This is a genomic window from Methylobacterium sp. GXS13 (assembly GCF_001455965.1).
In the GTDB taxonomy this organism is placed as follows: Bacteria; Pseudomonadota; Alphaproteobacteria; order Rhizobiales; family Beijerinckiaceae; genus Methylobacterium.
Map to the genome: position 1 here is coordinate 1 of NZ_LKKO01000002.1, position 56,306 is coordinate 56,306.

The 56,306-nt window shown below is 70.3% G+C and carries 51 protein-coding genes and 1 pseudogene (1 of these 52 running past the window's edge); 28 read left to right on the forward strand and 24 right to left on the reverse strand.

Going from position 1 to position 56,306, the window contains the following annotated elements:
* Positions 1-281: DMT family transporter (locus AO398_RS03315; protein WP_160329302.1), on the forward strand; the 281-nt coding region annotated here is incomplete at its 5' end.
* Positions 282-308: 27 nt separating this feature from the next.
* Here the strand turns inward: AO398_RS03315 and AO398_RS03320 are convergent.
* Positions 309-578, reverse strand: a complete 270-nt coding sequence (locus AO398_RS03320; RefSeq protein ID WP_058190722.1) for a hypothetical protein — start codon at positions 576-578, stop codon at positions 309-311.
* A gap of 341 nt (positions 579-919) precedes the next feature.
* On the opposite strand from AO398_RS03320, the gene ileS reads away from it, so the two are divergent.
* The 5 genes from ileS (at position 920) to AO398_RS03345 (ending at position 8,640) form a co-directional block, all read left to right on the forward strand.
* Positions 920-3,886: an isoleucine--tRNA ligase gene (ileS, locus tag AO398_RS03325; RefSeq protein ID WP_152997397.1), complete on the forward strand. Its 2,967-nt coding sequence runs from the start codon at positions 920-922 to the stop codon at positions 3,884-3,886.
* A gap of 430 nt (positions 3,887-4,316) precedes the next feature.
* Complete coding sequence (gene lspA, locus AO398_RS03330; protein WP_058190624.1) at positions 4,317-4,847, forward strand: signal peptidase II; 531 nt, start codon at positions 4,317-4,319, stop codon at positions 4,845-4,847.
* A 160-nt stretch (positions 4,848-5,007) separates the two neighbouring features.
* On the forward strand, positions 5,008-5,670 hold the full coding sequence (locus AO398_RS03335) for a hypothetical protein (protein WP_058190625.1): 663 nt from the start codon (positions 5,008-5,010) through the stop codon (positions 5,668-5,670).
* Between the two features lie 159 nt (positions 5,671-5,829).
* Positions 5,830-7,239, forward strand: coding sequence for a pitrilysin family protein (locus AO398_RS03340; protein ID WP_058190626.1), 1,410 nt, complete (start codon positions 5,830-5,832; stop codon positions 7,237-7,239).
* A gap of 108 nt (positions 7,240-7,347) precedes the next feature.
* Positions 7,348-8,640 (forward strand): pitrilysin family protein, encoded by a 1,293-nt coding sequence (locus AO398_RS03345; RefSeq protein ID WP_058190627.1) that lies wholly within the window; start codon positions 7,348-7,350, stop codon positions 8,638-8,640.
* A gap of 4 nt (positions 8,641-8,644) precedes the next feature.
* Here the strand turns inward: AO398_RS03345 and AO398_RS03350 are convergent, their stop codons facing one another.
* A complete protein-coding gene (locus AO398_RS03350) occupies positions 8,645-8,965 on the reverse strand; it encodes a HigA family addiction module antitoxin (protein WP_058190628.1) in 321 nt (106 codons plus the stop codon).
* A gap of 131 nt (positions 8,966-9,096) precedes the next feature.
* On the opposite strand from AO398_RS03350, the gene AO398_RS03355 reads away from it, so the two are divergent.
* On the forward strand, positions 9,097-10,047 hold the full coding sequence (locus AO398_RS03355; protein WP_058190629.1) for a ring-cleaving dioxygenase: 951 nt from the start codon (positions 9,097-9,099) through the stop codon (positions 10,045-10,047).
* 241 nt (positions 10,048-10,288) lie between these two features.
* Positions 10,289-11,062 (forward strand): ferredoxin--NADP reductase, encoded by a 774-nt coding sequence (locus tag AO398_RS03360; protein ID WP_058190630.1) that lies wholly within the window; start codon positions 10,289-10,291, stop codon positions 11,060-11,062.
* Between the two features lie 217 nt (positions 11,063-11,279).
* Here AO398_RS03360 and AO398_RS03365 read toward each other — a convergent pair whose 3' ends face one another.
* Positions 11,280-14,765 carry a DUF3971 domain-containing protein gene (locus AO398_RS03365; protein WP_058190631.1) on the reverse strand — a complete coding sequence of 1,162 codons (3,486 nt, stop codon included), beginning with the start codon at positions 14,763-14,765 and terminating at the stop codon, positions 11,280-11,282.
* 176 nt (positions 14,766-14,941) lie between these two features.
* On the opposite strand from AO398_RS03365, the gene AO398_RS03370 reads away from it, so the two are divergent.
* The 7 genes from AO398_RS03370 to AO398_RS03395 all read left to right on the forward strand — a co-directional run bounded on the left by AO398_RS03370 (position 14,942) and on the right by AO398_RS03395 (position 21,226).
* Entirely contained in the window at positions 14,942-15,409 is a 468-nt protein-coding gene (locus AO398_RS03370) for a peroxiredoxin (protein WP_058190632.1), read from the forward strand.
* A 68-nt stretch (positions 15,410-15,477) separates the two neighbouring features.
* Complete coding sequence (locus tag AO398_RS03375) at positions 15,478-16,641, forward strand: M23 family metallopeptidase (protein WP_058190633.1); 1,164 nt, start codon at positions 15,478-15,480, stop codon at positions 16,639-16,641.
* Positions 16,642-16,927: 286 nt separating this feature from the next.
* On the forward strand, positions 16,928-17,491 hold the full coding sequence (locus AO398_RS03380) for a Uma2 family endonuclease (RefSeq protein WP_058190634.1): 564 nt from the start codon (positions 16,928-16,930) through the stop codon (positions 17,489-17,491).
* A gap of 62 nt (positions 17,492-17,553) precedes the next feature.
* Entirely contained in the window at positions 17,554-17,895 is a 342-nt protein-coding gene (locus AO398_RS03385) for a hypothetical protein (RefSeq protein WP_058190635.1), read from the forward strand.
* Positions 17,896-18,025: 130 nt separating this feature from the next.
* Positions 18,026-18,877: a DUF1206 domain-containing protein gene (locus AO398_RS03390; RefSeq protein ID WP_058190636.1), complete on the forward strand. Its 852-nt coding sequence runs from the start codon at positions 18,026-18,028 to the stop codon at positions 18,875-18,877.
* 91 nt (positions 18,878-18,968) lie between these two features.
* Complete coding sequence (locus AO398_RS28940; RefSeq protein ID WP_201025703.1) at positions 18,969-19,127, forward strand: hypothetical protein; 159 nt, start codon at positions 18,969-18,971, stop codon at positions 19,125-19,127.
* A gap of 98 nt (positions 19,128-19,225) precedes the next feature.
* Complete coding sequence (locus AO398_RS03395; RefSeq protein ID WP_058190637.1) at positions 19,226-21,226, forward strand: SDR family NAD(P)-dependent oxidoreductase; 2,001 nt, start codon at positions 19,226-19,228, stop codon at positions 21,224-21,226.
* 51 nt (positions 21,227-21,277) lie between these two features.
* On the opposite strand, the gene blaOXA is transcribed toward AO398_RS03395, so the two are convergent.
* From blaOXA to AO398_RS03420, 5 genes and pseudogenes are all read right to left on the reverse strand, one after another.
* The gene (blaOXA, locus tag AO398_RS03400; RefSeq protein ID WP_244498652.1) at positions 21,278-22,081 is read right to left on the reverse strand and encodes a class D beta-lactamase; all 804 of its coding nucleotides are present in this window, start codon (positions 22,079-22,081) and stop codon (positions 21,278-21,280) included.
* A 58-nt stretch (positions 22,082-22,139) separates the two neighbouring features.
* Positions 22,140-23,060: pseudogene (locus AO398_RS03405) on the reverse strand (NAD-dependent epimerase/dehydratase family protein).
* A complete protein-coding gene (locus tag AO398_RS03410) occupies positions 23,057-24,082 on the reverse strand; it encodes a glycosyl transferase (protein ID WP_058190639.1) in 1,026 nt (341 codons plus the stop codon). The pseudogene AO398_RS03405 and the gene AO398_RS03410 overlap by 4 nt, the downstream one beginning before the upstream one ends.
* Before the next feature lie 69 nt (positions 24,083-24,151).
* Positions 24,152-26,194 (reverse strand): protein meaA, encoded by a 2,043-nt coding sequence (locus AO398_RS03415; RefSeq protein ID WP_058190640.1) that lies wholly within the window; start codon positions 26,192-26,194, stop codon positions 24,152-24,154.
* A gap of 177 nt (positions 26,195-26,371) precedes the next feature.
* Positions 26,372-27,481 (reverse strand): DUF3616 domain-containing protein, encoded by a 1,110-nt coding sequence (locus tag AO398_RS03420; RefSeq protein WP_160329303.1) that lies wholly within the window; start codon positions 27,479-27,481, stop codon positions 26,372-26,374.
* A gap of 394 nt (positions 27,482-27,875) precedes the next feature.
* Between AO398_RS03420 and ccrA the strand changes: the two genes are divergently transcribed.
* On the forward strand, positions 27,876-29,162 hold the full coding sequence (gene ccrA / locus AO398_RS03425; protein ID WP_058190642.1) for a crotonyl-CoA carboxylase/reductase: 1,287 nt from the start codon (positions 27,876-27,878) through the stop codon (positions 29,160-29,162).
* Positions 29,163-29,372: 210 nt separating this feature from the next.
* Positions 29,373-29,678, forward strand: coding sequence for an alkylphosphonate utilization protein (locus AO398_RS03430; RefSeq protein ID WP_058190724.1), 306 nt, complete (start codon positions 29,373-29,375; stop codon positions 29,676-29,678).
* Positions 29,679-29,813: 135 nt separating this feature from the next.
* Here AO398_RS03430 and AO398_RS28945 read toward each other — a convergent pair whose 3' ends face one another.
* Positions 29,814-29,990, reverse strand: coding sequence for a hypothetical protein (locus tag AO398_RS28945; protein ID WP_201025704.1), 177 nt, complete (start codon positions 29,988-29,990; stop codon positions 29,814-29,816).
* A 286-nt stretch (positions 29,991-30,276) separates the two neighbouring features.
* On the opposite strand from AO398_RS28945, the gene AO398_RS03435 reads away from it, so the two are divergent.
* Positions 30,277-31,686 (forward strand): serine protease, encoded by a 1,410-nt coding sequence (locus tag AO398_RS03435; protein WP_244498653.1) that lies wholly within the window; start codon positions 30,277-30,279, stop codon positions 31,684-31,686.
* A gap of 86 nt (positions 31,687-31,772) precedes the next feature.
* On the opposite strand, the gene AO398_RS28055 is transcribed toward AO398_RS03435, so the two are convergent.
* From AO398_RS28055 to AO398_RS03465, 7 genes are all read right to left on the reverse strand, one after another.
* Positions 31,773-31,928 carry a hypothetical protein gene (locus tag AO398_RS28055; protein WP_007563230.1) on the reverse strand — a complete coding sequence of 52 codons (156 nt, stop codon included), beginning with the start codon at positions 31,926-31,928 and terminating at the stop codon, positions 31,773-31,775.
* Positions 31,929-32,051: 123 nt separating this feature from the next.
* Positions 32,052-33,101, reverse strand: a complete 1,050-nt coding sequence (locus AO398_RS03440) for a cysteine synthase A (RefSeq protein ID WP_058190644.1) — start codon at positions 33,099-33,101, stop codon at positions 32,052-32,054.
* 39 nt (positions 33,102-33,140) lie between these two features.
* The gene (cysA, locus tag AO398_RS03445) at positions 33,141-34,166 is read right to left on the reverse strand and encodes a sulfate ABC transporter ATP-binding protein (protein ID WP_082643116.1); all 1,026 of its coding nucleotides are present in this window, start codon (positions 34,164-34,166) and stop codon (positions 33,141-33,143) included.
* Positions 34,167-34,182: 16 nt separating this feature from the next.
* On the reverse strand, positions 34,183-35,064 hold the full coding sequence (cysW, locus tag AO398_RS03450) for a sulfate ABC transporter permease subunit CysW (RefSeq protein WP_058190646.1): 882 nt from the start codon (positions 35,062-35,064) through the stop codon (positions 34,183-34,185).
* Positions 35,057-35,911 (reverse strand): sulfate ABC transporter permease subunit CysT, encoded by an 855-nt coding sequence (gene cysT, locus AO398_RS03455; protein ID WP_058190647.1) that lies wholly within the window; start codon positions 35,909-35,911, stop codon positions 35,057-35,059. Before cysT ends, cysW begins: the two co-directional genes overlap by 8 nt.
* A 10-nt stretch (positions 35,912-35,921) precedes the next feature.
* Positions 35,922-36,908 (reverse strand): sulfate ABC transporter substrate-binding protein, encoded by a 987-nt coding sequence (locus AO398_RS03460; RefSeq protein WP_244498657.1) that lies wholly within the window; start codon positions 36,906-36,908, stop codon positions 35,922-35,924.
* Between the two features lie 363 nt (positions 36,909-37,271).
* Entirely contained in the window at positions 37,272-37,457 is a 186-nt protein-coding gene (locus AO398_RS03465; protein ID WP_058190649.1) for a hypothetical protein, read from the reverse strand.
* Positions 37,458-37,603: 146 nt separating this feature from the next.
* Here AO398_RS03465 and AO398_RS03470 point away from each other — a divergent pair, with 146 nt between their 5' ends.
* The 5 genes from AO398_RS03470 (at position 37,604) to fdhE (ending at position 44,020) form a co-directional block, all read left to right on the forward strand.
* A complete protein-coding gene (locus AO398_RS03470; protein WP_058190650.1) occupies positions 37,604-37,942 on the forward strand; it encodes a hypothetical protein in 339 nt (112 codons plus the stop codon).
* Between the two features lie 176 nt (positions 37,943-38,118).
* Positions 38,119-41,199, forward strand: a complete 3,081-nt coding sequence (fdnG, locus tag AO398_RS03480; RefSeq protein ID WP_152997393.1) for a formate dehydrogenase-N subunit alpha — start codon at positions 38,119-38,121, stop codon at positions 41,197-41,199.
* Between the two features lie 14 nt (positions 41,200-41,213).
* Positions 41,214-42,152, forward strand: a complete 939-nt coding sequence (fdxH, locus tag AO398_RS03485) for a formate dehydrogenase subunit beta (protein ID WP_058190653.1) — start codon at positions 41,214-41,216, stop codon at positions 42,150-42,152.
* Positions 42,153-42,304: 152 nt separating this feature from the next.
* Positions 42,305-43,027, forward strand: a complete 723-nt coding sequence (locus AO398_RS03490; protein WP_082643112.1) for a formate dehydrogenase subunit gamma — start codon at positions 42,305-42,307, stop codon at positions 43,025-43,027.
* A 3-nt stretch (positions 43,028-43,030) separates the two neighbouring features.
* The gene (fdhE, locus tag AO398_RS03495; protein WP_058190654.1) at positions 43,031-44,020 is read left to right on the forward strand and encodes a formate dehydrogenase accessory protein FdhE; all 990 of its coding nucleotides are present in this window, start codon (positions 43,031-43,033) and stop codon (positions 44,018-44,020) included.
* Positions 44,021-44,146: 126 nt separating this feature from the next.
* Here fdhE and AO398_RS03500 read toward each other — a convergent pair whose 3' ends face one another.
* From AO398_RS03500 to AO398_RS03510, 3 genes are all read right to left on the reverse strand, one after another.
* Entirely contained in the window at positions 44,147-44,491 is a 345-nt protein-coding gene (locus tag AO398_RS03500; RefSeq protein WP_058190655.1) for a hypothetical protein, read from the reverse strand.
* Positions 44,492-45,040: 549 nt separating this feature from the next.
* Entirely contained in the window at positions 45,041-45,526 is a 486-nt protein-coding gene (locus tag AO398_RS03505) for an SRPBCC family protein (protein ID WP_058190656.1), read from the reverse strand.
* A gap of 285 nt (positions 45,527-45,811) precedes the next feature.
* Positions 45,812-46,450, reverse strand: a complete 639-nt coding sequence (locus AO398_RS03510) for a L,D-transpeptidase (RefSeq protein ID WP_058190657.1) — start codon at positions 46,448-46,450, stop codon at positions 45,812-45,814.
* Positions 46,451-46,668: 218 nt separating this feature from the next.
* Between AO398_RS03510 and AO398_RS03515 the strand changes: the two genes are divergently transcribed.
* The gene (locus AO398_RS03515; RefSeq protein WP_058190658.1) at positions 46,669-47,958 is read left to right on the forward strand and encodes an ArgE/DapE family deacylase; all 1,290 of its coding nucleotides are present in this window, start codon (positions 46,669-46,671) and stop codon (positions 47,956-47,958) included.
* A 318-nt stretch (positions 47,959-48,276) separates the two neighbouring features.
* Here AO398_RS03515 and AO398_RS03520 read toward each other — a convergent pair whose 3' ends face one another.
* Both AO398_RS03520 and AO398_RS03525 read right to left on the reverse strand, forming a co-directional pair.
* Entirely contained in the window at positions 48,277-49,338 is a 1,062-nt protein-coding gene (locus tag AO398_RS03520; RefSeq protein WP_058190659.1) for an SDR family oxidoreductase, read from the reverse strand.
* Positions 49,339-49,829: 491 nt separating this feature from the next.
* Entirely contained in the window at positions 49,830-51,164 is a 1,335-nt protein-coding gene (locus AO398_RS03525) for an aspartate aminotransferase family protein (protein WP_058190660.1), read from the reverse strand.
* Between the two features lie 152 nt (positions 51,165-51,316).
* Here AO398_RS03525 and AO398_RS03530 point away from each other — a divergent pair, with 152 nt between their 5' ends.
* Both AO398_RS03530 and AO398_RS03535 read left to right on the forward strand, forming a co-directional pair.
* Entirely contained in the window at positions 51,317-51,877 is a 561-nt protein-coding gene (locus AO398_RS03530; RefSeq protein ID WP_058190661.1) for a cupin domain-containing protein, read from the forward strand.
* A 142-nt stretch (positions 51,878-52,019) separates the two neighbouring features.
* Positions 52,020-52,214, forward strand: coding sequence for a hypothetical protein (locus AO398_RS03535; RefSeq protein WP_058190662.1), 195 nt, complete (start codon positions 52,020-52,022; stop codon positions 52,212-52,214).
* A gap of 6 nt (positions 52,215-52,220) precedes the next feature.
* On the opposite strand, the gene AO398_RS03540 is transcribed toward AO398_RS03535, so the two are convergent.
* The 3 genes from AO398_RS03540 to AO398_RS03550 form a co-directional block, all read right to left on the reverse strand.
* Positions 52,221-53,090, reverse strand: a complete 870-nt coding sequence (locus AO398_RS03540) for an amidohydrolase family protein (RefSeq protein ID WP_058190663.1) — start codon at positions 53,088-53,090, stop codon at positions 52,221-52,223.
* A 2-nt stretch (positions 53,091-53,092) separates the two neighbouring features.
* Positions 53,093-54,397 (reverse strand): MFS transporter, encoded by a 1,305-nt coding sequence (locus AO398_RS03545; RefSeq protein ID WP_058190664.1) that lies wholly within the window; start codon positions 54,395-54,397, stop codon positions 53,093-53,095.
* 144 nt (positions 54,398-54,541) lie between these two features.
* Positions 54,542-55,090 (reverse strand): hypothetical protein, encoded by a 549-nt coding sequence (locus tag AO398_RS03550; RefSeq protein ID WP_058190726.1) that lies wholly within the window; start codon positions 55,088-55,090, stop codon positions 54,542-54,544.
* A gap of 222 nt (positions 55,091-55,312) precedes the next feature.
* On the opposite strand from AO398_RS03550, the gene AO398_RS03555 reads away from it, so the two are divergent.
* A complete protein-coding gene (locus AO398_RS03555; protein ID WP_058190665.1) occupies positions 55,313-56,068 on the forward strand; it encodes a phosphodiester glycosidase family protein in 756 nt (251 codons plus the stop codon).
* A 237-nt stretch (positions 56,069-56,305) separates the two neighbouring features.
* Position 56,306, forward strand: partial view of a beta-galactosidase gene (locus AO398_RS03560; protein WP_244498654.1) — a 1-nt sliver only. The gene runs 2,063 nt beyond the window's last position; only 1 of the gene's 2,064 nt is visible here; only part of the start codon is in view: it crosses the right edge, with 1 base visible at position 56,306; its stop codon lies beyond the right edge, outside the window.

The following is a 56,306-nucleotide window of genomic DNA, read 5'->3' on the forward strand; positions in this document are numbered from 1 at the left end:
GGCCCAGCCCGGCCACCCTCCCCCATTGGGCGCTGCTGATCGCGGTCGCGCTGTTCGGGACGATCGGGCACTGGCTGCTGGTGCTGGCCCATGCCCGGGCGCCGGCCAACATCCTGGCGCCGTTCATCTATCCCCAGCTGCTGTGGTCGGTGACTCTGGGCTTCCTGCTGTTCGGCGACGTGCCGAGCCGCTGGACGGTCGCCGGCGCCATGATCGTGGTCGGCTCCGGCCTCTATCTCCTGGCGCAGGAGACGATCCGCCGGGACAGACCGGCCGCCTGAGGCGACCGGCCCGATCTCAGGGCTGTATCAGCGGCCCATCCGCTCCTGGCGGTCCAGGCGCTCCTCGCGGCGGTTCTCGCGGGCGCGGCGGGCCGGGTCCGGATCGGTGCCGAGCACGCCGCCGACGGTGCCGGTGGCAGCACCCACCGCGCCGCCCACGACGCCGCCCACCGGGCCGGCCGCGGCCGAGCCGTCCTCGACGCCGCGCTGGGCGCCCCGGGCCGTGCCCTGGGCCTCGGCGCCGGTGGCGAAGGCCAGCGGGGCAAGGGCGAGGGCGGGGATCATCAGTTTTTTCATGGTCAGCTCCTGGTCGTCGTTCGGACTGTGCTCCGCGCCGTTGCGGGGCGCGGAGGTCGTACCGATCAACGGTTCAGGCCCCGAAAGGTCTCATCAGGCATCGCAGGGCCGCCCGCTGGCATCGGGAAGGGGCCGCTGCTAGAGAACGGGTCATGTTCGCTTCGCATGCTCTTCGCGGCCTGGGCCGCAGGCTTCGAATTATTGGCCCGGCCTCCGCGTAAATGAGCGCCCGCTTCGGCGAGGCCGCGCGGAAGTCCGGGATCCTGATGCCGCTCGCCCTGCCCAGATTCCTGTATCCGGCCGGCCCATTGCCGCCGGCCCGACCGCCGATGCGAGATCCGATGACCACCCCCGAGACCGCTTCTGCCCGCGACTATTCCAAGACCCTGTTCCTGCCGCGCACCGAATTCCCGATGCGCGCCGGCCTGCCGACCCGGGAGCCGCTGCTGCTGGAGCGCTGGGCCGCGATCGACCTCTACGGAAAGATCCGCGCCGCCGCTTCGGGCCGGCCGCGCTTCGTGCTGCATGACGGCCCGCCCTACGCCAACGGCAACATCCATATCGGCACGGCGCTCAACAAGATCCTGAAGGACGTGGTGGTGCGCTCGCAGGGTGCGCTCGGCCTCGACGCTAACTACGTCCCTGGCTGGGACTGCCACGGCCTGCCGATCGAGTGGAAGATCGAGGAGCAGTACCGCGCCAAGGGCCGCAACAAGGACGACGTGCCGGTGATCGAGTTCCGGCAGGAATGCCGGACCTTCGCGGCCCACTGGCTCGACGTGCAGCGGGAGGAATTCAAGCGCCTCGGCGTCACCGGCGACTGGGACCATCCCTACGCGACCATGGCCTACCCGGCTGAGGCGGTGATCGCCGACGAGCTGATGAAGTTCTCGATGTCGGGCCAGCTCTATCGCGGCTCCAAGCCGGTGATGTGGTCGGTGGTCGAGAAGACCGCGCTGGCCGAGGCCGAGGTCGAGTACGAGGAGCATGTCAGCGACACGGTTTTTGTCGCGTTCCCGATCCGCGAGGGTGCCGACGCGGCGCTGGCCGACGCCCGGGTGGTGATCTGGACGACCACCCCCTGGACCATGCCGGGCAACCGCGCCGTCGCGTATTCCAAGAAAATCGCCTACGGGCTCTACCGGGTGACGCAGGCCCCGGCCGAGAACTGGGCGACCCCGGGCCAGACCTATGTGCTCGCCGACAGCCTGGCCGCCACCGTGTTCAAGGCCGCCCGGGTCGAGGCGTTCGAGCGTGTCGGCGACGTGCGCCCCGAGACCCTGGCCGGCCTCACCCTGGCGCATCCGCTCAACGGCCGCGGCTACGACTTCGCGGTGCCGATGCTCGACGGCGACCACGTCACCGACGAATCCGGCACCGGCTTCGTCCACACGGCGCCGAGCCACGGCCGCGAGGATTTCGATCTCTGGATGTCCAGCGGCCGGCTGCTCCAGGAGCGCGGCATCGACACCGCGATTCCCTACACGGTGGACGCCGACGGCGCCCTGACCAAGGCCGCGCCGGGCTTCGAGGGCACCCGGGTGCTCACCGACAAGGGCGAGAAGGGCGACGCCAACAAGGCGGTCATCGCCGCCCTCACCGAGGCCGGGGCGCTGGTCGCCCGCGGGGTGCTGCGCCACCAGTACCCGCATTCCTGGCGCTCCAAGAAGCCGGTGATCTTCCGCAACACCCCGCAATGGTTCATCGCCATGGACCGGCCGGTGGATAGCCTGGGCAACCGGTCCCTGCGGGAGGTCGCGCTCCAGAGCATCGACGAAACCCAGTGGGTGCCGCCGCAGGGAAAGAACCGCATCAACGGCATGGTCGGCAACCGGCCGGACTGGGTGGTCTCGCGCCAGCGCGCCTGGGGCGTGCCGATCACCGTGTTCGTCCACCGGGAGAGCGGTGAGATCCTCAAGGATGCTTCCGTCAACGCCCGGATCCGCGACGCCTTCAAGGCGGAGGGCGCCGATGCCTGGTTCCGTGACGAGGCGGCGCAGCGCTTCCTGGCCCCGGACCACGACCCCGCCGCCTACGAGAAGGTGACCGACGTCCTCGATGTCTGGTTCGATTCCGGCTCCACCCACGCCTTCGTGCTGGACGATCCGGAGGCGTTCCCGGCGCTCGCCGGGGCGCGGCGCGTCCGCGACGGCGGCCAGGACCGGGTGATGTACCTGGAGGGCTCGGACCAGCACCGGGGCTGGTTCCAGTCCTCGCTGCTCGAATCCTCCGGCACCCGCGGCCGGGCGCCCTACGACATCGTCCTGACCCACGGCTTCGTGCTCGACGGCAAGGGCCTGAAGATGTCGAAGTCGAAGGGCAACGTCGTCGCGCCGCAGAGCATCATCAAGGATTCGGGCGCCGACATCCTGCGCCTCTGGGTCGCCGCCTCGGACTACACCGACGACCTGCGGATCGGCCCGGAGATCATCAAGACGTTTGCGGAAACCTACCGGAAGCTCCGGAACTCCCTGCGCTGGATGCTCGGCTCCCTGGCGCATCGCGTGCCGGGCGACGACGTCGAGTCCGAAAAAATGCCGGAGCTGGAGCGGTTGATCCTGCACCGGCTGGCCGAGCTCGACGGCGAGATCCGCGAGGCCTACGCGACCTACGACACCAAGCGGGTCGTGGCCCTGCTCAACGGCTTCATGACCGGCGACCTGTCGTCGTTCTACTTCGACGTGCGCAAGGACGCGCTCTACTGCGATCCGATCTCGTCGGTGACCCGCCGGGCGGCCCTGCAGGTGATCGACGAGACCTTCCGCCGGGTGGTGGTCTGGCTGGCGCCGGTGCTCGCCTTCACGGCGGAGGAAGCCTGGCTCGACCGCTACCCGTCCGCCGACGGCTCGGTCCACCTCCAGACCCTGCCGGAGACCCCGGCGGCCTGGCTCGACCCCACCCTCGCGGAGCGCTGGCAAAAGATCCGCAAGGTGCGTCGGGCCGTGACCGGCGCCCTGGAGATCGAGCGCGCGGCCAAGCGCATCGGCGCGAGCCTGGAGGCGGCCCCGACCGTCTACGTCGCGGATCCGGACCTGCTCGCCGCCCTGGAGGGCTGCGACTTCGCCGATACCTGCATCACCTCCGCGATCACGGTGGTGGCCGGAGATGGGCCGGCGGAGGCGTTCCGGATCGACGAGGTGCGCGGCGTCGCCGTGGTGCCGACACCGGCGGAAGGGCGCAAATGCGCCCGCTCCTGGCGCGTCAGCCCCGCGGTCGGCAGCGACCCGGAATACCCGGACGTGACGCCCCGCGACGCCCAGGCCCTGCGCGAGTGGGACGCGGCCCACCCCGAGGCCAGCGCGGCGTGATCGTACCCGCGACATCACCCTCCCCCCTCTGCGGGGGAGGGTGGCCCCCGAAGGGGGTCGGGAGAGGGGAGCGACGTTTCCGGACGAGGCGAGGCCGGCATGACGGGCACAGCCTCACTCTGCACCGCCGCTCCCCTCTCCCCCCCTGCTGCGCAGGATACCCTGCCCCGCAGAGGCTAGCGGATTCACGCATCAGGGTTGTTTTGAAACAAGGCTCTGAAACACAACACGTTTTCCCCTCCCCCTTGCGGGGAGGGGTAGGGGTGGGGGTGGTGCAGGATAGGGTGCAACGGTTCCTTCTGAGCCACCCCCACCTCCAACTTCTCCCCGCAAGGGGGAGGAGAGAGCGCCGCGCCTTTCGCTGTGCGATGTGTGAACGTCGTAGCTCGCAGCGGGGGAAGGTAAACGCGCGTGTGTCTGGTCTCCGCTCATGACCCCGACCCGCGCCGGCCTGCTGGCCCTGCTCGTCACCCTGGTCCTCGATCAGGCGTCCAAGCTCGGACTCTATTTCGGCACCGATCTCGTGCTGACCCAGCCGTGGCGGCTGGCGCCCTTCGCCGACTTCGTGGTGGTCTGGAATCGCGGCGTCTCCTACGGCCTGTTCCAGCAGGAGAGCGGGTTCGGGCGCTGGTTCCTGGTGGCCCTGTCGCTGGCCGCCGCCCTCGGCCTCGGCATCTGGATGACCCGGGCCGGCTCGCGGCTGCTGGCCGTGGCCCTCGGCCTGATCGTCGGCGGGGCGCTCGGCAACGCCATCGACCGGGCCGCCTACGGGGCGGTGTTCGACTTTGTCCACCTGCATGCCGGCGGCTGGTCCTGGTACGTGTTCAACGTGGCGGACGCGGCGATCGTCGCCGTGGTGATCGGGCTCATCCTCGACAGCCTGAGCCCAGCCGGCCGGGCTACGTCGGGGGATGCGGCCCGGAGCGGGCCGGCACCGGGCGATCCGGCGCCGCGCCCGTGATTCCCGCAACAGATCGGCCCTGCCCGCCCCAAGCCTCTGGTGCAATGCGGTCAAGGCGCCATACGATCGCCGGAAACCGGTCTCAGGCCGGAACTTGTCGGATCAGGCCGCGTGGCGGCCGTCCCCGTGCCGGATCCCCGGCCGGAACCCGTGAGGCAGCATGACCGAGCATCGCAGGCTTCGTCTCATCCTCCCCGCCGCGGTCGCCCTGGCGCCGCTGCTGACCTGCGGCGCGCAGGCGCAGGAGCGCGGCGAGTTCATGCGCGACGCGCTCTCGGGCATCGGCCTTTTGGAGAAGCGGCAGGATCCGATCGACTATCACGAGCGCCCGCCGCTGGTGATGCCGCCCAAGCTCGACGGCAAGGCCCTGCCCCAGCCCCGGGCCCGCTCCACCAGCACCGCCTGGCCGAAGGATCCCGAGATCGCCGAGCGCGAGCGCGCGGCCGACGAGCGGCGCCGCCCGGTGGGCAACCAGGCGCGTGGCCGCTACGACGACAACAACGCCACGCTCTCGGTGGACGAGATCCGCAACGGCCGTCGTGCCGGGGCGAGCGTCACCACCGAGGCCGAGCGCAAGCCCGGCGACACCAACCGCGACGACAGCCTGCTCAGCCCGTTCGACCTGCTCAAGGGCAAGAGCGCCAATGCCGAGCCCTCCGATGTGGAGCCGGCCCGGGACGTGCTGACCGATCCGCCGACCGGCTACCGCCAGTCGCCGAAGAAGCTGGCGCAGCCGCCGTCGCGGGATCCGATCAACAATGCCAGCCGCGAGCGTGACGAGGCCGATCCCCGGGCCTATCAGCGCCAGCGGGCCCAGCAGTAACCATCCGGCTGTGGCGCCGTTGCAACGGCAGCCCGGCATGGCAACATGACATCTCTGTCCCGGTACGGCTCTTGCCGGCCGGAGACGCGGACGGCCCCGATCCACCCGAGCGTCCCACGAGGGCGTCGACGGTTCCGGGGCCGGCAAAAGGAAAGCGGAATGCACCTGTTCAGGAAGGCGACGCCCACCCTCTTCCCCCTGCGTCCGGGCTCGCCCTACGGCGGTAGCGCCGGCCGGGGCGAGGCTGCGCCGTTCGGGCGCTCCGAGGCGGGCGGGCCCGAAGTCACGGCCTTCACCCTCGACAACGGCCTCGACGTCGTGGTGGTGCCCGATCACCGGGCGCCCGTGGCGACCCACATGATCTGGTATCGCAACGGCTCGGCCGATGATCCGTTGGGCCAGTCGGGCATCGCCCACTTCCTCGAGCACCTGATGTTCAAGGGCACGGAGAAGCACCCGGTGGGAGCCTTCTCCAAGGCCGTCTCGGGCCTCGGCGGCCAGGAGAACGCCTTCACCAGCTACGACTACACCGCCTATTTCCAGCGGGTCGCCCGGGACCATCTCGGCACCATGATGGCGTTCGAAGCCGACCGCATGGGCGGCCTCGTCCTCGACGACGCCGTGGTCGCGCCCGAGCGCGACGTGGTGCTGGAGGAGCGGCGCATGCGGGTCGAGACCGACCCCTCCGCCCAACTCTCCGAGGCGATGGCCGCCTCGCTGTTCGTGCATCATCCCTACGGCATCCCGATCATCGGCTGGATGCACGAGATCGAGGGCCTGAACCGCGAGCACGCGCTGGCCTATTACAAGCGCTTCTACACCCCCGAGAACGCGATCCTGGTGGTGGCCGGCGACGTGACGGCGGACGAGGTCCGGCGGCTCGCCGACGACACCTACGGCCGCGTCGCCCCCCAGGGCGCCCGGCCCGAGCGCCTGCGGGCGCGGGAGCCCGAGCCCAAGGCCCTGCGCCGGGTCGCGGTCGCCGACCCGAAGGTCGAGCAGCCGACCCTGCAGCGGCTCTATCTGACCCCGTCTTGCATCACCGCCCGCGATGGCGGCTGCCACGATCTCGAGCTGCTCGCCGAGGTGCTGGGCGGCGGCTCGACCTCCTACCTCTACCGCAAGTTGGTCATGGAGACCGGCCTCGCGGTGAATGCCGGCGCCTGGTACATGGGCTCGGCGATCGACGAGACCCGGTTCTCCGTCTACGCGGTGCCGGCCGAGGGCGTCTCCCTGGAGGCGCTGGAGGAGGCCGTGGACAAGATCCTGCGTCGCGCCCCCGCGGAGGCCTTGGGCGCCGAGGCGATCGAGCGGGCCAAGACCCGGCTGGTCGCCGAGACCGTCTACTCCTCCGACAGCCAGTCGTCGCTGGCCCGGATCTACGGCTCGGCGCTCGCGATCGGCGAGACCATCGAGGAGGTCCGCCGCTGGCCGACCGATATCGAGGCGGTCTCGCAGGAGCGCCTCAAGGCCGCCGCCGAGCGCTGGCTGACCCCGTCCCGCTCGGTCACCGGCTACCTGACCAAGGCTCAGGACCCCGACGCCCCGGTCGCGATGGCCGCGGAATAGTTTTTCGGGCGCGTCCCGGCGGGCGGTTTTTTGCTCCCGTCGGGACCTGCATCAGGCCGTGAGCTTCGACCGGCTCCGCCGCCCGTGACGAGAAAAAAAGAGGTTCCCATGAGCGTCGCCGAGACCCTGGTCGACACCGCAGCCCCCGCCAATTCCCCCACCACGGCGCTGCCGGTCGCCACCGCCGCCGGCATCGAGGCCTGGCACGTCGAATCCCCCGTGGTGCCGATGATCGCCCTGGCCTTCACCTTCGAGGGCGGCGCCGCCCAGGACCCGGACGGCAAGGCCGGCTGCGCGCAGATGCTGGCCCGTCTCCTCGACGAGGGGGCCGGCGACCTGACCTCCGATGCGTTCCAGGAGCGGCTCGCCGCCCGGGCGATCGAACTGTCCTTCCATGCCGGCCCCGACGCGATCGGCGGCTCGCTCAAGATGCTGGTTAAGCATGCCGACGAGGGTATCGCGCTCCTCGCCCTGGCGCTGGCCAAGCCCCGTCTCGACCCGGACGCGATCGAACGTGTCCGCGGCCAGGTGATCGCCGGACTGCGCTACCAGCAGAACGATCCGGGCGTGCTGGCCTCGCGCCGGTTCTTCAAGGAGGCGTTCGCCGGCCACGCCTATGCCCGGCCCTCCTCGGGCACCGTGGAGAGCGTCGCCACGATCACCCGGGACGACCTGCTGGCGATGCATGCCCGCATCATCGGCCGCGGCCGGGTGAAGGTCGCGGCGGTGGGCGCCATCGGCGCCGAGCAGCTGGCCGAGGGCCTGAACCGCGCCTTCGGGGCCCTGCCCGAGGCCGGGGCGCTGCAGGCGGTGCCGCGCACCGAGGTGCAGGAACTCGGCAAGCGCATCGTTGTGGACCTCGACGTGCCGCAATCGGTGATCCGCTTCGGCATGGCCGGCGTGGCCTGGCGCGACCCGGACTTCATCCCGGCCTACGTGCTGAACCACATCCTGGGCGGCGGCGCCTTCACGTCGCGGCTGTTCCAGGAGGTGCGGGAGAAGCGCGGCCTGGCCTATTCGGTCGGGACCTCGCTCGTCAGCCACCGCTCGGCCGCGATGACCTGGGGCTATACCGCCACCAAGAACGAGCGCGTCGGCGAGGCCCTGTCGGTGATCGGCGACGAGATCGGCCGCCTGATCACGGACGGCCCGGACGACGACGAGTTGCAGAAGGCCAAGGACTACCTCACCGGCTCCTACGCGCTGGGCTTCGACACCTCGACCAAGATCGCCCACCAGCTGGTGCAGATCGCCTTCGAGGAGCTGGGCATGGACTACATCGCCCGCCGCAACGCCCTGGTCTCGGCCGTCACCCAGGCCGACATCCGCCGCGCCGCAGCCCGGACCTTCGCGGACGGGAAGATGCTGGTGGTCGCCGCCGGCCGTCCGGTCGGGCTCTGAGGGTTCAGGCCCCCGCGGGGGCGAGCGGGGCGACCCGCTCGATCTCCGGCCCGAGGGTGCGGGTCAGCGTCTCCACCTCGTATTGGCGCTGGAGGTTGAGCCAGAACTCCGCACTCGTGCCGAAATAGCGGCCGAGACGCAGAGCTGTGTCGGTCGAGACCCCGATCTGCTCGGCGGCGATCCGCTCGATCCGGGTGCGCGGAACCCGGCAGGCCCGCGCCACCGTGCCGGCCGACAGGCCGAGGGGAATCAGGAAGTCCTCGCGCAGCACCTCGCCGGGATGCAGCGGCGGCAGGATTGTGTCGGTCTCATACGGGACGGCCATCAGGTGTCTCCCATGGGCGTGGGCCATGCAGTCTGCCCCCTCACGCCCACTGCATTCCAGCTGTGCGCTCGCAACGCCGGCGGCCAATCCCTACCTCAGGCGCATCGGAGCGGGGACCCACACGAAAAACCATGCAGCTCACCGGCATCCATCACCTCACCGCGGTGACCGCCCGCGCTGCGGAGAACGTGGCGTTCTACACCGGCACGCTCGGCCTGCGGCTGGTGAAGAAGACCGTGAACCAGGACGACGTCTCGGCCTACCACCTGTTCTACGCGGACGGGCTGGCGAGCCCGGGCACCGACATCACCTTCTTCGACTGGCCGGCGCCCCCGGAGCGCCGCGGATCGAACAGCATCACCCGCACGCATCTGCGGGTGCCCGGTGAAGGCGCTGTGATGTGGTGGCACACGCGCCTGCGCGAGGCCGGGTCCGTGGTGGCCGAGCCCGCCCTGCGCGACGGCCGCCTGACCGTCGACTTCGAGGATCCCGAGGGCCAGCGCCTGGCTTTGGTCGATGATGGCGGCACCGGCCCGGAGCATCCCTGGGACGCCTCCCCGGTCCCGGCGGCCTACCAGATCCGCGGCTTGGGCCCGATCCGTCTGTCCGTGCCGGCCCCGGCCCCCGCCGCGGCCGTCCTGACCGAGGTGCTCGGCATGCGCCGCGTTCGCACCTTCGAGGCCGGCGACGGCCCGGTCGAGGTCTACGCCATGGGGCCCGGCGGCCCCGCCGCCGAGGTCCAGCTCCTGGCCGATGCCTCGGCGCCGGCGCAGCAGGGTGCGGGCGCGGTCCACCATGTGGCCTTCCGCATCCCGGATGCGGAATACGGGGCCTGGGCCGACCGGTTGAAGGCGGCCCGGGTGCCCAGCAGTGGTCCGGTGGACCGCTACTACTTCCGCAGCCTGTATTTCCGCGAGCCCAACGGCATCCTGTTCGAGATCGCCACCGACGGGCCCGGCTTCACCGCCGACGAACCCCTGGAGAGCCTCGGCGCGCGGCTCGCCCTGCCGCCCTTCCTAGAGCCGCGCCGCCCCGCGGTCGAGGCGGGGCTGAAACCGCTTCGGCCGATCACCGCCGGTTAAAATATTCGAACGATTCCAGGCCATTCACTTCTTCCGCAGGTGTGATCCTGACGCGCCTTGACGGGCGTGCTGCAACTGCGAAAGAAGCACCCGATATGGGTTCGATATCCGGAGCCCGACGAGACCGCTCGTGGGGTCCGCCCCCGCAGCCGCGGGGCGGCGGTCGCCCGCCGAACCTCATGCGCCCCGAATCATCGGGGGCATGGGCCGAGCATCAGAGGATTCGAGGACTGATCCGTCGATGAGCAAGTTCTACGAGGAGCGCGTTCTGTCGGTGCATCACTGGACCGACAACCTGTTCTCGTTCCGCACCACGCGGGATCCGGCGTTCCGGTTCCGCAACGGCGAGTTCACCATGATCGGCCTCGAGGTCGAGGGACGGCCGCTGCTGCGCGCCTATTCGGTGGTCTCGGCCAATTACGAGGAGGAGCTCGAGTTCTTCTCGATCAAGGTCCAGGACGGCCCCCTGACCTCCAAGCTCCAGCATCTCAAGGTCGGCGACCCGATCATCGTCGGCAAGAAGCCCACCGGCACCCTGGTGCTCGACAACCTGCTGCCGGGCCGGAACCTCTACCTGCTCGGCACCGGCACGGGGCTCGCGCCGTTCCTGTCGATCATCAAGGACCCGGAGACCTACGACCGGTTCGAGAAGGTCGTGCTGGTCCATGGCTGCCGCCAGGTCCAGGAACTGGCCTACGGCGAGACCATCACCGAGTCCCTGCCCAAGCACGAGTTCCTGGGCGAGATGATCTCGAACCAGCTGATCTACTACCCGACCGTGACCCGCGAGCCGTTCCGCAACCGCGGCCGGATCACCGACCTGATGGTCTCGGGTAAGCTGTTCGCGGATATCGGCCTGCCGGCGATGACGGTCGAGGCAGACCGCTTCATGCTCTGCGGCAGCCCCGACATGATCCGCGACACCCGCGAGCTGCTCAGCACCGGCGGCTACGAGGAAGGCAACCACGGCGAGGGCGGCCACTACGTGATCGAGAAGGCCTTCGTCGAGAAGTAGTTTTTTTGGACGTCGCGTTCAGCCCGGTGCGGTCCGCCGCGCCGGGCTTTTTCGTGCCTCAGCGACAGCACTCGTCTTCGTCCGTTCTTCATTGCGAGCGCAGCGAAGCAACCCAGGGATCCGCCACGTTCGGGGAACGCGCGCTGCGCTGGGTTGCTTCGCTGCGCTCGCAATGACGGTGCGGCACACGAAAACGTGCCGCCGGACGGGATGAAGCTCAGCGTTCGCCCTGCGGCACCGCCGGCACGCCGTCCGCGAAGGGGCCGCCGCCGGCGCTGAACAGCTTGCGCAGGAAGCCCGGGGCGATGGCCGAGAGCGGGTTCACGCTCACGTCCGGGGAGGCGAGCTTGCCGGAGACGCGGAAATTGACCGCGAACAGGCCCTCGTTGTGCCCACCGCCCAGCAGCGGCCCGAGCAGCGGCAATTGCGAGGCGACGTTGTTGAGCCCGTAGAGCGGCACGAAGGTGCCGGTCATGTCGGTGCGTTCCCGGCCGGTATCGAGCCAGCCCGACAGGGTGAAGCCCATCGCGGCGTTCGAGATCGCGGCGTCGCTGAAATCGACCCGGCTGCCGCTGCGCACGAAATTGGCGCGCATCCGGTCGAAGGTCACGTCCCCGGCTGCCCGACCCGGGGCGATGCGGCGGCCACGAGCCGTCTCGGCCTCGGAGGGTTCCGGCCCCTGCGCCATGATGCTCGACAGGGCCGGCTCGTTGCGGAGCGAGAAGTCGCGGATCTGGACCACGCCCGCCTGGGGACCGTCGTTGAGGCCGATCCCGGCGGTGAGGCGCCCGCCATACATCCGCCGGTAGACGTCGACGAAGCGCAGGGTCGCGCCGGCATCGGCGGATTCCACGGCCAGCGTCGGCACGCCGCGCTCGCCCCTTGTGACCGTGGCGGCGAAGGGCGCCGCCCGGAACCGCCCGGTGATGTTGGCGGCCCGCAGGGTCCGGCCGTGCAGCGACAGCCGCAGGTTGGCGTTGGTCAGCGCCTCGTCGTTGAAGCCCGCCACGATCGGCACCTGGATATCGGCGTCGATGTCCTTCGGGTTGGTTTCCTTCGTCTCCTTGCCGCCCTTGGCGTCCGGGCCGCCGAGCGACTTGAGGAACGGCCGCGCATCGACCACCGCGCCCCGGACCAAGACCTTGTAGCCGCTGCCGGTGCGGTCGAGGCTCACCCGCAGATCGTCCCCCGGGGACAGCTTGACGCTCGTCAGGTCGGCACGCTCCAGGCCGCCTTCCGGGCTGATCGTGAGGCTGCCGCGGGCGGTGGCCGGAGCGGCGTCGAGAGCGAAGTCGCGCAGATCGTAGCTCTGGCCGTTCTCCACCAGGGTGAAGCTGACGCGGCCCGGCTTGCCCGCCAGCTTCGTCAGCCCGGGCACCAGCCCGTCGATGCCGGCCTTGGCGAGATCCGCCTCGACCTTGATCGGCGGCTTCCCGGATCCCGGCCGGCCGATCGGCACCACGGCGCGGACCGGGATCGTGCCCGAGAGCTGCGGCGCGGTCGGCAGGCCCTTCTTGGCCCGCAGGGCATCGTCGAGGGCGAGGGTGACCACCGCCTCGCCGGGCTGGCCGACCTTGGGCTGGCGCATGTCCACCGAGATGGGGGCGCCCGCGACCCGGCCGTCGCCCTTCAGCGTGAAGGCGCCGCGATCGTACAGCAGGGAGAACTTGCCCGAATCCAGGCGGTCCTTGCCCATCACCTTGTCGACCGAGAGGTCGGAGAGCGTCCCCGACAGGGTCACGGGCAGGCTCGGCAGGTCGGGCACGTGCTTGAGATCGAGGGGGAAGTCGACCCGCAGGTCGGCATTGCCCTTGATCGTGGCCGGGTCGAGATCCACGCTCATCAGGCTCTTGAACAGCTTGGCCTGGAGCACGGAGGCCATGCCGTCTGCGCCGCCGGTGAGCCGCATGCCGATCTGCGCCACCACCCGGTCCGGCGTGATCTGCGGGATCACGAAGCTGCCGTCCGAGATCGCCAGCCCGCGGCCGTCCGGGCCGCGGACCTCGGCGGTCACGTTGCGCACGGTGGTCGAGCGCCCGGTGATCGTCCCGGAGACGTTGCCCTTCACCACGGGCGGCGCGTCGGCGGTCACATCGAGGGCCGCGTCGGAGACCCGGAAATCGATATGCACCGCGTCGTCGGGGGCCGGCTCGGCCTGGGCGGCGGCGGCCAGCACCGTTCCGGACATCTTCACGCGGATATCGACCGCATCGATCCGGCCGCGGCGCAGCTGGTCCACCAGGTAGGTGCGGGCCGGCGGCGCGATATGTTCCGGCCACAGGCGCAGCCCGGTCCGGACCTCGCCGTCATGGCCCAGGATGCGCAGCGTCAGGCCGCCCTCGTCGGCCGTGGTGCCGATCGTGCCGGTGATCACCCCCTGCACGCCCGGGGCCGAAACGTTGAGGGCGTCGATGGCGATGCCGCCGTCGCGGCCGGTCAGCTGCGCGTCGAGCGCGTCGATCTTCACCGGCGCGTCCTTTGGGGTCGCCCCGCGCAAGACGGCGTCGCGCCCCGCCAGCGTCGCGGTCCAAGCCGTGGCGGCGTCCGGCGGGCTTTCCGTCCAGGCGCCGGTCAGGTGAACCGCGTTGCCGGCTCCCCGGTAGTCCAGCCCGGTCAGCGACATGACCCGGCCGGCCTCGTCCCAGTTCAGGGTCGCGTCCAGGCTCTCGACCGTGACGGGGTTGAAGTCCTTTTCCTCAATCAGGAAGGTGCCGTCTCCGGTATGGACCTTGGCGTTCATGGTCGTGATCCGCCCCGCCACCAGGCTCACGTCGGCGCGGGCCGAGAGCTTGAGATCGGTGGTCAGCGGCAGGCTCGATTGGCCGGAGAGCAGCAACAGGTCGGGGACCGGCAGGTCGTCCAGGGTAATGACCCCCGAGCGCGCCAGTCCCTTGCCGTCTTGCCCCTTGCCCTCCTGCCCCTCGCCGGCCCCGCGCAGGGCGCCGCCGAAACGCCACTCCCCGTGGGGGCCATCGAGCCGCAACTCAAAGTTGCGAGTGCCGTTTACGGGATCGCGCCCGAACAGGCCGTTGACCCGGGCGAACACCGCGCGCTCGCGGCCGTCGTCGTCGATCAGCCGCAGGCGCGCATCGGTGATGCGGGCGGCATCGAGGGCGCCGACGACGCCGCTGGAATCCAGCACGACGCCGAAGATCGAGGCCAGGGTCGCCGAGAGCGGTGAGACCTTGCCCCGGGCATCGTCCACGCTCGGCGGCGTGTGCGGCTCGATATCCACCGGGTGATTGGCCTCGGAGGCCGCGAACGCGATCGATCCGTCCCGGTGCACGAGGGCGGTGGTCTGCGTCTCGCGGAACTCGATCGACCGCGGCTGCAGGTTGAGGTGCAGGAGGCCCCAGGGGTCGAGGCTGACCACGGCCAGCGGCGCCCGCACCACCAGGTCGCCCTGCGGATTGCGGATGTCGAGGCCGGAGAAGCGCAGGCTCAGGGCGTTCTCGCGGTCGAGCTCAAGGCTGCTGCCGCGGATCCCGATGCTCCAGCCCGGGCCGATCCGCTCGGTCCCCGCGGCCGCGACCCGGCGCGACAGGGCGTCGATCTGCAGCGGGCCGTTGGACAGGCGCAGCACGGCCAGCCCGATGCCGCCGCCGACGAGCAGCACCAGGGTGAGCGCGCCGACGAGGCAGAACCCGCCCCAGCGTCGCGCCCTCCCCCGAGGCTTGCTTGCCAAGGTCGTCTCGTCCGCCATCGGGACCCTTGTTCCGCGGGCTTCGCACGCGGAACTCCGCGGCCGGTGGATCGAAGCGCGGCCCCGCTTTACAGCGGGCCTGACTCCGAGTTCTGGTCGGGCGGCGCGGCGCAACCTCATGGTGCTGCCGCGCACGGCGGGACTGCACACCATCAATCGGCCGAAAGGAAGGCACGATGCCATTGTCAGAGGGCGATCCGGCCCCCGATTTCGACCTCCCCGCCTCGGGCGGCGGGCGGATCGCGCTGTCCGCGCTCCGTGGTCACAAGATCGTGCTCTACTTCTACCCGAAGGACGACACGAGCGGCTGCACCCTGGAGGCGCAGGACTTCAACGGCCTGCTGCCGGCCTTCGGCGACACCGCTGCGAAAGTGATCGGCCTGTCGCCGGATCCGGTGAAGAGCCACGACAAGTTCTGCGGCAAGTATGGCCTCGCCTTCCCGCTCGCCTCCGACGAGGACAAGGGCGTGCTCGAGGCCTACGGGGTCTGGGTCGAGAAGAGCATGTACGGGCGCAAGTACATGGGCGTGGAGCGCACCACCGTGCTGGTCGACCGGGAGGGGCGCATCGCCAGGATCTGGCCGAAGGTGAAGGTGCCCGGCCATGCCGAGGCGGTGCTGGAGGCTGCCCGGGCGCTGCCCTGATCGGGCGGGCCGCGACGGATCCTTAACCCTAATCGGGTCTGAATGGCGGCTCCCACGGGGCCGTCTTGATGCATCGCCCGCCGCTCTCCAAGATCCCCGCCGCCGGGCTCGCCCTTGCCCTCGTGTGGGCGCTCGGGGCCTCCTACCTGATCGTGTTCCACGACGACGTGCTCGCCGGCTTCGTCGCCCGCCAGACGGCGATGCGCGACGCCTACGAGGCCCGGCTCGCCGACCTGCAGGACCGGCTCGACCGGACGGGCCGCGACCGGGCCGGTGCCGAATCGGGCCTGGCCGAGCGGGTCGCGGCGGCTTTGGAGCGCCAGGCCGAGCTGGAGCGGCGCCAGGCGGCGCTGGCCGGACTCGGAACCCGGATCAACGATCCGCTCACCACCGGGGCGCTGCCGCACCCGGACGAGCCCCCGGACGGGTTCGGCCTGCGCGGGGGGGGGGCGGGCGGGGTGCCCCGGTTCCCCGCCCTTCCCCGCCGCAGCGCCATCGACGCCGAGACCGGGCTGATCCGGCTGGAGGCGCGCCTCGACGGCCTGCGGGCCGCGCAGGGTGAGCGCCTCGCCCGGGTGGTCGAGCGGGCCGGCGACACGGTCCGGCGCCTGCGCGGGCTGATCGGCCGCACCGGCCTCGACCCCGACCGCCTCGATCCCACGACGGCCGGAACTGGCGGCCCGCTGGTCCCCCTCGACGCCCGCGCCCTGGACGGGACCGGCATCGCGAACGGCTTCGCGAGCACCCTGGACTTGGCCCGCCGGACGCTGGGCGACGGCGAGCGCCTGCACCGGCTCGCCGCAGCACTGCCGCTGCGCCGGCCGATCCGCGGCGAGCCGGTCGTGTCGAGCCCGTTCGGCACACGGCTCGACCCGTTCACCCGGGGGCTGGCGATTCATACCGGCCTCGATCTGAAGGCCGAGTTCGGCGAGCCCGCCCGCGCCACCGCCCCCGGCCGGGTGAGTGCCGCGGACTATGCCGGCGGCTACGGCAATATGGTCGAGATCGACCACGGCCACGGCGTCGTCACCCGGTTCGGCCACCTCGCCCGCATCTCCGTCCGCCCCGGCCAGCGCGTCGCCGCGGGGGACATGATCGGCGCCGTCGGTTCGACCGGGCGCTCCACCGGGGCGCACCTGCATTACGAGACCCGGATCGACGGCGAGCCGATCGACCCCCAGCGCTTCCTCGAGGCCGGCGGCGACCTCGCGGCGGCGCTCGCCATCGATTGAGCCGTCGCCGGAATCAAGGACTGATGATAGCGTGGCGCCTCCGATCGGAGGCCGCCATGGCATCGGCCGTGAGGCGCGCCGCCCGCATGAGCGTCGCCGAATATTGGCGCTGGGTCGAGCCGCGCTGGGATCTGCTCGACGGCGGGGCCGGACGAGGTCGTCGACCTGCCGGAGTTCGGCGGCGCCCTGCCGGTGGGCGAGGCCTACGCCCGCGCGGCCGTCTGAACCGACGCTGTTGCGGGCGCCATCGCGGGTGCTACCATCGCGCTGGGATAGGAGGGCGGCGATGGCTTTGGCCGCAAGGCGCGACGCGCGCATGGGATTTGCCGAGTTCAGGCGCTGGGTGGAGGACCGCCCGGATGCGGAGCGCTGGGAACTCCTCGACGGCGAGCCCGTGCTCATGTCGCCGCCGCGGGAGCGCCATCAGGCGATCGTCGCTAATCTGATCCGCCGGATCGGTGATCTCGCGGATGGACAGGGCTGCCGCGCCATGCCGGGCCTTGGGATCGTCAGCGCGGAGCAGGACCACTTCGTGCCGATTCCGGACGTGGTGGTGCGCTGCGGGCCGCCGCTGCCCGACGGCTATGCCGACGACCCGTTGCTGGTGGCCGAGGTGCTGTCGCCCTCGACCATGAGCCTGGACCGGGGGCGCAAGATCGACTTCTACCGCACGGTGCCGAGCCTCAAGGTCCTGCTGATCGTCTATTCCGACGAGGCCCGCGTCGAGGTGTGGCGCCGGGAGGCCGACGACTGGACCGTGCAGGCGCTCGGCCTCGACGGCAGCCTTGCGCTGCCGGAACTCGACGGCATCGTGCCGGTAAGCGACATCTACCGCGGACTCGCCGTCTGAGCCCCCGCACCCGATCTCCACGCGCCGGTCTCCCCGGCCCAGCAGAGCGTCAAGGCACCGACTTGCCCCACTTCGAAGATTTCTACGCGGCCAAGCTGCGCGGCGCCCTCGGCGTGACGGACGCGGAATCCGTGCTCGACCTGCGCGGCGCCAACCGGGCGACCGCGGAGGCGTCCCTCAAGGACATGCTGGAGCGCAGCCGCTTCGCCAAGGGCAAGACCGTGGCGATCCGCCTGGACCCGCCACCAGAGGGCGGCGGCGAGACCCTGTTCCAGCCGGCCGGCCGCCTGCTCCTCGACGCGAAGCGTCGCGGCCTGATCGAGCGCCTGCACACCCTGCCGGCCCAGGACGGACTAGGGTTCTACGTCGCTCTGTCCGGCCGCGCGGAGCGGACGCCCATGTGAACCGGTGTGATCCGGCCCCCGGTGTAGAGCTGGCAACGGATCGGGTCCGGACGTCCGGGCGTTAATCGGTCCCACCCCACCGGAGGCCGCTCGTGCCGAACCCAGAACTCCGCCCCGCCCGGTGCCGCGCATGAGGCCCCTCCCCGGCGGGCGCAACACCATCGAGCGCATCGCCCGCTTCGGATACGGCGCCCGCGGAATCGTCTACATCGTGGTCGGTGCCCTGGCGCTGCTTGCCGCCATCGGCCAGGGCGGCCGGGCCGGCGACAGCAAGGATGCCCTGCGCGCCGTCCTGAGCGGCCCGTTCGGCGCGGTCCTGGTCGGGGTGATCGCCCTGGGGCTTGCCGGCTTCGCGCTCTGGCGCCTGGTCGAGGGCGTGACCGACGCCGACCGGCGGGGGACCTCGGCCAAGGGGCTGGCGGTGCGCGGCGCCCACCTGATCAGCGCCGCGATCTATCTCGGTCTGGCCGTCAGCGCCGCCTCGCTCAGCCTCGGCCTCGGGATGAGCGGCGGCGACGGCATGCATGACGGCACCGCGTGGCTCCTGGCGAAACCCTACGGCCGCTGGCTCGTGGCGCTCGGCGGGCTCGGGGTGATCGGCGGCGGCTTCGGGTTCCTGGGCAAGGCCTGGCGGGGCGACGTCACCGACCGGCTCGCCCTCGACACCCAGGCCCGCGACCGCTGGGCCGGGCCGGTCGGCCGCTCCGGCTACGCGGCCCGGGGCATCGCCTTCCTGATCATCGGCGGATTCCTGGTGGCGGCGGCCTGGCACCAGCGCTCGTCGGACGCGAAGGGGCTGACCGAAGCCTTCGCGCTGCTGCGCGCTCAGCCCTACGGCTGGATCCTGCTTGGCCTGGTCGCGGCCGGGCACGCCGCCTTCGGAGCCTTCGGGCTGATCCAGGCCCGGTACCGACACATCGACGCCCCCGACATCGACCGGGTCGATGACGCGGCCGGGGCGGCGGTCCGGGCGCTCACCTGAAAGATAAGTCTTTGTAAATCGTCGCCCATGCCCCATGTAGAGTTCACCCTCCGCGCAATCCCGTGCCCTGGGCGACGATGCGGAGGCGACAATGGCCCGGACTTTGATTACTGGTCGAGCACAGACGGTTACGACCGAGGATTTCAACGAGCGCGTCAAGACCCTGCTCGTCGACAAAATCTACCCGCTCAAGGGTCGGACCTACCAGAAGAACTTCAAGACCGGCTTCTCCGGCGCGATCGTCAAGTAGGACGATCGACCGGCCGGGCGCACTCCTGAGGCGTCCGGCCCCGCGTTGACAGGGCGGATGCCGCGGCGGATACCGCGCGGCACCCCATCCGGCCCCCGATGCAGCAGCGCTTCTACAAGATCGCGGTGATGGTGGCCCACGACCTCGCGGCGACCGCCGCCGCCGTGGTGCTCACCTTCCTGTTCCGCTTCCAGGGCGGCATGCTGGACGAGCGGCTGCACGCCCTGCCGCTGCTGCTGCCGCCGTTCCTGCTCTTTGCCGGCCTCGTCTACGGCCGGTTCCGGCTGTACCGGACCAAGTGGCGCTTCGCCTCGCTGCAGGACCTCGCCGGGATCGTCCGGGCCGCCAGCGTCCTGGCGCTCGCCCTGTTGGTGATCGATTGGGTCCTTGTCTCGGCCGACCTCTACGGCTTCTACTTCTTCGGCAAGATCGCGATTTTTCTGTACTGGGTCCTGCAGATCTTTCTGCTCGGGGGCGCACGCCTCGCGTTCCGGTACCTGAAGGACACCCGCTCCCGGCAATCGAGCGCCCGGGCCGCGACCGTGCCGACCCTGCTGCTCGGGCGCGGGGCCGATCTCGACGTGCTGATCCGCGCCATCGAGGCGGGCTCTGTCAAGAAACTGGCGCCCCGCGGGATCCTGTCGCCCCGGGCGGACGAGACCGGGCAGTTCATGCGCGGCGTGCCCGTGCTCGGTGGTTTCCGGGATCTCGAACGAGTGGTGGCGGAACTGGCGGCGAGCGGCGAGCCGGTGCGGCGGCTGGTGGCCGCCCCCAGCGCCCTGGTCCCGGAGGCCGCCCCCGACGACCTGATCGCCCGCGCCCGGCGCCTCGGCCTGCCGCTGGCCCGCGTGGTCGGGCTCGGCGAGGGTGCGCAGGGCCCCGAATTGGCGCCCCTCGAGATCGAGGACCTGCTCCTGCGCCCCACCGTGGCGATCGACCGCCCGCGCCTCGAGGCGTTTTTGGCCGGCCGCCGGGTGGTGGTGACCGGCGGCGGCGGCTCGATCGGGTCGGAGATCTGCCTGCGGGCCGTGGCCTTCGGGGCCGCCGCGGTGCTGGTGCTCGACTCCTCGGAGCCGGCTTTGCACGGCATCCTCAGCCATCCGGCGATCCTGTCCGCGAAGGCCGTGGTGACCGGCGTGCTCGCCGATATCCGCGACCGGGAGCGGGTCCATCAGGTCATCGCGGCGTTCCGGCCCGATTGCGTGGTCCATGCCGCCGCGCTCAAGCAGGTGCCCTACCTGGAACGTGACTGGCAGGAGGGCATCAAGACCAACGTCTTCGGCTCGATCAACGTCGCCGAGGCCGCGGTGGCGGCGGGCGCGCGGGCGCTGGTGATGGTCTTGACCGACAAGGCGATCGAGCCGGTTTCGCAGCTCGGCGTGACCAAGCGCTTCGCCGAGATGGTCGCCCAGGCGCTGGACGCCGAGCAGTCGGCCAGGCCGGACCATCCGACCCGGCTGATCGCGGTGCGCTTCGGCAACGTGCTCGGCTCGGTCGGCTCGGTGGTCCCTGTATTCAAGGGGCAGATCGCCCGGGGCGGCCCGGTCACGGTCACCGATCCCGACATGGTCCGCTATTTCATGACCGTGCGCGAGGCCTGCGACCTCGTGCTGACCGCGGCCTCCCACGCCGACGGCGAGGGCCGGACCGCCCCGGAGGCGGAGCGCGCCGCGGTCTACGTGCTCAAGATGGGCCAGCCGGTGCGGATCGCCGAGCTCGCCGAGCGGATGATCCGGCTGGCCGGGTTCGAGCCGGGGGCCGAGATCGAGATTGCGTATACCGGCGCCCGGCCCGGCGAGCGGCTCAACGAGATCCTGTTCGCCCGCGAGGAGCCCCGGGTCACCCTGCCGGGCATCGACGGGGTGATGGCGGCTCGCCCGGTCTTCGCCGACCGCGCCCGGCTCGACGCCTGGGTGGCGCAGCTGCGGGCGGCCGTCGCGGCGGGTGACCGGGCGGCCGCGGAGGCCGTGTTCGAGGCGGCGGTGCCGCATTTCCGCGAGCGCCACGCGCAAAGGCCGGCCGGGCGGGACCTGGCTTCCGCCGAGGCGATGGTCGAGGCCGAGCCGCCGGTCGGTGCGGCGAGCCCCGCGGTCGGTTGATCGAACCGGCGGGTTCGGCACGGCGAGAAGTCCCGGCAGGCCACCGCGCGATCAGCGTCCCGCCTCGGTAAGGACTTGGGGCAGCTCGGCGATCATCGCCGCGCGTGCTCGGATCCCGGCCGGGCCGGTCTCGCGTCGGTCGTCCTGAATGAGGCGCGCGAAAACCACGGTCGCGGCGCCGCGGCGTGCCCAGCCGACGAACCATCCGTAGCCATGCGTCTCGTCGAGGGAGCCATCCGGATTGCGCGGGAAGCCGGTGCCGGTCTTGCCGTGGATCTCCCAGCCATCCGAGGTGGGGCCGATCTGCGTAAGGGTTTCGGTCATCGCCAGAGCCGCGTCCGAAACGGGCAGGTCATACCGGACGAGCCGGCTCAGGAAAGCGACCTGTTCCAACGGGCTGATCGCCAGGGATGAACTCAGCCACGCGCGCGTCAGGCCATCCGCTTTGCCGGCATCGCCCGACACGTCCGCATTGCCGTAACTGAACCGGGTTACGTAGGCACGGAACCGATCCGCACCTAGCGCGCGCGTGACACGCTGGGAGTACCAGACCACGGAGTCGCGGATCCAGCTCTCGGGATCGACGGTCCTCCGCCAGGACGGATTCCAGGCCGCGTCGCCCTCGCGGAACGGGAGGGCCGGGTTGTGCACGTCCATGAGGAATCCGGCATCGAAGCCCATCAGGCTGATGGCGATCTTGAACGTCGAGGCCGGCGTGACCTGCCGATCGCAATCGCCGCGCTGGAGCAGGATGCGGCCGTCTGTGGCGTCGGCAATCGCGGTGCATACAACCTCGCTCGCATGCGCTGGACCGGCGAACGCGATGAAGCCGAAGAAGATTGCTGATATCCGCATGACGATCGCGACCATCATTGAGGCGTTGTGCTCGGGTCCGGGTGCGTCGGCGCGGCACTCAGTCGCCCTCTCGCGCCAGCCGGGCCAGCCCGTCCCGTGTCGGCGCGGCCGGGCGCCATCCGAGCGCCGCGAGGCCGTCGGCGCGAGCTTCCAGGCCCTCGGCCACCCGGGCGAACAGCGCCTCGCGGCCAGTCAGCCGGCAGGTGAGCCCGAGGAGGCCGACCGGCACCGGGACCAGCCCGGGCTTGCGGCCGAGGCCGGCGCGCAGCGCCGTGAGCATCTCGGCGAGGCTGAGCGGATCCGGATCGGCGGCGATCAGGGCGGTGCGGATCGGGTCCGGCGCCCGCAGGACCGCGTCCACGGCCCCCGACAGGCTCTCCAGGGAGATCAGCGACCGCCGCGCCGCGAGGCCGCCCAGCGGGAGGGGATAAGGGCTGCGGGCGAGCCGCAGCAGCGCGGCCATGTTGCCCTTCACGCCCGCGCCGTAGACCAGCACCGGGCGGAGCGCGACCCAGTCGAGGCCGGTCTCGGCCAGCGCCCGCTCGGCCTCCAGCTTGGAGCGGCCGTAGGCGTCGGTGGGCCGGGGCTCATCGCCCTCCCCGACCGCGCCCGGCGCGCTGGCCCCGACCTGCGCGCGGATCGAGGACAGGAACACGAACCGGCGCACCCGCGCGCGGGCGGCCGCCTCGGCGAGCTTGCGCGTCGCCTCGGTGTTGAGGGTGCGGTAATCGTCCTCGGGCGCCCCCTACATGGCGTGGGCGAGACCCGCCGAGTGCACCACGGCGTCGACGCCGCTGAGCGCCGCCGCCATGTTGATCGGACGGGTCAGGTCGCCCACCACCGCGCTCGCGGCGCCGTCCGGCAGGGACGTCGGCCGGCGCAGCAGGACCCGGACCTTGTAGCCGCGGGCGGTGAGGTCGGCGAGCAGATGGCGGCCGATGAACCCGGTGGCCCCGGTGAGCGCGATCAATCCGGTCACGAGTGGGCAACCCCTTCGGCGGGCGCGCGGGCGAAGCGGCGGAGCAGGGCGGCGACCAGGGCGAGCCCGGCCGCGAGCGCCCCGAGCGTGACCGGCCAGGACGGCCAAAACAAGGTCGCGGCGGCGAGCCCGGCCAGCACGAGGTTGACCGCGAACACCCGCGCCACGACGCCCGAGACGGTCAGGCCGTTATCGGTGGCGCGCTGGTAGTAATGGCCGCGATGCGCCTCCCAGACCCGCTCGCCCCGGGCGGCCCGGGCGGCCAGCGTCAGGCTGGCATCGGCGAGGTAGACGAGCGGCAGCAGCAGGGCGGCGGCAAGTCCGCCCGCCAGGGCCAGCTGGCACAGCAGCCAGGCGGTGACGAGCCCGATCGGCAGCGAGCCGACATCCCCGAGGAAGAGGTTCGCCACCGGCCGGTTGAACGGCGCGAAGCCCAGCATCGCCCCGAGCAGGCAGGAAGCCACCAGGGCGGGCAGCGGCGGCAGGTATCCCGCGAGCCCGAGCCCCAAAAGCGCCCCGGAGACCGGGACGATCTCGGCCACCGTCAGCCAGTCGAGCCCGTCCATGAAGTTCGTCAGGTTGACGAACCAGACCCCCGCCAGCAGCGCGAGCCCGCGCTCGAGCCAGAGGGGCGCCCCGGGCAGCAGCCGGCCGTCGAGCTGCCAGACCAGCACGCCGACGACGCCCACCGCCACGGCGAGCCGCAGGGCGGCCGGCAGCGGGCGCAGATCGTCCACGGCGCCGAGCAGCGCGAGCACCAGGGTGCCGCTCGCGAGCCGCACCCAATCCGGTCGGCCGCCGATCTCGGGTGCCGCGATCAGGAGGCCGGATATGGTCACGAGCGCCGTCACCACGGCGATCCCGCCGCCCTGGGGCGTCGGCACCGTGTGGCTCGACCGGGCATTCGGCCGGGCCAGGGCGTAGCGCTGCAGGGCCGGGCGCAGCCGCAGGATCAGCCCGGCCGACAGGGCGGCGGTGAGCAGGACGGCGAGGAGGAGGATCGTTGCGAGGGCGGACGGCATGGCGCCGTCCTACGCGATCCGCGGCGCGATCGGGAAGCCGCGCACGCCCGGATCCCGGCCTGCGCTGCCTCAGTAGACCTGCGCACCCTCCCGCGCCGGCTCCGGCGGGCTGCCCTGCCGGTCCAGGCTCTTCTCCACGACCTTGGCGAGGCCGATCATGATCGCGTCGATGGCGTAGTCCTTGGGTGTGTAGACCGCGCGCACGCCCATGTTCTTGAGGACCAGCTCGTCCTCAGGGGAAATGATGCCGCCGACCACCACGGGGATGTGGTCGAGCCCCGCCTCGCGCATCTGGGCGCGGACCTCGCGGACCAGCGGCACGTGGCTGCCCGACAGGATCGACAGGCCGACCACGTGGGCGCCGGTCTCCTTCGCCTTGGCGACGATCTCCGCCGGCGTCTGGCGGATGCCGTCATAGGTGACGTCGAAGCCGACATCCCGGGCGCGCAGCGCGATCTGCTCGGCGCCGTTCGAGTGGCCGTCGAGGCCCGGCTTGCCGACCACGAGCCGCGGGGTCTCGCCGAGCCGCTCGCCGAGATCGGCGATTAGGAGCTTGGCCTCCTCGGCCGCCCCGGAGGAGACGGTTTCGAGGCTGACCCCGGTGGGGGCCCGGTACTCGCCGAACACCTGCCGCAGGCGCTCGCCCCACTCGCCGGTGGTGACGCCGGCCTTCGCGGCCGCGATCGAGACCGGCATGATGTTGGCGCCCGAGCGCGCCGCCTGCTCGAGGGCCTCGAGCGCCTGGCCGACCGCTTGGTCGTCGCGCTTGCTGCGCCAGTCCCGGATGCGCCCCTGCGCCTCCATCTCCACCGTCTCGGACACGGAGAAGATCGCCCCCTCCCCGGCGGTGAGCGGCGAGGGCTCGCCCTGCTGCCACTTGTTGACGCCGACCACGATCTGCTCGCCGGCCTCGATCGCCGAGATCCGCTTGGCGTTCGACTCCACCAGGGCGCGCTTGAGGGCGCCGGTCTCCACCGCGGCGACCGCGCCGCCGATGCCGCCGATCCGCTCCAGCTCGGCCCGGGTCTCGGCCTTCAGAGCCTCGACCTTGGCCTCGATGACCTTCGAGCCGTCGAAGATGTCGTCGTATTCCAGAAGATCGGTCTCGAAAGCCAGGATCTGCTGCATGCGCATCGACCATTGCTGGTCCCAGGGCCGCGGCAGGCCGAGCGCCTCGTTCCAGGCCGGCAGCTGCACCGCCCGGGCGCGGGCGCGCTTGGAGAGCGTGACGGCCAGCATCTCGATCAGGATGCGGTGGACGTTGTTCTCGGGCTGCTGTTCCGTCAGGCCGAGCGAATTGACCTGCACGCCATACCGAAAGATGCGCTTCTTCGGGTCGTCGATGCCGTAGCGCTCCTGGGCGATCTCGTCCCAGAGCTCGGCGAAGGCCCGCATCTTGCAGATCTCCGTGACGAACCGCAGCCCGGCATTCACGAAGAACGAGATCCGCCCGAACACGTCGGAGAAGCTCTTCTCGTCGAATTCGGGGTCGTCGCGCACGGTGTCGAGCACCGCGATGGCGATGGCCAGCGCGTAGGACAGCTCCTGGACCGGCGTCGCCCCCGCCTCCTGCAGGTGGTAGGAGCAGACATTCATCGGGTTCCATTTCGGCACGTTCTGGGTCGTGAACAGGATCACGTCCTTGGTGAGCCGGAGCGAGGGCGCGGGCGGGAACACGTAGGTCCCGCGCGACAGGTATTCCTTGATGATGTCGTTCTGGGTCGTGCCCTGGAGGGCCTCGAAGGGTGCGCCCTGCTCCTCGGCCACCGCCAGGTAGAGCGCCAGCAGCCACGGGGCCGTGGCGTTGATGGTCATCGAAGTGTTCATCTGGGCGAGCGGGATGTCCTGGAACAGGGTCCGCATGTCGCCGAGATGCGCGATCGAGACGCCGACCTTGCCGACCTCGCCGCGTGCCAGCTCGTGATCGGGGTCGTAGCCGGTCTGGGTCGGTAGGTCGAAGGCCACCGACAGGCCGGTCTGGCCCTTGGCAAGGTTGCCCCGGTAGAGGGCGTTGGACTCCGCGGCGTTGGAATGGCCCGCATAGGTGCGGATGATCCAGGGTTTATCGCGGGGCGTCTTGTCGCCCGTGGTCTCCGCGACGCGCACGCCCATCCTGGCCTCCGTGTGGTCTTCTTCACTATCCGCGCTCGGGGCGCAGTCTTGGCCGCACCGTAGCGAAGGCCGTTGGGCGCGTCATCCGCGACAGAAGTGCAAGACGGCCCAGGAGGGCCCGGAAAGACTTTAAAAAAGTTGTGCGGGCCGACAGCCGGATTTGAAGGCGACGGCCGATCAGCGCGGCAGCACGACCGCGCGCGGGGCGCCTTCCTTCGGGCCGTCGAAGAATACCAGCACCCGCTGCCCGTCCGCATTCTCGTCGAGAGGCAGCAGCGCCTCCGGCTTCTCCTTCCTCGGGTAGCCGGCCAGATCGCGGCGCTTGCGCGGCGCGCCCGTGCCGTCCCACGCGAACACCGTGTAGTCGCCGGCCGCGACCGCCCCGTCCTCCGGGTCGAGCATCGGCCCCGCCAGGATCAGGAAGCCGTCCGGCACGGCCACCAGGTCGCGCACGCCCCGCTTCTGCCCGTGACTATCGGGGCCGAGCGCCACCGTGCCGGGGCTGGCGGCGCCGGGCTTGCCGTCGAACAGGCCGGCGAGGGGAACCGACACGATCGCGGCGCTGCCATCTGCGAGCACCGGACCGCGCAGACCGACATGGAGCCGGCCGCCGCGCACCGCGACGCCCTCGACGGTGACGCCGCCCTCCTCCAGGGCCCTGTCGTGGAAGGGGGCCAGCGCCGGGATGTCGGCGATGATCCGCGCCAGCGCTGCCGTACCGGTGATCTCGGGCTCGGCGCGGAGCTGGCCGGTCTCCGGGTCCACGGCCTTGGGATCGAGGCGGATCCGGAACAGGTGCCGGGTCGCTTCGGCCCGCGCGTCGCCCTCGGCACCCTGACCGTGCTCGCGCCGGGGGCGGCCGTGCGAGCCGACGACGTAGAAGGCCCCGTCCGCGTAGGCCACGCCCTCGGCGTCGAGCTCCAGCGGCTTGCCCTTTTGGGTGGCGTCGATCAGCCGGATGAAGCGTCCGGCGACGAGGCTGCCGTCCCGGAGGATCGCCACCTGCGCGCCCTGGGACTCGTCGTCGGCCACGAGGCAGATCCGCGGAAAGCCGGTCTCGGTGGCGCAGGCGATCCCGCTCACGTCCTTGGCCTTGTCGCTCCGCCCGGCCTTGGCGGGATGTTTTGGGTCGGGCTCGCCGAGGAGTTTGCCGCTGACCGCCCAGGGCTTGGACGGGTCCTGTGCCGAGACAGTCACGGGCAGGGCCGCCGCGAGCCCGCAGGCGAGCGCGACCCGGAGCAGAGCGGTCGTGGCCGGACGCCCGACGGTGGCCGTGAGGTTGAGCATGGCGCAGCGCATCCCCGCGCGGGCTATCGATGCGACCGCGATACTCCAAAGCGGCTTGCGGCGCACCCGAACAGACGCCGGTCGATGAAAGCCCCGATCGTCATCGCACCCAGCCGGACCCCGCCGTCTCGTGGTATAACGTCGACCGGAATGGTCGGCGCTGCATCCTGAAAGGTCTCGGGATCGACACCCGGCAGGCCGCCGCCGAATAATACTTGGTCTGCCGGAAAGGCGAATTTGAATACGCAGGTGCCGGCCTTGAGCCTGCGCCTTTTTCACATCTGAAACCCTTGGGTTTCGACTTTCGGCCCACTTGGACGCTTCGGATATCGCCGCTATAGCGCGGATGAGAACCGCGGCCTTTGAGAACCACGCGGGACGAGAGGAGAGCGAGATGGCGGCGAGCGCTGCGGTCAGTCCGGCGGGCGGCGAGGTCAAGGACCTCTACGAGATGGGCGAGATCCCGCCGCTGGGTCACGTGCCGGCCAAGATGTACGCCTGGGCGATCCGGCGCGAGCGCCACGGGCCCCCGGAGCAGTCGCACCAGCTCGAAGTGCTGCCGGTCTGGGAGATCGGCGACGACGAGGTGCTGGTCTACGTCATGGCCGCGGGCGTGAACTACAACGGCGTCTGGGCCGGGCTGGGCGAGCCGATCTCGCCCTTCGACGTGCACAAGGGCGAATACCACATCGCCGGCTCGGACGCGTCGGGCATCGTCTGGAAGGTCGGCGCCAAGGTGAAGCGCTGGAAGGTCGGCGACGAGGTCATCGTCCACTGCAACCAGGACGACGGCGACGACGAGGAGTGCAACGGCGGCGACCCGATGTTCTCGCCGACCCAGCGCATCTGGGGCTACGAGACCGGGGACGGCTCGTTCGCACAGTACTGCCGGGTCCAGTCGCGCCAGCTGATGCACCGGCCCAAGCACCTCACCTGGGAGGAGGCGGCCTGCTACACGCTGACCCTCGCCACCGCCTACCGCATGCTGTTCGGCCACGCGCCGCACACGGTCCGGCCGGGCCAGAACGTGCTGATCTGGGGCGCCTCCGGGGGCCTGGGCGTGTTCGGCGTGCAGCTCTGCGCGGCCTCGGGCGCCAATGCGATCGCCGTGATCTCGGACGATTCGAAGCGCGACTACGTGATGAGCCTCGGGGCCAAGGGCGTCATCAACCGCAAGGACTTCAACTGCTGGGGGCAGCTGCCCACGGTGAACTCGCCCGAGTTCCATGCCTGGACGAAGGAAGCCCGGAAGTTCGGCAAGGCGATCTGGGACATCACCGGCAAGCAGGATGTCGACATCGTGTTCGAGCATCCGGGTGAGGCGACCTTCCCGGTCTCGGCGCTGGTGGTGAAGCGCGGCGGCATGGTGGTGTTCTGCGCCGGCACCACCGGCTTCAACATCACCTTCGATGCCCGCTACGTCTGGATGCGCCAGAAGCGGATCCAGGGCTCGCACTTCGCCCATCTCAAGCAGGCCTCGGCGGCCAACCAGTTCGTGATGGACCGTCGGGTCGACCCGTGCATGAGCGAGGTGTTCCCCTGGGACAAGATCCCCCAGGCCCACACCAAGATGTGGAAGAACCAGCACCCGCCCGGCAACATGGCCTGTCTGGTCAACTCCCCCCGTGCCGGCCTGCGCACGGTGGAGGACGTGATCGAGGCCGGCCCGCTCAAGCGCTGACGCCGCCCCCGGCCTCCGCATCCGAGCGGGGGCCGGGCAGCCGGCCCACATCCCGATCGTCGTCGCACCCCTTGTCCCCGGCCCGGCCGGGAGCGAGAACGGCCGCGCGCGTTCCAGCACCCGAGCCGGGTCGATGACCGATTCGGCGTGAGGCGTGCGGACGAGCGGGGTGTCGGGCGCGGCCCGGCCCCGGTACTGGGGGTTCTGGACTTGGCCGGCGACGACGATTCTTACGTGTACGACGAGGCGACGGGTGAGTGGCTCCCGCCCGGTCAGGCGAGTGCTGCGGCGGCGCCCGGACCGGCGGAGGTGCGCGATTCGGCCGGCAACGTCCTGGCCGACGGCGACTCGGTCACGCTGATCAAGGACCTGAAGGTCAAGGGCGCGAACCAGACCCTGAAGCAGGGCACCGTCATCCGGTCCATCCGCCTCACGGACGATCCCGAAGAGATCGATTGCCGCCACGACACCATCAAGGGGCTCGTCCTGCGCACCGAGTTCGTGCGCAAGCGCTAGGGTCGTCAGGGTTTCAAAAGGTCCGGGACCTTTTGCGGGTCCAGGGCGGAGCCCTGGGTCGAGCGAAGCGCGATGCCATCGGGGCTCTGCCCCGATACCCCGCCAAAGGGCTGAGCCCTTCGGAAGCCCGGCCTCTCACCGGCGCTTGGACTCCTCCTGCGGGAGGTGCCGCCCGTAGGCTTCCTGCTTCTCGGCGCGTTCCTGGATCAGGTCGGCATAGGCCTGCCGCATCTCGGGGGAGACGCTGACGCTCTTGCCCTTGGTCGGCTTGCGCTTGGGCGCTTTCTTGAAGGTGTTGTTGGTCTCGCTCATGCCGGGCTCCACGTCGGACCATGGCGGCGGCGCGCGGCCGGCTGGAGGTCCGAGTCGAGTCCCGATTCGGAGTCCGGGCCGGCCCGCGAGGCCGGACTCCTGCCCTCTAGCGCATCGCGCGGCCACGTGCACGGGACCGTGGCGCGTGGTCAGGTCGATTTCCGCCCCGCATGGGGGCTGACATCTTCGATCTGGCGCGCTGCGGAGCCCTCTGCCAAGGTTGCCGCGTCGAGCGTCGGGGGCGGCGATGGATTCGCGTGAGGCGGGGCACGGATCGGGTCGGTCGATGGCGTCGCGGGACCGGCGGACGGCCCCGCTCCTGACAGCCGCCCTCCTGCTGGGCTGCCTGACGGCGCCGGGACTCGCCCAGGACCATCCGGCCCCGATCCGGCCCGCCCTGAAAGCCGCGTCCCCTGCCCGGCCCGCCGCGCCCGACCCGGCCTTCGAGGCGGCCAGGGCCGCCTTCGAGGCGCTGCCCGAGGCGGAGCGCAAGGCGATCCAGGACGCGCTGGTCTGGACCGGCGATTTCAACGCCGTGGTTTCGGGGGCGTTCGGGCGCCGGACCTACGACGCGCTGACGGCCTACCGGACCCGGGCCGGCGGACCCGATCCCCTCGATCCGCGCGAACGGGCCGCATTGCTCGCGGCGGGCCATGCGGCCAAGGCCGCGGCGCGCTTCCGGATCGCAACCGATCCCGCCAGCGGCGCGGTGATGGGCGTGCCCGAGCGGCTGCTGTCGAAGCGCTCTGCCCTGCAAGCCGGCACCCGCTGGCAGAGCGCGGACGGGCGCATGACCCTCGAGACCCGGGCCTTCCCGCCCGGGACCGAAACCCTGGACCACCTGTTCGACGAGGCCACGGCGCCGCGTCCCAACCGCAAGGTGACCTACAGGCTGCGGCGTCCGGATTCCCTGGTGGTCACCGCCGAGACCGGACCCGGCCTGTCCTACATCCGCTACGATGCCGGGTCGCAGGGCGTGCGCGGCTTCCTGATCGGCTACGACCGCGCCCTGGCGCCGGAGGTCGGCCGAATGGTGATCGCGGTGGCCAACGCCTTCGAGCCGTTTCCGGCGGCGGTCGCGGCGGCGCCCACCGCGCGCGCTGCGGGCGTCCCATCCGCGACGGCTGCCCCACTGCCCCTGAGGGGACCCGCTGAACCTGCCGAGGGGGCGGGAACCGGGCTCGTGGTCGCGCCGGGGCGCGTGCTCACCGCATCCGCTGTCCTGGAAGGCTGCGCCGCGCCGCGCATCGGGCAGACGCCCGTCCGGGTGCTCGCCACCGATCCGTCCGGCCTCGCGCTGCTCGAGGCGTCGGGCGCCCCGGCTCCGGCCCGGGTGGTGGTGCGGCCGGATCCGCTCGCGGCCGAAGAGACCTTGATCGCCCTTGCCCCTGGAGCGGACAGGGTTCAGGCGGCACCGGCGACGGCCGTCACGGGCGGCGTGATCGTACCGCTGCAGCCGGGCGGGGCCGGGGCGCCGGTGCTCGATCGGTCGGGCCGTCTCGTCGGGCTCGTCGCCCGCTATCCGGCGGCGCCGCGCCGGGTCGCCGGCATCGTGCCGCCCGGGCGCCTGGCCCTGGTGCCGGCGAAGGCCGTCGCGGCCTTCCTGGCCGGCCAGGGCATCGCCGAGGCGAAGCCGCGTCCGGATGGCGGGCCCGGCGCTCTGGCCCCCGCGCTCGTCGCGATCGCCTGCCGGTAGGCTCGGCCGCCGCGGTTGGTCGTGGACGATCCCGCCGGACCGAGATCCGGTCCGGCGGGCCCTGCGTCCGAGAGGGTGTGCGGGGCTTAGAGCCGGCCGGTGACCAGCAGGACGATCAGCACGATCAGCAGGATGCCGCCGAGGCCGAAGCCGGGGCCGCGATAGGCGCCGCCGCCCAGGAAGCCGCCGCCGCCGAAGGCCAGGATGATCAGGATGATGAGGAGAATGGTAACGAGGGACATAGAACGGGCTCTCCGGACGGTCGCGCTGTTGCGAGCGTGACCGTTCAAACGCTGCGACAATCCGTTCCGTTCAACGCAGGGCCACGCTTTTGTGAGGATATTGTCTGGATGAGGCTGTAGTTCTCAAGCGTGCCAATCCGGCAACACATCCTGCGGCGCCTCGAGCCAGCCCGGCACCGGCAGGTTCCGTTCGGTCAGGAAGGCCGGGTTGAACAGCTTCGAGGCATAGCGCGCCGCCCCGTCGCACAGGATCGTCACCACCGTGTGGCCGGGGCCGAGTTCCCGCGCCAGCCGGATCGCCCCGGCGACGTTGATGCCGGACGAGCCGCCGAGCGATAGGCCTTCTTCCCGCATCAGCCCGAAGACGATGTCGAGGGCCTCCCGGTCGGGGATCCGGAAGGCGTGGTCCGGGGTGAAGCCGTCGAGGTTCCGGGTGATGCGGCCCTGCCCGATCCCCTCGGTGATCGAGGAGCCCTCCGCCTTCAGGGTGCCGGTCGTGTAATGCGCGTAGAGGGCGGAGCCCTCCGGGTCGGCGAGCGCGATGCGCACGCCCGGGTTCCGGGCCCGCACCGCCGCCGCGGTGCCGGCCAGCGTCCCGCCGGTCCCGGCGGCGCAGACGAAGCCGTCGACCCGGCCATCGGTCTGGTCCCAGATCTCCGGGCCGGTGCCGTCCACATGCGCCTGCCGGTTGGCCACGTTGTCGAACTGGTCGGCGAAGAACGCCCCGTTGGCTTCCGTGGCGGCGAGCTTCTCGGCCAGCCGCCGGGCGACGTGGACGTAGTTGTTCGGGTTGGCGAACGGCACCGCCGGCACCTCGACGAGGCGGGCGCCGGCGAGCCGCAGGGTCTGCTTCTTCTCCTCGGACTGGGTGACCGGGATGACGATCAGCGTCCGGTAGCCGCGCACGGAGGCGACCAGGGCGAGGCCGATGCCGGTATTGCCGGCGGTACCCTCCACGATGGTGCCGCCCGGCCGGATCAGGCCCCTCGCCTCGGCATCCTGCACGATGGCGAGCGCCGCCCGGTCCTTCACCGACAGGCCCGGATTGAGGAACTCGGCCTTCCCGAAGATCTCGCAGCCGGTCGCCTCGGAGGCGCGGCGCAGCCGGATCAGCGGCGTATCGCCGATCGCGGCGAGGACGTCGGGACGGGCGGTGCGATTTGGCGTCGTCATGCGTAGGAGCCTAGGCGGATGTGCGGTGTCTGACGAGGTTCACCCGAACACATGCCCCCCGTTGATCCGCAGGCCGACCGGGTGGCCGGCCGGATGGCGGACGCCGTCGAAATCCTCAACCGCCAGCACGCGTCCCTCGGTATCCACCACCTCGATCCGCTGGCGGCCCTGGGTGCGGTAGGAGCTGCGCACGGTGCCGGAGAGATGCGCCGCCTCGGGCTCGGCGAGCTGCAATTGCCAGGGGCGGACGTAGAGCTTGACCGGGCCGATGATCCCGGCCGGCGCCGCCACCGGCGTCTCCCGGCCCCGCACCAGCACCCGGCCGCCCTCGGCCAGCGCTTCCACCTCGACGTGGTCGCCCAGGAACTTCATCACGGTTGCGGAGGCCGGGTGCTCCTGGACCTCGTCCGGGGTGCCGACCTGCTCCAGGCGGCCGCGGTCGAGCACCGCGACCCGGTCCGACAGCTCCAAAGCCTCGTCCTGGTCGTGAGTGACGAAGATCGTGGTCTGGCCGGTGCGGTCGTGGATCTCGCGCAGCCAGCGGCGCAGGTCCTTGCGGACCTGGGCGTCCAGGGCGCCGAACGGCTCGTCCAAGAGCAAGACGCGGGGCTCGACGGCGAGCGCCCGGGCCAGCGCCACCCGCTGGCGCTGGCCGCCGGAGAGCTGCGACGGGTAGCGGTCGCCGAAGCCCGAGAGGCGGATCAGGTCGAGCAGGTCGCCGACCCGACGCTTGATCTCGGCCTTGGCCGGGCGATCGGCCCGGCGCCGCGCGTTCAGCCCGTAAGCGATGTTGTCGGCCACGCTCATGTGCTTGAACAGGGCGTAGTGCTGGAACACGAAGCCCACGGCCCGCTCCTGCACGGCCAACCCCGTGGCGTCGTCGTTGCCGAACAGGATCCGGCCCCGGTCCGGCGCGTCGAGCCCGGCGATGATCCGCAGCAGCGTCGTCTTGCCCGAGCCCGAGGGGCCGAGCAGGCCGAGCAGCTCCCCCGCCCGCACGTCGAGCGACAGGTCGTGCAGCACCGCGGCCGTGTCGAAGGTCTTCGAGATGTCCTCGACCCGGATCGCCGTCGAGGGACGATCAGTGAGCCCGGCCGGCCGCGAGCTCGCCCGCGAAGCGCCATTCGAGGATGGATTTGAGGATGAGGGTGAGGAGGGCAAGGACAGCGAGGAGCGTAGCGACGGCGAAGGCGGCGACGAAGTTGTACTCATTATAGAGGATCTCCACGTGGAGTGGGATGGTGTTGGTCAGGCCGCGGATGTGGCCGGACACCACCGACACCGCCCCGAATTCGCCCATCGCCCGGGCATTGCAGAGGAGCACGCTGTAGAGCAGGCCCCAGCGGATGTTCGGCAGCGTCACCGTGCGGAACGCGTGCAGGCCCGAGGCGCCGAGCGTCAGGGCGGCCTCCTCCTCCGCGGAGCCCTGCTCCTGCATGAGCGGGATCAGCTCGCGGGCGACGAACGGGAAGGTCACGAACACGGTCGCCAGCACGATCCCTGGCAGGGCGAACAGAACCTGGATCCCGTGGTCCAGCAGCCAGGAGCCGAACAGGCCCTGCGAGCCGAACAGCAGCACATAGATCAGACCCGAAACCACCGGCGAGACCGAGAACGGCAGGTCGATGAGGGTGATCAGCAGCGACTTGCCGGGGAACTCGAACTTGGCGATCGCCCAGGAGGCCGTCAGGCCGAACACCACGTTGAACGGCACCGCGATCGCCGCCACCGTCAGCGTCAGGCGGATCGCGCTCCAGGCATCCGGCTCCCGGAACGCGGCCAGGAACGCCTCGATCCCCTTGGAGAAGGCCTGGGTGAAGACCGCGATCAGCGGCAGGACCAGGAACAGCGCCAGGAACGTGATCGCGATCCCGATCAGCACGATTCGGGTTCCGGTGCCCTCCGAGGCGACCGGCTCCGCGTGCGCGGTGGGCGGAAGGGTCGGGGAGAAGATCTCAGACATAGCCGAAGCGCCTCCGGCTCCAGGCCTGGATCAAGTTGATGGCGAGCAGGGTCAGGAACGAGATGCCCAGCATGATCGTGGCGATCGCGGCCGCGCCGCCGTAGTCGAACTCGGACAGCTTGATCACGATCAGGAGCGGCGCGATCTCCGACACGTAGGGCAGGTTGCCGGCGATGAAGATGATCGAGCCGTATTCGCCGACCCCCCGGGCGAAGGCCATGGCGAAGCCGGTCAGCACCGCCGGGATCAGCGGCGGCAGCACCACCCGGGTCAGGGTGGCGAACCGGTTGGCCCCGAGGGTGGCGGAGGCCTCCTCGATCTCCTTGTCGATCTCGGCGATCAGCGGCTGCACGGTCCGCACCGCGAAGGGCAGCCCGATGAACACCATGGCGATGAAGATCCCCACCGGCGTGTAGGCCGCCTGGATACCGAGCCGGGCGAGCGGCGCGCCGAGCAGACCGTCCGGCGCATAGAGCGAGGCCAGCGCGATGCCGGCCACCGCGGTCGGCAGCGCGAAGGGCAGATCCACGGCCGCATCCACGAGCTTGCGGCCCGGGAAGCGGTAGCGGGTCAGAACCCAGGCGACCAGGAAGCCGAAGACCGAGGCGGTGAGCGCCGCGACCGCCGACACGCCGAAGCTCAACCGCAGGGCGCTGGAAACCCGCGGATCGGTGGCGACGTACCAGATCCCCGAGATCCCGAGGCCGGACGCCTTGGCGACAAGCCCGGCGAGCGGCAGCAGCACGACGAGCCCGAGGCAGGTCAGCGTGTAGCCGAAGCTGAGCCCGAAGCCCGGGATCACGCTCGGACGGCGGAAGGTGCGTTTGCGACGCGGCGTCTCGACCATGATTCCCGCCTCAGCGGCCGGCCCGGCTCAACCGGTCGAACAGGCCGCCGGCGTCGAAGTTCCGCTTCTGGATCTCGTCCCAGGAGCCCTGCATGTCCTCGATCTTGAACAGCTTGATCTCGGGGAGCTGGGCCAGGTCGGCCGGGGCCGCCGCCTCACGGCGGATCGGGCGGTAATGGTGCTTGGCGAAGATCGCCTGAGCGCGGTCGCTGTAGAGGAAGTCGAGATAGGCCTGGGCGGCCTTGGTGGTGCCCTTGCGCTCGGCGTTGACGGCCACGAGGGCCACCGGCGGCTCGGCGTAGATCGAGGTCGGCGGCGACACGATGTCGAACTTGTCGGCGCCGAATTCCTGCAGCACCAGATAGGCCTCGTTCTCCCAGGTCGGGAGCACGTCGCCCAGCCCGCGCTGGGCGAAGGTGACGGTGGAGCCGCGGGCGCCGGTGTCGAGCACCGGCACGTTCTTGTAGATCTGCCCCACGAAGGCGTCGGCCTTGGCGGCGTCCTTGTCCTGGCCGTAGGCGTAGCCCCAGGCCGCCAGAAAGTTCCAGCGGCCGCCAGCCGAGGTCTTGGGGTTCGGGGTGATCACCTTCACGTCGGGCTTGGTCAGGTCGGCCCAGTCCTTCACGCCCTTCGGATTGCCCTTTCGGACCAGGAAGACCACCGTCGAGGTGTAGGGGGTGGCCTCGTTGGGAAGCTTGGTCCGCCAATCGTCGGGAATCTTGTGCGTGAGCTTGGCGATGGCGTCGATGTCCGACGGGATGCCCAGCGTGACCACGTCGGCATCGACCCCGTCGATCACCGTGCGCGCCTGGGCGCCCGAGCCGCCATGCGAGGCGCGTACCGTGATCGCCTCGCCGGTCTTGGCCTTCCATTCCTCGGCGAACACCGCGTTGATGTCGCGGTAGAGCTCCCGGGTCGGGTCGTACGAGACGTTCAGCAGGGCGGTCTCGGCGGCAGCCGGCAGGAGGCCGCTGAACAGGCTGGCACCGACCAGCATCGACAGCCCGAAGGCCCGGTTCCTGACCGACCCGTTCTTCATCACGCCCGCTCTCCCAGCCGCCGACGGTCGCGCCGCCGAGGGGCGCACCCAGTTGACCCTGGATCGTTCGTTTTATCGAACGAAGTCAAGTCTTGGGCGCAGGATCGCGCAGCCGTATGCACGTCGTAGGATCGGTGGATCTCCGGGGAACACAAGCCGCCTCAAGATTGGTCAGGCGAGAAGGCATGGATCTTCTCCCGCGCGGAACGCTGAGAGAAGAATGTCTGCGCGCTGTAGGGTTTCATAGAAAGAACGAACTGATGTGCGCTGGCGCACATTTCGTTCGCTGCCGTTCAGTGCCCGCCGCGCGTGACGCACGGTCTACGGCTTGGGCTTGGCGAGCTGCTGGACCAGCGCTTCGAGGCGCTGATTGAACGGCGCCGCGAGGGTGTCGGCATAGGCTGCGCGCAGGTTCTGGCCGAGATGGCGGCGCACGCTCGGGCTGAGTGGGGCGGCGGTCGACGCGGGTGTCGCCTCGGGCGGACGGTCCGGATGCGTCTTCGTCATGATCCCGACTCCCCCGCACGTCCCCGCCCTCAAAGTGGCAAAGCTTGGTTAAGAAGCCGTCACGGCCGCTGGATCCAGGTGCCGGAACTGGCCGCCCCGGGGGCACGTTGCCCGGCATGACCTCTCGCGCAGATCGGATCCGCCCCTTGTCCCGCTCGATTTCCCTGACCCTGATGGCCTTCCTGGCGGTGGCGGCGGCGAGCCCCTGCCTGGCGCAGACCAAGCCCGGCGAAATCAAAGGCGTCGACGCCATGGGCGACAAGTCCCGCAGTGCCCAGGACGGCTGGAGCCAGGCGCCGGTTCCCCGGGAGCAATCGGCCGCCAAGGATGCGCCGAATCCGGGGGGCGACTCGATCGGCGAGAATGCCAATCGGCCGGTCCCCAAGGCGGATACGGGTGGATCCTCCGCGACGGAGCCGCAGGCGCCCCTGGACCACCGCACCGGCGGCCCCTCCGGCAGCAACCCGGCTGCCCCCAGAAAGTAAATCCGTCTGACAGTCCGCTCCGTAAAAAGATCTGGTTCTGCAGGACGATAATCCACGGTTGAACGTGCCGGCTCACGCAAGACAGAGCCGCATGCTGTGTCACCCAATCGCACTTGCCTCGTGCACGCTTTTTTGGGACACCCTGGAATTATACCAGATCGCTTTAAGGAGCGGAGATGACGGTCCAGGTCTCTAGGCGTGGCCTGCTCAAAGGGGCCGGCGCCGGCCTCGCGGGCGGCTCGCTCGGCGCACTCGGCTTCGGCGGCCTCCAGCCGGCCATGGCCGCCGCAGTGCGGCCGTTCAAGCTCGCGCAGATGCGCGAAACCCGCAACACGTGCCCGTACTGCTCGGTCGCGTGCGGCGTCATCCTGTACAGCCTGGGCGACCGTTCGAAGAACGCGCGCTCCTCGGTGATGCATATCGAGGGCGATCCCGATCACCCGGTCAACCGCGGCACGCTCTGCCCGAAGGGCTCGGCGCTGCTCGACTTCGTGCATTCCGAGACCCGCACGAAGTACCCGCTCTACCGCGCCCCCGGCACCTCCGAGTTCAAGCGCGTCTCCTGGGACTTCGCGCTCGACCGGATCTCGACGCTCCTCAAGGAGGATCGGGACAAGAACTTCAAGGCCAAGAACGAAGAGCTCACGGTCAACCGCTGGACCACGACGGGCTTCCTCGGCGCCTCGGCCACCACCAACGAGACGGCCTGGCTGACCTACAAGACAGTCCGAAGCATGGGGGCCCTGGTCTTCGATAACCAGGCCAGGGTTTGACACGGTCCGTCGGTCGCCAGTTTGGCGCCCTCCTTCGGACGCGGTGCGATGACCAACCTCTGGATGGACATCAAGCACGCGGACGTGATTACCGTGATGGGCGGCAATGCCGCCGAAGCGCATCCGTGCGGATTCAAGTGGGTCGTCGAGGCGAAGGCCCATAACAACGCCAAGCTCATCGTCGTCGACCCGCGCTTCACCCGCACGGCGTCGGTGGCCGATCTGTACTGCCCGATCCGGCAGGGGACCGATATCGCGTTCCTGTCGGGTGTCGCGAAGTACCTGATCGACAACGACAAGCTGCAGCACCGCTACGTCGCAGCCTATTCCAACGCGGGCTACGTGGTCCGTGAGGGCTACGATTTCAGCGAGGGTCTGTTCGCCGGCTACGACGCCGACAAGCGCGACTACGACAAGACCACCTGGGACTACGAGATCGGTCCCGATGGCTACGCCGTGGTCGACGAGACGATGCAGCACCCGCGCTGCGTCATGCAGCTCTTGAAGAAGCACATCGCCATCTACACGCCGGAGATGGTGGAGCGGATCTGCGGCTCGCCGAAGGAGACCTTCCTGAAGGTCTGCGAGTTGATGGCGACCACGTCCTCCCCGGAGCGGACGATGGCCTCGCTCTACGCGCTCGGCTGGACGCACCACTCCAAGGGCTCGCAGAACATCCGCTCGATGTGCATCGTCCAGACGCTTCTGGGCAATATCGGCATGCTGGGCGGCGGCATGCAGGCCCTGCGCGGCCACTCCAACATCCAGGGGCTGACCGATCTCGGGCTGATGAGCAACCTCATCCCGGGCTATCTCAACCTGCCCGTGGAGAAGGAGCCGGACTACGCGAGCTACATCGCCAAGCGGCAGTTCAAGCCGCTGCGCCCGGGCCAGACCAGCTACTGGCAGAACTACAACAAGTTCTTCGTCTCGTTCCAGAAGATGATGTGGGGCGATCACGCGACGAAGGAGAACGACTGGGCCTACGATTACCTGCCCAAGCTCGACGTGCCGACCTACGACGTGCTCCGTGGGTTCGAGCTCGCCAAGCAGGGCAAGATGTCGGGCTACATCATCCAGGGCTTCAACCCCCTGCTGTCGTTCCCGAACCGCGCCAAGATGACGGAAGCCTTCTCCAAGATGAAGTTCATCGTGGTGATGGATCCGCTCAAGACGGAGACCGCCCGGTTCTGGGAGAATCACGGCGAGTACAACGACGTCGATCCGACCAAGATCCAGACCGAGGTGTTCGAGCTGCCGACCACCCTCTTCGTGGAAGAGGAAGGCTCGCTGTCGAACTCCAGCCGCTGGCTGCAGTGGCACTGGCAGGCGCAGGAAGCGCCGGGCGAGTGCCGTTCGGACATCGAGATCATGTCGGAGATCTTCCTCCGCGTGAAAGCGGCCTACAAGAAGGATGGCGGCGCGTTCCCGGACGCGATCCTCAACCTGAAATGGGACTACGCCATCGCCGAGTCGCCGACGCCCACCGAGCTCGCCCGCGAGCTCAACGGCTACACGGTGGCGCCGACGCCTGACCTCAACGGGACGATCATCCCGGCGGGCAAGCAGGTCGACGGCTTCGCCCAGCTCAAGGACGACGGCACCACCGCGTGCGCGTGCTGGATCTACTCGGGCTGCTACACCGAGAAGGGCAACACCATGGCCCGCCGGGACAACAACGATCCCGGCGACCGCGGCATCGCTCCGAACTGGGCCTTCGCGTGGCCGGCCAACCGGCGCGTGCTCTACAACCGGGCGTCCTGCGACCCGGAGGGCAAGCCCTGGTCGGAGAAGAAGAAGCTCATCGAGTGGAACGGCAAGCAGTGGATCGGCTTCGACGTGCCGGATTACGGCGTCACCGTCGCCCCCGATAAGGGCGTCGGGCCGTTCATCCTGAACCAGGAGGGCGTCGCCCGCCTGTGGACCCGGGGGCTCATGCGCGACGGGCCGTTCCCGACGCACTACGAGCCGTTCGAGTCGCCGATGGCCAACATCCCGTTCCCGAAGATCAAGGGCGCCCCGGCGGCCCGCATCTTTAAGGACGACCTGGCCGATCTCGGCGACGCGACGGAGTTCCCCTACGCGGCGACGAGCTACCGTCTGACCGAGCACTTCCACGGCTGGACCAAGCACGCCCGGATCAACGCGATCCTCCAGCCGGAGGCTTTCGTGGAGATCTCGGAGGAGTTGGCCAAGGAGAAGGGCATCACCAAGGGCGGCTGGGTCCGCGTCTGGTCGAAGCGCGGCTCGCTCAAGGCCAAGGCGGTGGTGACGAAGCGGATCAAGCCGCTGATCTGCGACGGCAAGCCCGTCCACGTCGTCGGCATCCCGCAGCACTGGGGCTTCATGGGCCTGACGAAGAAAGGATGGCACCCGAACTCGCTGACGCCCGTGGTGGGTGACGCGAACACCGAGACGCCGGAGTTCAAGGCCTGGCTCGTGAATATCGAGCCGACCACGCCGCCGTCCGACGCGGTCGCCTGAGGGGAGCTGAGATCATGGCCGATTACAGCTCCCTCGATATCCGCCAGCGCTCCGCCTCCACGGAGACGCCGCCGGAGATCCGCCGCCAGGTGGAGGTCGCCAAGCTCATCGACGTGTCGAAGTGCATCGGCTGCAAAGCCTGCCAGTCGGCCTGCGAAGAGTGGAACGACCTGCGCGACGACATCGGCATCAATCGCGGTGTCTACGACAACCCCCACGACCTCACCCCGAAGTCGTGGACCCTCATGCGGTTCACCGAGTACGAGAACCCGGAGACCCAGAACCTCGAATGGCTGATCCGCAAGGACGGCTGCATGCATTGCACCGAGCCGGGCTGCCTCAAGGCGTGCCCGTCCCCCGGCGCGATCGTGCAGTACTCCAACGGCATCGTCGACTTCATCGAGGAGAACTGCATCGGCTGCGGCTATTGCGTGAAGGGGTGCCCGTTCAACATCCCGCGCATCAGCCAGACCGACCACAAGGCGTACAAGTGCACCCTGTGCTCGGACCGGGTCGCGGTGGGTCAGGCTCCGGCCTGCGCCAAGGCGTGCCCGACCGGCTCGATCATGTTCGGCACCAAGCAGGCGATGATCGAGCAGGCCGAGACCCGCGTCGAGGATCTGAAGTCGCGCGGCTTCCAGCATGCCGGTCTCTACGACCCGGCCGGCGTCGGCGGCACGCACGTCATGTACGTCCTGCACCATGCCGATCAGCCGAGCCTCTATGCCGGCTTGCCGAACGACCCGAAGATCTCGCCGCTCGTCGCCTTCTGGAAGGGGGGCGCCAAGGTGTTCGGGCTCGCCGCAATGGGCTTTGCCGCGGTCGCGGGCTTCTTCCACTACGTGACGGCCGGCCCGAACGAGGTCGTGCCCGAGGAAGAGGAAGAGGCGGTCGAGTTCGACGAGGCCAAGCGCCGCGGCGAAACCGGCGGCGGCGAAGCACGGCCGCACTAGACGCGACGGTCTCCCTCCCCCTCTGTGGGGGGAGGGAGAGCCGCGCGGATCCGGAATCGACAGGGTGGGACCGTCGAGGTCATGCCGCCCTACATCAAGTTTTCGGGTCGATCCGTGTCGCGGAGCCGGCCCCGTCAGGCGCGAGAAGGCCGATGACGAGCCAGAACGATATCCGGGACGGTGATTCCCGCCCCCTGCATCACGCCAAGGCTGAGACGCCGGAGGTGCTGTACGTCCCGCGCTACACCGGGGTTCAACGCGTGAACCACTGGATCACCGCGATCCTGTTCACCCTGCTGACCCTCTCGGGGCTGGCGATGTTCACGCCCTACCTGTTCTCGCTGACCGGCCTGTTCGGCGGCGGGCAGGCGACGCGTGCGATCCATCCGTGGTTCGGCGTCGCCCTGGCGGTGAGCTTCTTCTTCCTGTTCGTGCGCTTCTGGAAGCTCAACATCCCGAACAAGGACGATGTCGCGTGGTCCATGAAGATCGGCGACGTGGTCACCAACCGGGAGGACCGCCTGCCGGAGCTCGGCAAGTACAATGCCGGCCAGAAGGGCGTGTTCTGGGGCCAGACCGCGCTGATCGGGGTGATGTTCGTCACCGGCCTGGTGATCTGGAACACCTATTTCGGCGGCCTGACCACCATCGAGACCCAGCGCTGGGCGCTCCTCGCCCACTCGCTGGCCGCCGTGATCGCCATCGCGATCATCGTGGTCCACATCTATGCCGGCATCTGGGTGCGCGGGACCAGCCGGGCGATGGTGCGCGGCACGGTGACGGGCGGCTGGGCCTATCGGCATCACCGCAAGTGGTTCCGGCAGATCGCCGGCGCCAAGGCGCGCCGGGGCTCGGTCGACAAGCGCGGATCCTGAGGGGTGGCCAATTTCTTCAGGCGGAAGCCCGCGGTCCCGGCCGAGACGAAGCCCGCCGCGGCTGAGGCGAAGCCCCGGCGGCGGGATTTCAGCGAGCTGAAGCCCGATCCCGACAAAATCGGGATCTCAGGCTCGGTCCCGTTCGTGCGGCTGCCGAACCCGGAGACGCTGTTCGCCGATCGGGCCGCGCGCCTGACGGCTGCCGCCCCCGGGCATCCCCTCGAAGCCTATCTCCGGTTCGTGGCCGAGGTCGCCCGGGCGCAGGCATCGGTCCAGGCGAGCGTTCCGCCGGCCGAGGCGCCGTTGGCCTCTGACACGGCTTTACGCGCCGAGCATGGCATGCCGCCCCTGTCGCGGCACCGGCTTGAGGTGGATGCGGGCTTCGACGGTTGCCTCATCGCCCTGCTGGACCAGCTCGACCTGTCGGTGTCCCCGGAGGCGTCCCAGGCAGCGCGTGCGAGCCTGCTGGCGGCATCCCCGGCCGACCGGCTCGACTTGGCCGTGCAGGTCGTCGAGGGCGCGCTCCCGATGGAGCGGATCGCCGAATGCGTGTTCGTCGCCGCCGCCCTGCAGGTCCGGTTCGCCCAGGATGCGTCGCGCCTCGACGCCTCAGCCCTGAAGCCCGTGGCCAACGGCGTCTGCCCGTGCTGCGGCGGCGCACCGGTGGCGAGCGTCGTGGTGAGCTGGACCCCGGCCGACAAGGCCCGGTACCTGAGCTGCTCGGTCTGCAGCACCCTGTGGAACCACGTCCGGATCCGCTGCACCGCCTGCGGCTCCGGCGAGGGCATCAGCTATTACGGGCTCGACGAGGTGTCCAAGGACGTCCAGGTCGAGACCTGCACGACCTGTCGCAGCTACATCAAGCACCTGCACCAGCACCGGGCGCCGGCACTCGACCCGGTTGCCGATGACATCGCCTCCTACGGCCTCGACCTGAAGATCGCCGAGGACGGATTTCGCCGCGCAGGCCTGAACTTACTGTTCATCGTTTAAGTCCCGGATTAACACAGTCCGGGACCCAGTGCGCGGGCAGGGCGGAGCCCCGCCGAATCCCCGCGCTCAGAGTGCGGCCGGCATCACCGTGTTCCGGACGCCGGCAGCACCTTTCGGGATGATGCGCTAGCGATACCCGTACCGGCTCTTGGCGGCGGCCAGGAGGTGGAGCGCTTCGCCGGACTTGCCGGCGGCGCATTCCCCGGCGGCCTGGCTGAGGTCGGCGTTGAAACGGTCGCCCACCGGCTTGTTGAGGTTGCCGGTCGCCACGTCGCTGTCGACGATGGCCTTGGTGCGGGCGATCTCCGGACCGCAGCCGCTGCCCGTGGGCAGGGCCAGAGGTGCCGGAACGATGGGCGAGGGCTCGGAGACCTTGGGCGCGGAGCGTTGCTGGCAGGCGCCCAGCGCCGCGGCGGCGAGAACGACGAGACTGAGGCGCATCGGGAGACGGGACGCGGGCACGGCGAACATCCTGTTGCGGCGCACGGGCTGCGCCGCCCGGGTTTTGGGCCGAGCTTGGCAGTGGGTCAATCGCCCCGGCGGCATGCCTGCGCACTGCGATGATCACACATGTGTTCCGGATCGTCCGAGGCTCAGTAAGGTGCCCAATCCAGAACAGAGACGCACCTCCCTCACAAAGGGCGCGGGTCTCTCCTCCGGCGCGGACTTGCAGTTCCACACATCGAGGTCGGCAGAAGACATGGGAGACGCCACGGCTCTCCCTCCCCCCTTTGCGGGGGAGGGTGGCCCCCGAAGGGGGTCGGGAGAGGGGAGCGACGGTGCAGAACGGGACTTCGCCCGTCACGGCAGTCGCACCCTGTCCTGAGCCCGGGCTCCCCTCTTGCGGGACTTCGTCCCGGCCCGACCCGGCCTGACGGCCGGCCCACCCTCCCCCGCAAAGGGGGGAGGGAAACGCGCATAGGTCCGGCCTTAGCCCTCATCCGGCAGCGATGTGTGAACATCCAAGCTCGTGCGGGAGAGGGGGGCGCGTCGAGCCCTGCACCGGCGCGTGAGCGCGCCCTACTTGGTCTTGTCGGACAGCGCCTTCAGGCCGGATTCGTAGATGCCCTGGATGGCGTCGACCGCCACGGTGTCGGGGGCGCCTTTGGCGTTGAAGGTGCCGCTCCAGGTCACCTTGGAGCCCGTGCCCTCAGGAGCCACGGCCAGGGTCGACTTGTAGTCGGAGACCGGCAGCGGGCCTTCCAGGATCGTGTAGGTGTAGCTCATCACCTTGTCGTCGCGGGAGACCTGCTCCTCCTTGAGGGTACCGCCGCCCTTCAGGCTGAGCGTGCGGACCTTCATGCCGTCCTTGTCGGACAGGACGCATTTCTCGATGGCCGGGTGCCAGTCGCCGATGCCGCAGAACTCGCCGATCGTCTGCCAGACCTTGGCCGGGGGGGCGGCGATGTCGGCCGAGCGCGTCACCTCCAGGGCATGGCCCGCCACGGTGGAGGCGGCCAGCGCAAGGCCGGCAAGCGGCAGGGGCCGGCTGAAAGCGAAGGGCATCGGGGGGTCTCCATCCAAGTCGATCGCGGCGGGCGCCGCGCAGGCTCTGGGGCCGCGGTTGAGCTAGGCCGGGATGCCCGCCGGGGCAATGGGCGGGTCGGACGAGGCGGGTGGCCGCGCTCAGACGACGCGGCGGGTGGGGGTGGTATCGCCTCGCGCCGCATCGACGGCTCGCTCGTCTCTCCTCATCGCCAGCACCGCGACGCGTCCCCGTGAGACGCTACGATCTGAGATCGCGCGCCGCCCTCTGTTGCTTCGCGACGCTCGTGACGACGAGGCGGGCCGCTACCACCCCTCCCCGACATCCACCTCGACCGGATACCCATACCCCGTCACGGGCGCGTAGGCCGGCCGGACGGCGGTGCGGGTATAGGCCGGGAGCGGGCGGCGGCCCATCTGGTCGAGATCGGCGTAGCTGTCGTCCGGCGCATAGGGATCGCGGCTCCGGGCGACCCGGCGGGTGCGCGTGCTGCGCTCGGCCACCAGGGGGTCGGCGCCCTCGATCTGGACGCGGGTCCGGTTCATCCCCTGGGTCTTCACGAGGTTGAACAGGGTCGCGGCGTTGCGCACCGACAGGCGCACGCAGCCATGCGAGGCTGCGCGCCCAAGATTGCGGACGTGGTTGGTGCCGTGGATCGCGTGGCCCTGATTGGTGAAGAACATCGCGAACGGCATGGGCGCGTCGTCCCACTCCTTCGAGAAGTGGGTGCGCTCCATCCGGAACGGCCGATAGGAGCCGGACGGGGTGTCGTGGGCCTCGACCCCGGTGGAGACCGGCCAGGCGTAGCGGGGCTGCCCGTCGACCGAGACCTCCATCCGCTGGGCGGACTTGTCGACGTTGATGAGCACATCCGCCCGCGCCGCCGACGGCGCGGCGCCCCACAGGAGCAATCCCGACAGGACCGAGACCAGACCGATACGCATGAACGACCTCGATGGATGGGCAAAGACGGATTTCAGATAGGCTAAGCTATTGGCAACGCCAAGGTTCCTGGGCGGGGGCCCGCGGAGCTGGGGTTCGACTGCGCAGGCGGATCGGCGCTCGCAGGGGCGGCGCGGGTCGGCTTCGGCACGGAAGATGCGGCCCGTTGACAGGCGCACCAGGCCGGGCGCCTCCTGCCCATCCCTGATCCGGAGATTCCATGGCTCTCGACCCCGCCCTCGCCGCCGAGATCGAAGCCTCCGTGGCGGAGGGGTTTGCCGACCAGGTGGCGCACACGCAGGCCCTGGTCCGGTTCGCCTCCCTGCGCGGCGCCGAGCATGCCTGCCAGGATTACGTGTTCGGGGCGTTCCGGGCCCGGGGCTACGCCACCGAGCGCTTCGCCATGGACCGGGCCGCGATCGCGTCTCATCCGGGCGGCTCGAAGATCGACGCGCGCCACTCCGACGCCCCGATCGTCGTCTGCCACCACCGTCCGCAGACCGAGACCGGCCGCTCACTGATCCTGCAGGCTCATGTCGACGTGGTGCCGGTGGGCCCCCTCGACCTGTGGACCCATCCGCCCTTCGACCCGGTGATCGAGGGGGACTGGCTCTACGGCCGCGGCGGCGGCGACATGAAGGCCGGCCACGCCGCCAACCTGTTCGCCCTCGACGCGCTCGCCCGCCTCGGCCTCCAGCCCGCAGCCGCGGTGACGATCCAGTCGGTGGTCGAGGAAGAATCCACCGGCAACGGCGCGCTCGCCACCCATCTGCGCGGCTACCGGGCCGACGCCGTGCTGATCCCGGAGCCCGAGGACGAGAAGCTCGTGCGCGCCAATACCGGCGTGCTGTGGTTCACCGTCGAGGTGCGGGGCGTACCGGTCCATGTCCGCGAGATGGGGGCCGGCGCCAACGCCATCGACGCCACCTACCGGGTGATCGGCGCCCTGCGTGAACTCGAGGCGCGCTGGAACGCCGAGAAATCCGAGCACCGCCATTTCGAGGCGGAGGACCACCCGATCAACCTCAATATCGGCCGGATCGAGGGTGGCGACTGGGCCTCCTCGGTGCCGGCCTGGTGCCGGATCGACTGTCGCGTCGCGCTCTACCCGGGCGTCCCGGCGTCCCGGGCCGCCGCCGAGATCGAGGCCGCGGTCTCGAACTTCGCCCGCACCGACCCGTTCCTCGGCAACAGCCCGCCGCGGGTGGCCTTCAACGGCTTCTTCGCCGAGGGCTACGTGCTGGAGGAAGGCTCCGAGGCGGAGGCCGTGCTCGGCCGGGCGCACGAGCGGGCGATGGGCACCCAGCTGCAGAGCTTCATGTCGCCGAGCTACCTCGATACCCGGGTTCACGCCCTCTACGACCGGGTGCCGGCCCTGTGCTACGGGCCGAGCGCCCAGAACATCCACGGTTTCGACGAGCGCGTGAGCCTCGCCTCGGTGCAGCGCTGCACCACCGCGATGGCGCTGTTCGTGGCCGAATGGTGCGGGACGGAGCGGCGGCCGGGCTGAGGGTTCCGGCGTCCGTACGCGGTGCGGGTCCCCCTCTCCCGTGCGGGCGAGCGGATTCACATATCGGTTTCGTTCTTCGACGAGCTCTCTCACAAGCTTCTGAAACGCAACACGTTTCCCCTCCCCCTTGTGGGGAGAGGTCAGGGGTGGGGGTGGTGCAGGATGGGGCGTAGCGGTTTTTTCTGAGCCACCCCCACCTCCAGCTCCTCCCCACAAGGGGGAGGAGAGCGAGTCGTGCCACACCGAGGACGCTGTGCGAACATCATAACCCGTGCGGGAGAGGGATCCGCGTCTCATCCGGCGATGAGTGCCCCCCGATCAGGGGATCAGGCGGTCCGCCCGGAGCCGGGCGAACAGGTCGTAGAACGCGTCGTCCGTGGGCTGGTAGGCCGTAAAGCCCAGGCGGCGGCTCTTGCTCATGTCGGTGACGACCTCGATCGGCCGGCCGAGATCGGCGTCGGTGTGCCAGGGCGAGGCGAGCTTCGCGAGGTCCGGCTCGGCCAGGCCGTGGCGCTTGGCGATCTCGGCCCAGGCCGGCCCGTCCTGCGCCATCCGCTCCTCCAGCGGCCGGATTGTCCCGTCGAACGGCACCGCCTCGATCCCGAACCACTCGGCGATCCGGCCCCACATCCAGCTCCAGCGGAAGACGTCGCCGTCGACCACGTTGAACGCCTCGTTGGCGGCCTTGGGCTCGGTGGAGGCCCAGAGCAGCTGGCGGGCGAGGAGCCTGGCGTCGGTCATGTCGGTCAGCCCGTTCCACTGGACGGCCGAGCCCGGGAAGGTGAAGGGGCGCTTCAGCTCGCGGCACAGGGTGGCGTAGCAGGCCAGCGTCGTGCCCATGTTCATGGCGTTGCCCACCGCCTTGCCGATGATCGTGTGCGGGCGGTGCACGCTCCAGGTGAAGCCGTCGCGGGCACTGGCCGCGAAGACGGCATCCTCCTGGGCGTAGTAGAAATTCTCGATGTCGAGCCGGCCCTGGTCCTCGCGGAACGGCGTCTGCGGCAGGGTGCCCTTCCCGTAGGCCTCGAACGGGCCGAGATAGTGCTTCAGCCCGGTCACGAGAGCGACGTGGCGGACGCTCTTCTGCGGCCGGAGGGCGTCGAGCAGGTTCTCGATCATGGCCCGGTTGACCTGGATCATCTCGGCCTCGGTCGGGCGCCGCTGCCAAGTCGCCGGGAAGACGTGGCTCGGGGCGAGGCCGGCCAGCGCCGTCTCCAGGGAGGCCGGATCCTGCAGGTCGGCCACCACCGGCTCGACCCCGGCCAGATCCACCGGCTTGCGGGCGAGCCCCGCTTCCCGCCAGCCTTCCTCAACGAGCAGCGCGCCGGTGGCGCTCCCGACGATCCCGCTGGCGCCGACGATCAGGGCGGTGTTCGACATGCATATCCTCTCGACCTGGCTCACATCCAGGTTGAGCGGCAGATGCGGCCGTCGCCCACAGGCTTCAAGGCCGCACGGCGCCGCCCTCCCCCGCGTCGCGGGTATTGGCTGAGTGTCGAGAGGTCAGCGACCAGGCACAGCTGATGTCATCCCTCTGCGGGAGACGGCACTGACGACTCTTCGGGCGTGGCGCGGGTTCCCCCTCTCCCCGCACGCAGGGCTACGATGTTCACGCATCGGCGGATGAAAGGCGCGATGCGCTCTCCTCCCCCTTGCGGGGAGGCGTTGGAGGTGGGGGTGGTGCAGAAGGCACCGTCACGTTCGATCCTGCACCACCCCCACCCCTGACCCCTCCCCGCAAGGGGGAGGGGAAAAGCGCGGTGCTTCAAACGCTTGCGACCGGAACGATGTGTGAATCCCCAAGCCCCACAAGCGGGGCGAGGGGATCCCGCCGAAAGCCTCGAACCCGATCTGTCGACTGCCCCCGCCCCTCACGCCACCCGGTCGATCGCCGCGCCCAGGACCTCGACGATCTCGCCGATCTGGCCGCGCTCCAGGATCAGCGGCGGCGACAGGGCGATGATGTCGCCGGTGACCCGGGTGAGCAGGCCGCGCGCGAAGCAATCGACGAACAGCTCGTAGGCGCGCTTGCCGGGGGCGTCGGGCCGGGGCGCCAGCTCGATGCCGGCGATCAGCCCGATGGTGCGGATGTCGATGACGTTCTTGCGCCCGCGCAGGTCGTGCATCGCCGCGGCCCAGTCCTCGGCGAGATCGGCGGCGCGGGTGAGCAGCCCCTCCTCCCGGTAGATGTCCAGCGTGGCGAGGCCGGCCGCGCAGGCCACCGGATGGCCGGAATAGGTGTAGCCGTGGAACAGCTCGATCCCGTCCGGGCCGTTCATCAGCGCGTCGTGCACCGGGCGGCTCGCGAACACCGCGCCCATCGGCACCGTGCCGTTGGTCAGGCCCTTGGCGCTGGTGACGAGGTCGGGCACCACGCCAAAGTAATCGGTCGCGAACGGGCTGCCGAGGCGGCCAAATCCCGAAATAACCTCGTCGAAGATCAGCAGGATGCCGTGCTTGGTGCAGATGTCGCGCAGGCGCTCGAGATAGCCCTTCGGCGGGATCAGCACGCCGGTGGAGCCCGCCACCGGCTCGACGATGCAGGCCGCGATGGTCTCGGCCCCGTGGAGCGCCACCAGCCGCTCGAGATCCTCGGCCAGCTCCACCCCGTGCTCGGGCTGGCCCTTCACGAAGGCGTTGCGGGCGGGGTCGTGGGTGTGGCGCAGGTGGTCGGTGCCGTTGAGCTGCGGGAAGACCCGGCGGTTCGACACGATGCCGCCCACCGACAGGCCGCCGAAGCCGACCCCGTGATAGCCGCGCTCCCGGCCGATCAGCCGGGTCCGGGTCCCCTGCCCGATCGCCCGCTGGTAGGCGAGCGCGATCTTGAGGGCGGTGTCGACCGATTCGGAGCCGGAATTGGTGAAGAACACCCGGTCGAGGCGGTTGTCGGGGCCGCCCGGGGCGATCTCGGCGAGACGCTCGGCGAACTCGAAGGCGATCGGGTGGCCCATCTGGAAGGTCGGGGCGAAATCGAGCGTGGCGAGCTGGCGCTCCACCGCCGCCGCGATCCCCCGGCGCCCGTGCCCGGCATTGACGCACCAGAGCCCGGCCGTGCCGTCCAGCACCGTGCGGCCGTCATCGGCCGTGTAGTGCATGCCCTGCGCGGCCACGAGCATCCGCGGGGCCGCCTTGAACTGGCGGTTGGCGGTGAACGGCATCCAGAAGGCGTCGAGGGACGGCGTGTTGCGCAGCGGGTGGTCGGTCATCGGGCGGCTCTCCGGGGCGGCGATCGGTCCAGGGGACACCCTGGCGGATCGGGCAACAAGTCCTTTTCTGATCGCCGCCAAGCCCTTGCAGAATCGGGGCCGCGGGCGCCACCGTTGCGGGATCCTCAACACCTGAAACGGGGCCCGGACGGATGAGCATCGATGTCGGCGAGCGCCTGCGCTTCGTGCGGGCCCGCCACGGCCTGTCGCAGCGAGCGCTGGCCAAGCGCGCCGGGGTGACGAACTCGGCGATCTCGCTGATCGAGGCCAACCGGGTGAATCCCTCGGTGGGTGCCTTGAAGCGCATCCTCGACGGGGTGCCGATCGGCATGGCCGAATTCTTCGCCCTCGAACCGGAGCCGGAGCGCAAGGCGTTCTTCGCCGCCAACGAGCTGACCGAGATCGGCCGCAAGGCGGCCAAGGGGGCGATCTCGTTCCTGCAGGTCGGCGACAGCCTGTTCGGGCGCAAGCTGCAGATCCTGAAGGAGCGCTACGAGCCCGGGGCCGATACCGGCCGGGTGCCCCTCTCCCACGAGGGCGAGGAGGGCGGCATCGTGCTGTCCGGGCGCCTGGAGGTCACGGTCGGCGAGGAGCGGCGCATCCTCGGCCCCGGCGACGCCTACAGCTTCGACAGCCGCCGCCCGCACCGCTTCCGCTGCGTCGGCCCCAACCCGTGCGAGCTGGTCAGCGCCTGCACGCCGCCGAGTTTCTGACGCAGCGCGGCTTTCAGGGGCTCTGCCCCCGAACCCCGCCAAAGGGCTGAGCCCTTTGGGAACCCGGTCTGGGCGTGCATTCGCTCAAAGGCGACGGATCCGGCTAACGCCGGGTTCAGGCGCGGGCTGCTAAACGTACGCCATGACGACTCTTGCCGCCACCGCCACGCATCTGCTGGCGACGTCCCAGAACCAGTCGATCGGCATCGCGGCGGCGCGCCAGCAGATCGCCTCCGAGAAGGCTGTCGCCGGGCTCGTGGCGGAGAGCGCGACCAAGGGGGCCTCCGGTCCCCCGGCCCCTCCCGGCCAGGGCCAGCGGGTCGACCTGCGGGTCTAAAGGCCCCTACGCGAAGCCGTAGAGGCGGCGCGGGTTGTCCACGAAGAGCCGGCGGCGCCGGTCCTCGTCCGGCACCCAGTCCGCCATCAGGTCGAGGAGGTCGGGAAGGCGCGGCGGCCCGTCCCATGCGGCCACGTGCGGCCAGTCCGAGCCCCAGACGCAGCGCTCCGGGGCGGCGTCGTTGAGGGCGCGGGCGAAGGGGATCGTGTCGGAATAGGGCGGCCCGGCCACCGAATCCCGGAAGGCGCCGGAGAGCTTGACCCAGTTGCCGTCGCGCACGAGGCCGAGCAGGGCCTGGAAGCCCGGATGCTCCACCCCCGCCGAGGCCGGCATGTGGCCCATATGGTCGAAGACCAGGGGCACCGGCAGCCGCGACAGGCGGCCGGCGATCGGCGGCAGGTCCCGGGCGTCGAGCAGGAACTGGAGGTGCCAGCCCATCTCCCGGGCGAGCGCGCCGTAGCGCTCCACCGCGTCGAGCCCGACCCCGCCGCCGAACAGCACGTTGAGGCGCAGGCCCACCACCCCGGCCTCCTTGAGGGCCGCGAGCTCCGCATCGGGGAGGCCGAGCGGGATCACCGCGATGCCGCGCAGGCGCTGCCGGTTGGCCCGGAGCGTCTCCACCATCAGGCGGTTGTCGGTGCCGTGGACGCTGACCTGGACCAGCACGCCGTTGGCCATGCCGGTGGCGTCGAGCATCGCGAGGTAGCGGTCCGCCGGGGCGGCCGGGGGCGTGTAGCTGCGATCGGCCACCAGCGGGTAGGCCGGTGGCAGGCCGATCACGTGGGCATGGGTGTCGACCGCGCCGGCGGGCACCTGGTAGCGGGTCGGGCCGCCAGGATGCGGATCCGGGGCGGGGCAGTCGCGAATCTCGGCCATGCTCAGGTATCCGCGTGCAGGACCCGGCCGCGGGTCTCGGGCAGCGCGAAAGCCGCCAGGAAGAAGATCCCGTAGGCGATGGCCGCGAAGATCGCGATGGCGGAGGCGAGGCCGGCACGCTCGGCGAGATAACCGACCAGCGCCGGGAACAGGGCGCCGACGCCCCGGCCGAAATTGTAGCAGAATCCCTGCCCCGAGCCGCGCAGGCGGGTCGGGTAGAGTTCGGTCAGGAATGCGCCCATCCCGGAGAAGTAGCCGGAGGCGAAGAACCCGAGCGGGAAGCCCAGCACCCAGAGCACGCTGTTGGACAGCGGGATCTGGGTGTAGGCGACGATCACCGCGATGGCGCCGAGCGAGAAGATCAGGAAGAGCGGCCGCCGCCCGAGCCGGTCTGCGAGCCAGGCGCCGACCAGGTAGCCGGCGAACGAGCCGATGATCAGCGCGGCGAGGTAGCCCGTGGAGGACACCACCGACAGGCCGCGCTCGGTGGTGAGAAAGCGCGGCACCCAGGTGGTGATCGCGTAATAGCCGCCCTGGCAGCCCGCCGCCGCCAGCGAGGCGAGCAGAGTGGTCTTCAGGATCGGCCCGGAAAAGATCTCCCAGATCTTCGGCCGGTCGCCGGTGGCGATGGCCCGGGCGCGGGTCTCGGCGGCCACCTGCGGCTCCTGCACGTAGCGGCGCAGGTAGAAGATCAACAGGGCCGGAAGGGCGCCGATCGCGAACATCCAGCGCCACGCGATCTCAGGCGGCAGCAGCGAGAAGGTCACCGCCTGGGCGAGCACCGCCATGCCCCAGCCGATCGCCCAGCCGGACTGGACCGAGCCGACGGCGCGGCCGCGATACTCGGCCCGGATGGTCTCGCCGATCAGCACCGCGCCGGCCGCCCACTCACCGCCGAAGCCGAGCCCCAGGATCGCCCGGGCGATGAGCAACTGCTCGAAATTCTGCACGAAGGCGCAGAGCAGCGAGAAGACCGAGAACCACAGGATGGTGATCTGGAGGGTGAGCACCCGGCCGATCCGATCGGCGACGAAGCCGGCGAGCCAGCCGCCGAGCGCCGAGGCCAGCAGGGTCACCGTCGCAGCGAGGCCGGCGGTGCCGGAATCGACGTGCCACAGGGCCATGATCGTCCCGATCACCAGCGGGTAGATCATGAAGTCCATGCCGTCGAGGCACCACCCGGCGGCGCAGGCCCAGAAGGTGTGCCGCTCCGTCGCGTTCATGGAACGGTAGAAGGCCATCAGGCTGGCATCGCGGATTTCCACCGCCTCCACGCCCGTATTCCCCGCCCCGGCTTTCGTACGCATCACACTCTCCCACAACGGGAAAGCAGTATCGGCGCCAATGGCCGAGCTTTGCAACCGTCGGGTGGTGCCACGCAAGGGAAAGGCCGCCCGGAGGCGGCCTTTCCCAACGATCGTGCCCAAGGATTCGGGTTCGGTCGATGCCGCTCAGTAGCAGCGCTCGACCAGCACCCGGCGGTAGCCGTAGGGCGTCCAGCGGGTCCGCGGGACCGTGTAGCAGCCGCCGCCGTACCCGTAATCGCCAGCGTAGCCGTAGCCGCCGCCATAGCCGACCGGGGCGTAGCCGCCGCCGTAGCCGTAACCGTAGCCCGGATAGCCGTAGCCACCGCCGTAGCCGCCATAGAGGCCGCCGGCCGCCAAGCCGAGCCCGACGCCAAGACCCAGGCCGCCGAGACCGTAGCCATAGCCACCGCGATAGCCGTAACCGCGGCCGTAGAAGCCCCGGCCGTAGCCGCCTCGGAACCCGCCATAGCCGCCGCGGTACCCGCCGAAGCCGGCGCCGCGGAAGCCGCCGAACCCACCACCCCGGAATCCGCCGCCGCCGAAGCCATGGCCGAAGCCGCCACCGTGGAACCCGCCACCGAAGCCACCGCCATGGAATCCGCCACCGCCGAAGCCGCGCGCATCCGCGCCGGCCGGCATCAGGACCAGGGCACCCGCGGCCAGCATGGCCGAGCCAAGCATTGCACCCTTCATCATGTATCTCCGTCGATCAAAACCGCCCTCGTGAGCCAGAAACGCCCGAATATGGAAAACAGTTCAGCTGCCGCCCGCGGCGCGCCGCCGCTGGCCCGGGGCACAAGCCCGGCGCCATCTCGCGGGCCGATGGTGCGGTTCCGGACACCAAAATCGCCGTTTTCAGGGGCGAGAGGCGCTGCGCCCGCCCTCGGCTCCGCCTGGGGCATCACGGAACCACCGATGACGACGCGCCCGGTTCACGCTCTGTTGATCGCGCTGCTGGCGCTCACCGTCCTCGCCCGGGGCGCCCTGGCGGCGCCGGCCGCGCCGGATCTGTGCCGCGCCGTCCAGGCGCAGGGCGAAAGCTTCACGGTCTGCACCATCGATCTGCGGCGCCAGCGGCTGCGACTGTTCTGGCTCCAGGAGGACGGTCGCCCCTACGGCGCGCTGGGAACCCTGGCCGAGAAGCAGGGCGGGCGCCTCGGCTTCGCGATGAATGCCGGCATGTACGACAAGGATCAGGCGCCGGTGGGCCTCTATGTCGAGGACGGGCGCGAGATGAAGCGCGTCTCCACCGCGGACGGCCCGGGCAATTTCCATCTCAAGCCCAACGGGATCTTCTGGGTGAAGGGCGACAAGGCCGGGGTGCTCGACACCGGCCATTACCTGCGGGCGAAGATCCGGCCGGACTTCGCCACGCAATCGGGCCCGATGCTGGTGATCGATGGGCAGATCCACCCCAAGATTTCCGCCGACGGTCCGAGCCAGAAGATCCGCAACGGCGTCGGGGTGCAGGAGGACGGGCGCGTGGCGGTGTTCGCCATCTCCGAGCGCCCGGTGACCTTCGGCGCCTTCGCCCGCCTGTTCCGGGACGACCTCGGCTGCCGCAACGCCCTGTTCCTCGACGGGACGGTCTCGAGCCTCTACGCGCCGAATCTCAGCCGCTCGGACATCAGCCGGCCGCTGGGGCCCCTGGTCGGGGCGATGGCGCGCTGAAGGCGCGCTCGGCATCCCGCGCGACGGCGTATCTGATCCTGAATCGCGACGCGGAATGACCGCGCGGCCCTGAACGGCTCGCCACCGATCGACGTCCGATCCGAGGCCGTAAGGTCGAAGGCCCGGCTGTCCGGAACCACCGTTCGCGCTTGGACACGCGACCCGCCCCCAATATACTCAGACAAAATAAAGGGGGGAATCATGGGTCGGTTGCGGCTTTTCGGTAGCGTCGTAGCGA

What these genes read in the sequence shown, in the direction of transcription:
- AO398_RS03320 (WP_058190722.1), bottom strand. Translation starts at nt 578, where the DNA reads ATGAAAAAACTGATGATCCCCGCCCTCGCCCTTGCCCCGCTGGCCTTC.
- ileS (WP_152997397.1), top strand. Translation starts at nt 920, where the DNA reads ATGACCACCCCCGAGACCGCTTCTGCCCGCGACTATTCCAAGACCCTG.
- lspA (WP_058190624.1), top strand. Translation starts at nt 4,317, where the DNA reads ATGACCCCGACCCGCGCCGGCCTGCTGGCCCTGCTCGTCACCCTGGTC.
- AO398_RS03335 (WP_058190625.1), top strand. Translation starts at nt 5,008, where the DNA reads ATGACCGAGCATCGCAGGCTTCGTCTCATCCTCCCCGCCGCGGTCGCC.
- AO398_RS03340 (WP_058190626.1), top strand. Translation starts at nt 5,830, where the DNA reads ATGCACCTGTTCAGGAAGGCGACGCCCACCCTCTTCCCCCTGCGTCCG.
- AO398_RS03345 (WP_058190627.1), top strand. Translation starts at nt 7,348, where the DNA reads ATGAGCGTCGCCGAGACCCTGGTCGACACCGCAGCCCCCGCCAATTCC.
- AO398_RS03350 (WP_058190628.1), bottom strand. Translation starts at nt 8,965, where the DNA reads ATGGCCGTCCCGTATGAGACCGACACAATCCTGCCGCCGCTGCATCCC.
- AO398_RS03355 (WP_058190629.1), top strand. Translation starts at nt 9,097, where the DNA reads ATGCAGCTCACCGGCATCCATCACCTCACCGCGGTGACCGCCCGCGCT.
- AO398_RS03360 (WP_058190630.1), top strand. Translation starts at nt 10,289, where the DNA reads ATGAGCAAGTTCTACGAGGAGCGCGTTCTGTCGGTGCATCACTGGACC.
- AO398_RS03365 (WP_058190631.1), bottom strand. Translation starts at nt 14,765, where the DNA reads ATGGCGGACGAGACGACCTTGGCAAGCAAGCCTCGGGGGAGGGCGCGA.
- AO398_RS03370 (WP_058190632.1), top strand. Translation starts at nt 14,942, where the DNA reads ATGCCATTGTCAGAGGGCGATCCGGCCCCCGATTTCGACCTCCCCGCC.
- AO398_RS03375 (WP_058190633.1), top strand. Translation starts at nt 15,478, where the DNA reads ATGCATCGCCCGCCGCTCTCCAAGATCCCCGCCGCCGGGCTCGCCCTT.
- AO398_RS03380 (WP_058190634.1), top strand. Translation starts at nt 16,928, where the DNA reads ATGGCTTTGGCCGCAAGGCGCGACGCGCGCATGGGATTTGCCGAGTTC.
- AO398_RS03390 (WP_058190636.1), top strand. Translation starts at nt 18,026, where the DNA reads ATGAGGCCCCTCCCCGGCGGGCGCAACACCATCGAGCGCATCGCCCGC.
- AO398_RS28940 (WP_201025703.1), top strand. Translation starts at nt 18,969, where the DNA reads ATGGCCCGGACTTTGATTACTGGTCGAGCACAGACGGTTACGACCGAG.
- AO398_RS03395 (WP_058190637.1), top strand. Translation starts at nt 19,226, where the DNA reads ATGCAGCAGCGCTTCTACAAGATCGCGGTGATGGTGGCCCACGACCTC.
- blaOXA (WP_244498652.1), bottom strand. Translation starts at nt 22,081, where the DNA reads ATGCGGATATCAGCAATCTTCTTCGGCTTCATCGCGTTCGCCGGTCCA.
- AO398_RS03410 (WP_058190639.1), bottom strand. Translation starts at nt 24,082, where the DNA reads ATGCCGTCCGCCCTCGCAACGATCCTCCTCCTCGCCGTCCTGCTCACC.
- AO398_RS03415 (WP_058190640.1), bottom strand. Translation starts at nt 26,194, where the DNA reads ATGGGCGTGCGCGTCGCGGAGACCACGGGCGACAAGACGCCCCGCGAT.
- AO398_RS03420 (WP_160329303.1), bottom strand. Translation starts at nt 27,481, where the DNA reads ATGCTCAACCTCACGGCCACCGTCGGGCGTCCGGCCACGACCGCTCTG.
- ccrA (WP_058190642.1), top strand. Translation starts at nt 27,876, where the DNA reads ATGGCGGCGAGCGCTGCGGTCAGTCCGGCGGGCGGCGAGGTCAAGGAC.
- AO398_RS28945 (WP_201025704.1), bottom strand. Translation starts at nt 29,990, where the DNA reads ATGAGCGAGACCAACAACACCTTCAAGAAAGCGCCCAAGCGCAAGCCG.
- AO398_RS03435 (WP_244498653.1), top strand. Translation starts at nt 30,277, where the DNA reads ATGGCGTCGCGGGACCGGCGGACGGCCCCGCTCCTGACAGCCGCCCTC.
- AO398_RS28055 (WP_007563230.1), bottom strand. Translation starts at nt 31,928, where the DNA reads ATGTCCCTCGTTACCATTCTCCTCATCATCCTGATCATCCTGGCCTTC.
- AO398_RS03440 (WP_058190644.1), bottom strand. Translation starts at nt 33,101, where the DNA reads ATGACGACGCCAAATCGCACCGCCCGTCCCGACGTCCTCGCCGCGATC.
- cysW (WP_058190646.1), bottom strand. Translation starts at nt 35,064, where the DNA reads ATGTCTGAGATCTTCTCCCCGACCCTTCCGCCCACCGCGCACGCGGAG.
- cysT (WP_058190647.1), bottom strand. Translation starts at nt 35,911, where the DNA reads ATGGTCGAGACGCCGCGTCGCAAACGCACCTTCCGCCGTCCGAGCGTG.
- AO398_RS03460 (WP_244498657.1), bottom strand. Translation starts at nt 36,908, where the DNA reads ATGCTGGTCGGTGCCAGCCTGTTCAGCGGCCTCCTGCCGGCTGCCGCC.
- AO398_RS03465 (WP_058190649.1), bottom strand. Translation starts at nt 37,457, where the DNA reads ATGACGAAGACGCATCCGGACCGTCCGCCCGAGGCGACACCCGCGTCG.
- fdxH (WP_058190653.1), top strand. Translation starts at nt 41,214, where the DNA reads ATGGCCGATTACAGCTCCCTCGATATCCGCCAGCGCTCCGCCTCCACG.
- AO398_RS03490 (WP_082643112.1), top strand. Translation starts at nt 42,305, where the DNA reads ATGACGAGCCAGAACGATATCCGGGACGGTGATTCCCGCCCCCTGCAT.
- AO398_RS03500 (WP_058190655.1), bottom strand. Translation starts at nt 44,491, where the DNA reads ATGTTCGCCGTGCCCGCGTCCCGTCTCCCGATGCGCCTCAGTCTCGTC.
- AO398_RS03505 (WP_058190656.1), bottom strand. Translation starts at nt 45,526, where the DNA reads ATGCCCTTCGCTTTCAGCCGGCCCCTGCCGCTTGCCGGCCTTGCGCTG.
- AO398_RS03510 (WP_058190657.1), bottom strand. Translation starts at nt 46,450, where the DNA reads ATGCGTATCGGTCTGGTCTCGGTCCTGTCGGGATTGCTCCTGTGGGGC.
- AO398_RS03515 (WP_058190658.1), top strand. Translation starts at nt 46,669, where the DNA reads ATGGCTCTCGACCCCGCCCTCGCCGCCGAGATCGAAGCCTCCGTGGCG.
- AO398_RS03520 (WP_058190659.1), bottom strand. Translation starts at nt 49,338, where the DNA reads ATGTCGAACACCGCCCTGATCGTCGGCGCCAGCGGGATCGTCGGGAGC.
- AO398_RS03525 (WP_058190660.1), bottom strand. Translation starts at nt 51,164, where the DNA reads ATGACCGACCACCCGCTGCGCAACACGCCGTCCCTCGACGCCTTCTGG.
- AO398_RS03530 (WP_058190661.1), top strand. Translation starts at nt 51,317, where the DNA reads ATGAGCATCGATGTCGGCGAGCGCCTGCGCTTCGTGCGGGCCCGCCAC.
- AO398_RS03535 (WP_058190662.1), top strand. Translation starts at nt 52,020, where the DNA reads ATGACGACTCTTGCCGCCACCGCCACGCATCTGCTGGCGACGTCCCAG.
- AO398_RS03540 (WP_058190663.1), bottom strand. Translation starts at nt 53,090, where the DNA reads ATGGCCGAGATTCGCGACTGCCCCGCCCCGGATCCGCATCCTGGCGGC.
- AO398_RS03545 (WP_058190664.1), bottom strand. Translation starts at nt 54,397, where the DNA reads ATGCGTACGAAAGCCGGGGCGGGGAATACGGGCGTGGAGGCGGTGGAA.
- AO398_RS03550 (WP_058190726.1), bottom strand. Translation starts at nt 55,090, where the DNA reads ATGAAGGGTGCAATGCTTGGCTCGGCCATGCTGGCCGCGGGTGCCCTG.
- AO398_RS03555 (WP_058190665.1), top strand. Translation starts at nt 55,313, where the DNA reads ATGACGACGCGCCCGGTTCACGCTCTGTTGATCGCGCTGCTGGCGCTC.